At 30.8% G+C, this 57,671-nt stretch carries 56 protein-coding genes (2 of these 56 cut by a window edge); 8 read left to right on the top strand and 48 right to left on the bottom strand.

Features of this window, described 5'->3' with window-relative positions:
• From B8978_RS11790 to B8978_RS11745, 10 genes are all read right to left on the bottom strand, one after another.
• Positions 1 to 116, bottom strand: the 5' portion of a protein-coding gene (locus B8978_RS11790) for a PadR family transcriptional regulator (protein WP_084116230.1). Its footprint begins 208 nt before the window's first position; 116 of the gene's 324 nt are visible here — the first part of the coding sequence; its start codon is at positions 114 to 116; the stop codon falls past the left edge of the window.
• Between the two features lie 344 nt (positions 117 to 460).
• Positions 461 to 1,663: an NAD-dependent dihydropyrimidine dehydrogenase subunit PreA gene (preA, locus tag B8978_RS11785; RefSeq protein WP_084116229.1), complete on the bottom strand. Its 1,203-nt coding sequence runs from the start codon at positions 1,661 to 1,663 to the stop codon at positions 461 to 463.
• 52 nt (positions 1,664 to 1,715) lie between these two features.
• Positions 1,716 to 2,015 (bottom strand): hypothetical protein, encoded by a 300-nt coding sequence (locus B8978_RS11780; protein ID WP_084116228.1) that lies wholly within the window; start codon positions 2,013 to 2,015, stop codon positions 1,716 to 1,718.
• Between the two features lie 594 nt (positions 2,016 to 2,609).
• Positions 2,610 to 3,977: a dihydropyrimidinase gene (hydA, locus tag B8978_RS11775; protein ID WP_084116227.1), complete on the bottom strand. Its 1,368-nt coding sequence runs from the start codon at positions 3,975 to 3,977 to the stop codon at positions 2,610 to 2,612.
• A gap of 26 nt (positions 3,978 to 4,003) precedes the next feature.
• Complete coding sequence (locus B8978_RS11770) at positions 4,004 to 5,476, bottom strand: NCS1 family nucleobase:cation symporter-1 (RefSeq protein WP_084116226.1); 1,473 nt, start codon at positions 5,474 to 5,476, stop codon at positions 4,004 to 4,006.
• 69 nt (positions 5,477 to 5,545) lie between these two features.
• Positions 5,546 to 6,772 (bottom strand): Zn-dependent hydrolase, encoded by a 1,227-nt coding sequence (locus B8978_RS11765; RefSeq protein WP_084116225.1) that lies wholly within the window; start codon positions 6,770 to 6,772, stop codon positions 5,546 to 5,548.
• 17 nt (positions 6,773 to 6,789) lie between these two features.
• Positions 6,790 to 8,142, bottom strand: a complete 1,353-nt coding sequence (locus B8978_RS11760) for an aminotransferase class III-fold pyridoxal phosphate-dependent enzyme (protein ID WP_084116224.1) — start codon at positions 8,140 to 8,142, stop codon at positions 6,790 to 6,792.
• 27 nt (positions 8,143 to 8,169) lie between these two features.
• Positions 8,170 to 9,318 carry an iron-containing alcohol dehydrogenase gene (locus B8978_RS11755; protein ID WP_084116223.1) on the bottom strand — a complete coding sequence of 383 codons (1,149 nt, stop codon included), beginning with the start codon at positions 9,316 to 9,318 and terminating at the stop codon, positions 8,170 to 8,172.
• Positions 9,319 to 9,495: 177 nt separating this feature from the next.
• Positions 9,496 to 10,713 carry a PucR family transcriptional regulator gene (locus tag B8978_RS11750; protein WP_242950545.1) on the bottom strand — a complete coding sequence of 406 codons (1,218 nt, stop codon included), beginning with the start codon at positions 10,711 to 10,713 and terminating at the stop codon, positions 9,496 to 9,498.
• Positions 10,714 to 10,980: 267 nt separating this feature from the next.
• On the bottom strand, positions 10,981 to 12,399 hold the full coding sequence (locus B8978_RS11745) for a sensor histidine kinase (RefSeq protein ID WP_084116222.1): 1,419 nt from the start codon (positions 12,397 to 12,399) through the stop codon (positions 10,981 to 10,983).
• Between the two features lie 340 nt (positions 12,400 to 12,739).
• Here B8978_RS11745 and B8978_RS11740 point away from each other — a divergent pair, with 340 nt between their 5' ends.
• Together B8978_RS11740 and B8978_RS11735 are read left to right on the top strand one after the other, a co-directional pair.
• Positions 12,740 to 13,639 (top strand): deoxyribonuclease IV, encoded by a 900-nt coding sequence (locus tag B8978_RS11740; protein ID WP_084116221.1) that lies wholly within the window; start codon positions 12,740 to 12,742, stop codon positions 13,637 to 13,639.
• A 117-nt stretch (positions 13,640 to 13,756) separates the two neighbouring features.
• Positions 13,757 to 14,020 carry a glutaredoxin domain-containing protein gene (locus B8978_RS11735; RefSeq protein WP_084116220.1) on the top strand — a complete coding sequence of 88 codons (264 nt, stop codon included), beginning with the start codon at positions 13,757 to 13,759 and terminating at the stop codon, positions 14,018 to 14,020.
• Between the two features lie 47 nt (positions 14,021 to 14,067).
• On the opposite strand, the gene B8978_RS11730 is transcribed toward B8978_RS11735, so the two are convergent.
• The 9 genes from B8978_RS11730 to B8978_RS11690 form a co-directional block, all read right to left on the bottom strand.
• On the bottom strand, positions 14,068 to 15,603 hold the full coding sequence (locus B8978_RS11730; protein ID WP_084116219.1) for a tetratricopeptide repeat protein: 1,536 nt from the start codon (positions 15,601 to 15,603) through the stop codon (positions 14,068 to 14,070).
• A 30-nt stretch (positions 15,604 to 15,633) separates the two neighbouring features.
• Entirely contained in the window at positions 15,634 to 16,107 is a 474-nt protein-coding gene (locus B8978_RS11725) for a GNAT family N-acetyltransferase (RefSeq protein WP_084116218.1), read from the bottom strand.
• 4 nt (positions 16,108 to 16,111) lie between these two features.
• Positions 16,112 to 16,579, bottom strand: coding sequence for a GNAT family N-acetyltransferase (locus tag B8978_RS11720; RefSeq protein WP_084116217.1), 468 nt, complete (start codon positions 16,577 to 16,579; stop codon positions 16,112 to 16,114).
• Positions 16,580 to 16,596: 17 nt separating this feature from the next.
• Positions 16,597 to 17,109 carry a hypothetical protein gene (locus B8978_RS11715; RefSeq protein ID WP_084116216.1) on the bottom strand — a complete coding sequence of 171 codons (513 nt, stop codon included), beginning with the start codon at positions 17,107 to 17,109 and terminating at the stop codon, positions 16,597 to 16,599.
• Between the two features lie 13 nt (positions 17,110 to 17,122).
• Complete coding sequence (locus B8978_RS11710) at positions 17,123 to 19,561, bottom strand: glutathionylspermidine synthase family protein (protein ID WP_084116215.1); 2,439 nt, start codon at positions 19,559 to 19,561, stop codon at positions 17,123 to 17,125.
• A gap of 15 nt (positions 19,562 to 19,576) precedes the next feature.
• Positions 19,577 to 19,930 carry a hypothetical protein gene (locus B8978_RS11705; protein WP_084116214.1) on the bottom strand — a complete coding sequence of 118 codons (354 nt, stop codon included), beginning with the start codon at positions 19,928 to 19,930 and terminating at the stop codon, positions 19,577 to 19,579.
• 1 nt (position 19,931) lies between these two features.
• Positions 19,932 to 20,567 carry a hypothetical protein gene (locus B8978_RS11700; protein WP_084116213.1) on the bottom strand — a complete coding sequence of 212 codons (636 nt, stop codon included), beginning with the start codon at positions 20,565 to 20,567 and terminating at the stop codon, positions 19,932 to 19,934.
• Positions 20,554 to 20,949 carry a hypothetical protein gene (locus B8978_RS11695; RefSeq protein WP_084116212.1) on the bottom strand — a complete coding sequence of 132 codons (396 nt, stop codon included), beginning with the start codon at positions 20,947 to 20,949 and terminating at the stop codon, positions 20,554 to 20,556. The genes B8978_RS11700 and B8978_RS11695 overlap by 14 nt, the downstream gene beginning before the upstream one ends.
• 274 nt (positions 20,950 to 21,223) lie before the next feature.
• On the bottom strand, positions 21,224 to 21,778 hold the full coding sequence (locus B8978_RS11690) for a rubrerythrin family protein (protein ID WP_084116211.1): 555 nt from the start codon (positions 21,776 to 21,778) through the stop codon (positions 21,224 to 21,226).
• Positions 21,779 to 21,935: 157 nt separating this feature from the next.
• Here B8978_RS11690 and B8978_RS11685 point away from each other — a divergent pair, with 157 nt between their 5' ends.
• Positions 21,936 to 22,346 (top strand): hypothetical protein, encoded by a 411-nt coding sequence (locus tag B8978_RS11685; RefSeq protein WP_176212685.1) that lies wholly within the window; start codon positions 21,936 to 21,938, stop codon positions 22,344 to 22,346.
• 10 nt (positions 22,347 to 22,356) lie between these two features.
• On the opposite strand, the gene B8978_RS11680 is transcribed toward B8978_RS11685, so the two are convergent.
• Positions 22,357 to 22,692 carry a YnfA family protein gene (locus B8978_RS11680; RefSeq protein ID WP_084116210.1) on the bottom strand — a complete coding sequence of 112 codons (336 nt, stop codon included), beginning with the start codon at positions 22,690 to 22,692 and terminating at the stop codon, positions 22,357 to 22,359.
• Positions 22,693 to 22,792: 100 nt separating this feature from the next.
• Positions 22,793 to 23,278, bottom strand: a complete 486-nt coding sequence (msrA, locus tag B8978_RS11675; RefSeq protein WP_084116209.1) for a peptide-methionine (S)-S-oxide reductase MsrA — start codon at positions 23,276 to 23,278, stop codon at positions 22,793 to 22,795.
• A gap of 204 nt (positions 23,279 to 23,482) precedes the next feature.
• On the opposite strand from msrA, the gene B8978_RS11670 reads away from it, so the two are divergent.
• Positions 23,483 to 24,997: a YifB family Mg chelatase-like AAA ATPase gene (locus B8978_RS11670; RefSeq protein ID WP_084116208.1), complete on the top strand. Its 1,515-nt coding sequence runs from the start codon at positions 23,483 to 23,485 to the stop codon at positions 24,995 to 24,997.
• 9 nt (positions 24,998 to 25,006) lie between these two features.
• Here B8978_RS11670 and B8978_RS11665 read toward each other — a convergent pair whose 3' ends face one another.
• The 11 genes from B8978_RS11665 to B8978_RS11615 all read right to left on the bottom strand — a co-directional run bounded on the left by B8978_RS11665 (position 25,007) and on the right by B8978_RS11615 (position 37,104).
• Positions 25,007 to 26,035: an ABC transporter substrate-binding protein gene (locus tag B8978_RS11665; protein WP_084116207.1), complete on the bottom strand. Its 1,029-nt coding sequence runs from the start codon at positions 26,033 to 26,035 to the stop codon at positions 25,007 to 25,009.
• Positions 26,036 to 26,070: 35 nt separating this feature from the next.
• A complete protein-coding gene (locus tag B8978_RS11660; RefSeq protein WP_084116206.1) occupies positions 26,071 to 26,946 on the bottom strand; it encodes an ABC transporter ATP-binding protein in 876 nt (291 codons plus the stop codon).
• An 11-nt stretch (positions 26,947 to 26,957) separates the two neighbouring features.
• On the bottom strand, positions 26,958 to 27,746 hold the full coding sequence (locus B8978_RS11655) for an ABC transporter permease (RefSeq protein ID WP_084116205.1): 789 nt from the start codon (positions 27,744 to 27,746) through the stop codon (positions 26,958 to 26,960).
• Positions 27,747 to 27,762: 16 nt separating this feature from the next.
• On the bottom strand, positions 27,763 to 29,079 hold the full coding sequence (locus B8978_RS11650) for a nitrogenase component 1 (protein WP_084116204.1): 1,317 nt from the start codon (positions 29,077 to 29,079) through the stop codon (positions 27,763 to 27,765).
• A complete protein-coding gene (locus B8978_RS11645; RefSeq protein WP_084116203.1) occupies positions 29,079 to 30,548 on the bottom strand; it encodes a nitrogenase component 1 in 1,470 nt (489 codons plus the stop codon). The genes B8978_RS11650 and B8978_RS11645 overlap by 1 nt, the downstream gene beginning before the upstream one ends.
• A 160-nt stretch (positions 30,549 to 30,708) precedes the next feature.
• Entirely contained in the window at positions 30,709 to 31,773 is a 1,065-nt protein-coding gene (locus B8978_RS11640) for a sulfite exporter TauE/SafE family protein (protein WP_084116202.1), read from the bottom strand.
• A gap of 15 nt (positions 31,774 to 31,788) precedes the next feature.
• On the bottom strand, positions 31,789 to 32,244 hold the full coding sequence (locus tag B8978_RS11635) for a heavy-metal-associated domain-containing protein (RefSeq protein ID WP_084116201.1): 456 nt from the start codon (positions 32,242 to 32,244) through the stop codon (positions 31,789 to 31,791).
• A gap of 334 nt (positions 32,245 to 32,578) precedes the next feature.
• A complete protein-coding gene (gene rsgA, locus B8978_RS11630) occupies positions 32,579 to 33,595 on the bottom strand; it encodes a ribosome small subunit-dependent GTPase A (protein WP_084116200.1) in 1,017 nt (338 codons plus the stop codon).
• Positions 33,596 to 33,954: 359 nt separating this feature from the next.
• Positions 33,955 to 35,325, bottom strand: a complete 1,371-nt coding sequence (locus tag B8978_RS11625) for an acyl-CoA reductase (protein ID WP_084116199.1) — start codon at positions 35,323 to 35,325, stop codon at positions 33,955 to 33,957.
• Entirely contained in the window at positions 35,322 to 36,467 is a 1,146-nt protein-coding gene (locus tag B8978_RS11620) for a LuxE/PaaK family acyltransferase (RefSeq protein ID WP_084116198.1), read from the bottom strand. The genes B8978_RS11625 and B8978_RS11620 overlap by 4 nt, the downstream gene beginning before the upstream one ends.
• A gap of 187 nt (positions 36,468 to 36,654) precedes the next feature.
• On the bottom strand, positions 36,655 to 37,104 hold the full coding sequence (locus tag B8978_RS11615; RefSeq protein ID WP_084116197.1) for a methylglyoxal synthase: 450 nt from the start codon (positions 37,102 to 37,104) through the stop codon (positions 36,655 to 36,657).
• A 172-nt stretch (positions 37,105 to 37,276) separates the two neighbouring features.
• Between B8978_RS11615 and B8978_RS11610 the strand changes: the two genes are divergently transcribed.
• Positions 37,277 to 37,762 (top strand): hypothetical protein, encoded by a 486-nt coding sequence (locus tag B8978_RS11610; RefSeq protein WP_084116196.1) that lies wholly within the window; start codon positions 37,277 to 37,279, stop codon positions 37,760 to 37,762.
• Positions 37,763 to 37,839: 77 nt separating this feature from the next.
• Positions 37,840 to 38,760: a chemotaxis protein gene (locus B8978_RS11605; RefSeq protein WP_084116195.1), complete on the top strand. Its 921-nt coding sequence runs from the start codon at positions 37,840 to 37,842 to the stop codon at positions 38,758 to 38,760.
• An 84-nt stretch (positions 38,761 to 38,844) separates the two neighbouring features.
• Here B8978_RS11605 and B8978_RS11600 read toward each other — a convergent pair whose 3' ends face one another.
• Positions 38,845 to 39,219 (bottom strand): hypothetical protein, encoded by a 375-nt coding sequence (locus B8978_RS11600; RefSeq protein WP_084116194.1) that lies wholly within the window; start codon positions 39,217 to 39,219, stop codon positions 38,845 to 38,847.
• Positions 39,220 to 39,471: 252 nt separating this feature from the next.
• Here B8978_RS11600 and B8978_RS11595 point away from each other — a divergent pair, with 252 nt between their 5' ends.
• Positions 39,472 to 39,780: a 2Fe-2S ferredoxin gene (locus tag B8978_RS11595; RefSeq protein ID WP_084116193.1), complete on the top strand. Its 309-nt coding sequence runs from the start codon at positions 39,472 to 39,474 to the stop codon at positions 39,778 to 39,780.
• 115 nt (positions 39,781 to 39,895) lie between these two features.
• On the opposite strand, the gene B8978_RS11590 is transcribed toward B8978_RS11595, so the two are convergent.
• The 12 genes from B8978_RS11590 to nifH all read right to left on the bottom strand — a co-directional run bounded on the left by B8978_RS11590 (position 39,896) and on the right by nifH (position 52,934).
• Positions 39,896 to 40,510, bottom strand: coding sequence for a Fe-only nitrogenase accessory AnfO family protein (locus B8978_RS11590; protein ID WP_207651885.1), 615 nt, complete (start codon positions 40,508 to 40,510; stop codon positions 39,896 to 39,898).
• 42 nt (positions 40,511 to 40,552) lie between these two features.
• Positions 40,553 to 41,362, bottom strand: a complete 810-nt coding sequence (locus tag B8978_RS11585; RefSeq protein ID WP_084116191.1) for a beta/alpha barrel domain-containing protein — start codon at positions 41,360 to 41,362, stop codon at positions 40,553 to 40,555.
• Entirely contained in the window at positions 41,362 to 42,408 is a 1,047-nt protein-coding gene (locus tag B8978_RS11580; protein ID WP_084116190.1) for a homocitrate synthase/isopropylmalate synthase family protein, read from the bottom strand. The genes B8978_RS11585 and B8978_RS11580 overlap by 1 nt, the downstream gene beginning before the upstream one ends.
• Positions 42,409 to 42,422: 14 nt before the next feature.
• Positions 42,423 to 43,283, bottom strand: a complete 861-nt coding sequence (locus B8978_RS11575; RefSeq protein WP_084116189.1) for an ABC transporter permease — start codon at positions 43,281 to 43,283, stop codon at positions 42,423 to 42,425.
• Positions 43,284 to 43,301: 18 nt separating this feature from the next.
• Positions 43,302 to 44,147 carry a molybdate ABC transporter substrate-binding protein gene (gene modA, locus B8978_RS11570; RefSeq protein ID WP_084116188.1) on the bottom strand — a complete coding sequence of 282 codons (846 nt, stop codon included), beginning with the start codon at positions 44,145 to 44,147 and terminating at the stop codon, positions 43,302 to 43,304.
• Positions 44,131 to 46,824, bottom strand: a complete 2,694-nt coding sequence (nifB, locus tag B8978_RS11565; RefSeq protein WP_139796046.1) for a nitrogenase cofactor biosynthesis protein NifB — start codon at positions 46,822 to 46,824, stop codon at positions 44,131 to 44,133. The genes modA and nifB overlap by 17 nt, the downstream gene beginning before the upstream one ends.
• A gap of 20 nt (positions 46,825 to 46,844) precedes the next feature.
• Complete coding sequence (gene nifE / locus B8978_RS11560) at positions 46,845 to 48,239, bottom strand: nitrogenase iron-molybdenum cofactor biosynthesis protein NifE (protein WP_084116187.1); 1,395 nt, start codon at positions 48,237 to 48,239, stop codon at positions 46,845 to 46,847.
• A gap of 94 nt (positions 48,240 to 48,333) precedes the next feature.
• The gene (gene nifK, locus B8978_RS11555; protein WP_084116186.1) at positions 48,334 to 49,695 is read right to left on the bottom strand and encodes a nitrogenase molybdenum-iron protein subunit beta; all 1,362 of its coding nucleotides are present in this window, start codon (positions 49,693 to 49,695) and stop codon (positions 48,334 to 48,336) included.
• A complete protein-coding gene (gene nifD, locus B8978_RS11550; RefSeq protein WP_139796045.1) occupies positions 49,695 to 51,305 on the bottom strand; it encodes a nitrogenase molybdenum-iron protein alpha chain in 1,611 nt (536 codons plus the stop codon). The genes nifK and nifD overlap by 1 nt, the downstream gene beginning before the upstream one ends.
• Before the next feature lie 26 nt (positions 51,306 to 51,331).
• Positions 51,332 to 51,718 carry a P-II family nitrogen regulator gene (locus B8978_RS11545; RefSeq protein ID WP_084116185.1) on the bottom strand — a complete coding sequence of 129 codons (387 nt, stop codon included), beginning with the start codon at positions 51,716 to 51,718 and terminating at the stop codon, positions 51,332 to 51,334.
• A gap of 16 nt (positions 51,719 to 51,734) precedes the next feature.
• Positions 51,735 to 52,061, bottom strand: coding sequence for a P-II family nitrogen regulator (locus B8978_RS11540; protein WP_084116184.1), 327 nt, complete (start codon positions 52,059 to 52,061; stop codon positions 51,735 to 51,737).
• 51 nt (positions 52,062 to 52,112) lie between these two features.
• Positions 52,113 to 52,934: a nitrogenase iron protein gene (gene nifH / locus B8978_RS11535; protein ID WP_084116183.1), complete on the bottom strand. Its 822-nt coding sequence runs from the start codon at positions 52,932 to 52,934 to the stop codon at positions 52,113 to 52,115.
• 610 nt (positions 52,935 to 53,544) lie between these two features.
• Between nifH and B8978_RS11530 the strand changes: the two genes are divergently transcribed.
• Complete coding sequence (locus tag B8978_RS11530; protein WP_084116182.1) at positions 53,545 to 54,510, top strand: substrate-binding domain-containing protein; 966 nt, start codon at positions 53,545 to 53,547, stop codon at positions 54,508 to 54,510.
• A 50-nt stretch (positions 54,511 to 54,560) separates the two neighbouring features.
• Here B8978_RS11530 and B8978_RS11525 read toward each other — a convergent pair whose 3' ends face one another.
• The 3 genes in view from B8978_RS11525 to B8978_RS11515 are tightly spaced (at most 28 nt apart) and all read right to left on the bottom strand, a layout consistent with a single transcriptional unit that may run on beyond the window.
• Positions 54,561 to 56,858, bottom strand: coding sequence for a glycoside hydrolase family 65 protein (locus tag B8978_RS11525; protein ID WP_084116181.1), 2,298 nt, complete (start codon positions 56,856 to 56,858; stop codon positions 54,561 to 54,563).
• Positions 56,859 to 56,886: 28 nt separating this feature from the next.
• Complete coding sequence (pgmB, locus tag B8978_RS11520; protein ID WP_084116180.1) at positions 56,887 to 57,537, bottom strand: beta-phosphoglucomutase; 651 nt, start codon at positions 57,535 to 57,537, stop codon at positions 56,887 to 56,889.
• Positions 57,534 to 57,671, bottom strand: partial view of a DUF4380 domain-containing protein gene (locus tag B8978_RS11515; RefSeq protein WP_084116179.1) — the 3' end only. 753 nt of this gene lie beyond the right edge of the window; the window shows 138 of its 891 coding nt (coding positions 754-891); the start codon falls outside the window, past its right edge — the gene reads right to left on this strand; the stop codon is at positions 57,534 to 57,536. The genes pgmB and B8978_RS11515 overlap by 4 nt, the downstream gene beginning before the upstream one ends.

Genomic DNA, 57,671 nt, shown 5'->3' with positions numbered 1-57,671 from the left:
GAAATTTCAATGCTTTTTGAAATTTCATTTACTAATTCATATCCATAACAATCTTTTTTATCTAACACAGCTAACACACAAAGCTCAAGAATACCTTTTTTTAATTGTGTATTCATATATAATCATACTCCTCCCAAGTCACAGTTAACTGTTTATCCTATGACTACCATCCTTAACACTCCCATCTTCTTCAAAGTGGGAGATAACGGCTGCTACGTCTCTGGATAACGATTTCTAAGTTTCAGATGGATGACCTATGGCCTAAAAACTCCACCTAAAACTAAGAATTCTGTTTATATTTCCCAATATAAATACTATATCACTTAGTACTATTTATTGCAAGATACTAAATAATATTTATTAGCTTTACTATAAATATTGTAGATAAAAAAAACATCCCCTATAGAATTTTATTCCTAGGTAGATGTTTTTGCTTTGATTTTCATATAGAAAAATCGAATTATTTATATACTTTTTCTCCACTTTCTATTGCACTTACAGGACATACATTGACACATAAATGACAACCCACACATTTTTCTTTTATTATTGAAGGTTCTCTACTCTCGCTGTTCCATTTTATTGCTTGATGTCCCCCATCATAACATGAAATATAACATCTTCCACATCCAACACAAGTTTCTTTAATAAATTTAGGATATACAACATAATCTCTATCTAATTTATCTGCTGTAACTATGTTTTTTAACGCTATTCCAACTAAATCTTCTAGTTTTTCAAAACCTTTATCTTCCATATATAAACTAATACCACTTATCAAATCTTCAATTATTCTATACCCATACTGCATTACTGATGTTGTTATCTGTAGATTTGTAGCTCCTAGACTTAAAAATTCAACTGCATCACTCCAAGTTTCTATTCCTCCCATACCACTTATTGGGACATTCTTCAACTTTTCATTTTGAGCCAAATCATTAATAAACCTTAATGCTATTGGTTTAACAGCTTTACCTGAATACCCTGATACCGCTGATTTTCCATTTATTATTGGAAAGGGAGTAAGTGTATCAAGATCAATCCTTGTTATACTTTTAATTGTATTTATTGCTGCAATACCGTCTGCCCCTCCTTCAATTGATGCCGCTGCTGGTATTACCATGTTTCCAAGATTAGGTGTCATCTTTGATAGTATTGGTAAATGCGTTCCTCTTCTTGTTGCTTCACAATACTTTTTAACTAATTCTGAATTTTGTCCTACATCTGCTCCCATTGCTTCACTAGTCATTTGTGGGCAAGAAAAATTACACTCTATTATATCAACACCAGCTTCTGTTACAAGCTTTGCAAGTTCTGTCCATTCATTTTCATTTTCACCCATTATTGATGCAACTATTATCTTATTTGGATAATCTGCCTTTAATTTTTTTAACCAAACTAAATTTTGTTCTAGCGTATGATCTGAAATTTGTTCCATATTTTTAAAGCCCATAAAGGGCGTATTTTCTTTACTTATCACGTCAAAACGTGGTGAGACTTCATTTGGCACATAAAAACCTATTGTTTTAAAAACAACTCCACCCCAACCCATTTCTAGTGCCTTTGCACACATTTCATAATTACTTCCAACTACAGAAGATGAAAGAAAAAAAGGATTTTCACACTTAATTCCACAAAATTCTATAGACAAATCTTTACTCATTTTACAGCCTCCTTGTATTTCCTACTTTGTTGCAGCTGGGAATATTATGGCTCTAGTAACCATCAGCTAAATTTTCTTGAATCATTCTTATTTTTATTGGTCTGTCAATCTTGCCTCTTGTACACTTTCTTTGGCAATACATTTTATTTTCACATGCTTCTCCGCACTGCCCACTTTTTTCTAAAGCTTTATTTGCTTTTAAAGCAGCTCCTTTATAGTTATCCATCCTTAAAGACATAATTATAGCTGCTGGATTTTTTTTAACTGGACAAGCACTACTACACGGTGGTTCATGACATAATAAACATCTTGCTGCTTCTTCTCTTAGCATAATAGCATTTAATTTCCCCATATTTTCCTCCTACTTGTATAAATTTTATTATTGTGATTTTCTCAATATATAACAGTTAAATTCATAATAGTTAGAAATTGCAAAGTGCAAGTTAAAGATTTTCATCATAGCTAAAGCTAGATAAAAAGATTAAAGAAAGCCTTCGTCTAGATGGAAGGATTGACGAGGCCAAGGCCGTCAAAAGTGAGAGAAGTTACTTTGCATTCGGTAAAAGATGAATTTCATAGTTTAAAGTAATTGGACTTATATATTTTAAACCGTAGGTTTGGGTTTTAGGCGAAGCTTCATGGAAACAGCTATCTACTTAAGTTTTTAGTACTACACAAAGTTTAAACTCGAGGTCCATGACCTTCGGTCAAAAAATGAAGTGCAAAATACTTTAGATTATAACTTATTAATTCAAAGATTTTTCGTAGCATCGCGGAGAAAAATCATCCATAGCTTTTTTCCACGGAAAACCCATCACCTTTGACTAGCAAAGCGCCTGTCAAACCCTTCACCTCGCTTTGGCGACCCTTCACCTTTTCACCGCGAAGCATAGGTGAAAACCATTCGCACGTACTTCTCAATTTCTCACTATTTAGAACAAACTTATTAAACTCTTGCTTTTCTCTTAATAAAATTTCCCCATCCTGGCTTTCCTAAAAATTCTCCATCTTTAAATACCAAATTTCCTCTTGAAAAAGTCATATCAATGTACCCATTAAATTTTGTGCCTTCCCAAATAGTATGGTCTACATCTGAATGCATATTATCTTTTGAAACTGTAAATTCCTTATTAGGGTCATATATTACTATATCTGCATCCGCACCCACTGCTATTGTTCCCTTTTCAGGTGCACATCCATAAATTTTAGCAGGATTTGCTGAACATAGTTCAACTACTTTGTTGAAGGACAATCTTCCCTTATTTGCTTCACTTAACATATATGGATACATATTTTCAATGCCCATACAACCATTAGGTATTTTCGTAAAATCATCTTTTCCCCAATCTTTTTCATAACTTTGGAAAGGACAATGATCTGTAGCAATTGTAGCTATATCACCACTTTTTATTCCCTGCCACAATGCATCTTGACTTTCTTGACCTTTCATTGGAGGTGAACAGACAAAGTTTCTTCCGTCCTCCCTCTTATATACATCACTTGTGAAATGAAGATATTGAGGACAAGTCTCTGCATATATCTCATAACCCTCATCTCTTGCTCTTTTAACTTCTTCCATACCCTGTTTATTTGCAAGATGTACAAGGTATAATGGTGTATTTAAGGATTTTGCCCAATGGATAGCACGAATATCAGCTTCAGCTTCAACAAATTCTGGACGTGAAAGATAGTGATACCATGCTGATGTTTTTCCTTCTTTTAAAAATTGTTCTGTTCTCATATCAATAAGATCTGGGTTCTCAGCATGTACAGCAATAATAGCTCCAACTTCTTTAGCTTTTTCTAATACTTTACACATTACTCCATCGTCTACCATCAAGCCTTCTTTCTTATAAACCATAAATACCTTAAAGCTTGATATTCCAAAATCAACTGCGGCTTTAAACTCATCAAGTACCTCAGGTCTTAAATCAGTTATAGCTACATGAAAGGCATAATCTACACAAGCCTTGGGTGCACAAAGTTTATTTCTTCCTTCAGCCGTTTGTATGATTCCATCACCTTTTTGTTGAAGTGCAAAATCAAAAACAGTTGTAACCCCACCACATGCTGCTGCTCTAGTACCTGCCTCATAACTATCTGCAGATATAGTTCCTCCAAAAGGCATTTGCAAATGTGTATGAACATCCAGTGCGCCAGGAAGCACATATTTACCACTAGCATCGATGACCTCAGCATTATCAGAATTTATGTTAGCTGCTATCATAACAACTTTTCCGCCTTCAATTCCTATATCTCCTTTATAAGTATCAAAAGCAGTTATAATGGTTCCATTTTTAATTACTTTATCCATTATGACTTCACCTCATTTTTATTTTTTTATATTATCTCTTCCTTTGGTTCTTCATTGGTTTTTACTATATTTTTAGTAGGACTTAATACAAAATAAATTATAAAAGCTAATGCAAAACCTACAAACCAAGAATAATCAGATACACCGCTTAAACTAGGAACTATCTTTCCAATAAGTGCGCCAAAAACTCCTATTATTAAGGCAATTATTGCACTTGGATTAAAACCTTTTTTATATGAATATTCTCCAGTAGTACTGTAGAGATCTTTTAAATTTAGATTTGTTTTTCTACAAACCCAGTAGTCACAAATTATTATTGCAGCTATTGGTCCAAGTATTCCTGAATAAGTTCCAAGCCATGTAAAAATATATCCTGATGGATCTGCAAGAAGTCTCCATGGCATTATTAGTATGCCAATTATACCTGTTATAAGTCCTCCTGTTTTAAAGCTTATATGCTTTGGAAAACAATTTGAAAAATCATAAGCTGGTGATACTGTATTCGCAGCTATATTAACTGAAAGTGATGCAATAACTATTCCAAAGAAACCTATAAATAATGCAATTGGATTTGTAAATTTTGAAACAACTTCTACAGGATCCCACATTGCTTTTCCATATACTATAGTACTAGCAGAAGTTATCATTATTCCCATAGCTGAAAATATTGTCATTGTTACTGGCAGTCCTATTGCTTGCCCTTTCATCTGTTGTTTTTGACTTTTAGCGAATCTAGTAAAGTCTGGTATGTTAAGTGATAGCGTTGCCCAGAATCCTATTGTGCCCGTAAGTGATGGTATAAATGCTTTCATAAACTGTCCTGTGCTTGTAAATTTACTTGGAGTACTTAATAATGGTCCAAATCCTTTTGCTGCCACTATCATCCATGCAAGTAATATAAATGCCAAAATCATAACTAATGGTGCAGACCAGTTTTCAAATTTCTTTATTAAATCCATGCCTTTATATATTACGAATATTTCAATTCCCCAAAATATCATAAATGTGATTGCAGCTGAAAGTGATAAACCTGCAATTTGAAAGCTTCCTCCTATATTTTTAAATCCTGGAATCAATGCAGAAACTAAAACATTTAAGGCACTTCCTCCTATATATGTGTTTATTCCAAACCAACCACAGGCAACTATTGCCCTTAGCACTGCTACAATATTAGCTCCTTTAGTTCCAAAAGATGCTCTTGCGAAAACAGGAAATGAAATTCCATATTTTGCTCCTGGATGAGAATTGAGAAGCATTGGTATTAGAACTATAAGATTTCCAAGTGTTATTGTTAGTAGTGCCTGAAGCCAGCTCATGCCAAGTGCTATAAGGCTTCCTGCCATAGTATAAGTAGGAACACAGTGGGCCATTCCAACCCAAAGTGCTGTGTAATTATAAGTATTCCAATTTCTATCCTTTAATTTTATTGGTGCTAAATCTTCATTATATAGGCTACTTGAACTCACGTCTTCTTTTAATTCATACATCTCTTCTTTCATTATAATCACTCCTGATTTTATATTTTTACCACTGTAAATTTTCAAATGATTCACTATAAGTTTCTAAAATTACTTTTTATCTATATCTAAGAGCGTTTGTAGTAGCACGTTAGCTCCTTTTAAGCAGTCATCAAGTTCTGTTTTTTCTATTTCACAATGGCTATTTCCACCAATACTTGGAACAAATATCATAGTTGTAGGTACCATGTCAGCTACAAACTGAGCATCATGTCCAGGACCACTGTACATTCTCATATTAGAATAACCGTAAAGATTTGCATTTTTTTCAACATAATCTACGAATTCATTATTATAGCTAACAGTCTTACGTGACCACAATTCTTTGTAGCTAACCTTACACTTTGCAAGTTCAGAAGGAATTCTTCTAATAACTTCAACAACTTGTTTTACTACTTCTGGATCTTGATGTCTTGCATCCAATGTAAATTTAACATCATCTGGTATTATTGTGTGCACATTTGGCGAACAAACAATTCTACCAGTAGTGTAAACCAGCTTATCATCAAGTTTATCAAGTTCTCTATGAAGATACTGAATAGCCTCAGAAGCTGCTAAAAGAGCATCCCGTCTCATTTTCTGTGGAACAGTTCCGGCATGACCTGCCTGACCTATAAATTGGAATTCATAATTCACCATTCCAACAACGCCTTCTACAACTCCGATATCCATTTTTGCTGCTTCAAGCACTGGCCCTTGCTCAATATGAAGTTCTAAAAAAGCCTTATAATCCTTAGCATTCATTCTGTTTTTTTCATCACCCTTATATCCACTTGCATCCAAGGCATCTTTAAAGGTTATTCCATCTATATCCTTTGACGCTAGCATCTTGGTTTTATCAAATTTACCAGTAATAACACCTGATGACATCATAGCAGGATCAAAGCGCGCCCCTTCTTCATTTGTCCATATCATAACTGTAATAGGATGACGGTGTGGAATCTTTTCTGTAACTATTGTTTCAGCTACCTCCATTGCAGTCAATACACCTAAAATACCATCGTAGTTTCCACCTTGTACTACCGAATCACAATGTGATCCCATTGCAATATGTGGAAGATCTTCCGTTCCTTTAAATGTTGCATACACATTTGCCATATCATCTGTTAAAATTTCTGCACCAACTGTTTTCATTCTCCTGAAAAATTCTGCTCTTGCTTGAAGATCTGCTTCTGATAATGCTAACCTTGTTACTCCACCCTTTCCGGTATCTCCAAATTTACTAAATGTAACAATCTTATCTTCCATTCTTTTTCTGTCACAGCTAATATTCTGCATTTTTACCACATCCTCTTTTATTTTTTTATATATTCATCAACAAAACACATTACCTTATCAAAAATTCCTATTGCTTCTCTAAGCTCTGCTTCTGTAATAGTAAGTGGTGGAGCTATCATTATGTTATTTTCATGGGAATAAGTTGAAAAACCTTTTTCTTTTAGCATTCCAATAATTCTTGGCATGATTTTTTCTGGATCTTTACCATAAGGAACTAGTGCCTCCCTTGTTACTTTATCTTTGACAAGTTCAACTGCTGAAAATAACCCAATATATCTTACATCTCCAACTGATGGATGTTTTTCCTTAATATCTTCTAAAAGTTTACCAAGTATTTTACCAAGGTCTTTGCTATTTTCAACTAGTTTTTCTTCTTCATAAACCTCTAAAGTTGCAATTCCAGCTGCACAGCTAAGAGGATGAGCGTTGTAAGTCAAACCACACATAAGGGTATTATTGTCAAAATATTCTGATATTTTTTTATCTACTAATACACCTCCAAGTGGTACGTATCCACAAGTTATACCTTTAGCAAAGGTTATAAGGTCTGGTTTAACATCCCAATTGTTACAGGCAAACCACTCACCAGTTCTTCCAAAGCCTGTCATTACCTCATCACATACCATCAGTATTCCAAACTCATCACATATTTCTCTTATGCCTTTAAGATATCCCTTTGGAGGTATTATTACTCCATTACTTCCTGTTACAGTTTCTAAAAATATTGCTGCAACACTTTCTTCTCCTTCATATATTATCTGCTCTCTTAATTTATCTACATAATATTTTGATGCGGCTTCTTCACTTTTAAACTCAATACCGGCTCTATAAATATAAGGATCAAAGAATTTTACAAATCCCGGTATTCCAGGCTCACAAGTATATCTCCTGGGTTCACCTGTTAAATTTGCAGCCCCATAACTAGCACCGTGGTATGAACGATATCTAGAAAATATTTTATTTCTTCCTGTAAACATTTTAGCTATTTTAATTGCATTTTCATTTGAGTCTGCTCCTCCAAGTGTAAAGAAAACTTTTCCCATATTATCTGGAGCCTTTTCTATTACTTTTTGTGCCAATATAGATCTTACATCTACAGCATATGCTGGTCCCATAAATGGCATTTTATCTGCTTGATCTTTAATAGCTCCAATTATTTTTTTGTTTCCATGCCCTACATTTAAATTTACAAGCTGAGAAGACATATCAAAATATCTTTTACCCTCACTGTCCCAAAAATAAATTCCTTCTGCTTTTTCTATTACCTGAGGATTTAAACTTCCTTGAGCACTCCAAGAATGAAGATTATATTTCTTATCAAAATTCTTTATTTCTTCTGCTGTTACGTTATTACACTCTAAAACTGACATTATTTTTTCCTCCCCTAATCCCTAAAATTAATATATTTTTTCGTAAATATTTATTATTTCTTGTAAACTTGGTTTTCTAGGATTAAATAGTACACTGCCGCTTACAATAGCATCTTCAGCTAACTCTTTAATACTTTCCTTCAAAACCCCAACTTCTCTTAAGGATTTTGGAAGCCCTGTCTCTAAAAATAAATTTTTTATAGCTTCTATGGCTAAGTAACTGCCATCATTTGTTGATAAACCCTCTACATTTTCTCCCATAGCTACTGCAACCTTAACTAATTTTTCCTTACATGCAGGCCTGTTAAATTCCATTACCATTGGAAGAAGTAATGCATTTGCAAGGCCATGTTCCACATCAAAGTAGGCACCCAGTGGCCTTGCCATAGCATGTACTAATGCTACCGAAGCATTGCTAAATGCAAAACCAGCGTACATTTGTCCTATGAGCATATTTTCTCTTGCCTTAATATTTTCACCATCTAACACAGCTTTGGGTAAATTTTCACTTATAAGTTCTATAGCTTTAATGGCATATATTTCTGTCATAGGTTGACTAACCTTAGAAATATATGCTTCTATTGCATGCGTGAGTGCATCCATTCCTGTTGCTGCTGTTACATGTTTTGGCATCATAACTGTGAGACAAGGATCTAAAATTGCAACTTTAGGAATTATAGCTTCTCCTCCAATTAACATTTTTATCTTTCTATCCGTATCAGTTATTACTGTGAATTTGCTAATTTCACTGCCAGTTCCAGCAGTTGTGGGTATTGCAATTATAGGAAGTCCTAATTTATCAAGCGGATTTTTTTCATAATCTGTAATGTCTCCTGAATTTGTACACATAGCACTAATTCCTTTAGCTGCATCCAGTGCACTTCCTCCGCCTAAAGCTACGATTGTATCTATACCTTCTGCTTTGGCTTTTTCTGCTCCTATCCTTACAGTCTTTACACTTGGATCTGATTCAACTTCATCAAAAATTAAAACCTCTAGCTTATTCTCTTTAAGACTTTCAACAACTTTTTGTAGTGCTCCAGTTCTTTTAGAAGAATTCCTTCCTGTAACTATCATAATTTTTTTCCCATAACCTACAGCTTCTTTTCCAACTGAAATTATAGAACCTACTCCATAAATTATTTTCACAGGACTTTGAAAAATAGAATAACTCATCTTTTCACCTCTACAATAAATATTTATCAATATTTAAAGATAAAATTATTAAATCATCAAATTTGATAGGATTATAATATCATATTGTTAATTTAAATCCTATGTCCATGCTAAACAAATATTTTGAACTTTTTTTGTGCACTATTCATGAATTTTTAAATTCCAGTCATTTTTTAATCAATCCAAATCAAGAAAACGCCCTATTTTAAGACATAACATTATATTAAACATAGTTTTATCATCTTTAAGATCGCATTCAAGTATTTCTTCTATTTTATTTATTCTATATTTCATAGTATTTCTATGGATAAAAAGTTTCTCAGCAGCATTACCTATATTCCTGTTTTCATCAATATATATTTGAAGAGAATTCAACATATCCTTTGAATCACTTTTTTCATAGCTGTTTAATTTTCCTAAAATTTCATTATATAAATTTATCATTGGTTCTTGATTTTCCATACTAAGAAACAATTTATAAATCCCAAGTTTTTTACAATTACCTATGCTATTTTTTCCTTTTAATTTTCTAATTATTTCTATTGAATTCTTAGCTTCCATTACAGCCCATTTAAATTCACTTAAGCCGTTTGCCTTTTCGCCTATGCCAATACTTACAGTTAGACATTTAAAGTTTTTTGTCATTTCGCTATTAATAGAGCTTGCTATTTTGTCTAAAAAATCTATACGTTTTAAATTTTTATCCGCAGAAATCATAAAATAAAAGGACTCTCCTTGGATCATGTACATATACTTTTTGTTGTACTCTTTTATAACACCATCAATTATTTGCATTATATTTTCTTTGATTTCTAGTATTTTTTCTTCCTTATCTATATTGTTCTTTTTAAGATAAATGCTGAAATCATCAATGTTTACCATCAATGCATAATAACTCTTTTTTAGGTTATAACCATAATTTACCGCTCTATTTATGATTTCATCGGTTATAACTACTTTGCCAAATATAAGCTCATTCATAAAACTGTTTATAGATTCTTCTTGAATTTTACTGGCAAAAATTTCTCTGCATATTATATGGGTTATTTCTATAAGTTTTACTGCAAATGGCAATTCAAATATTGGAAAGTTTAGATTGTCTGCAAGCTCAATGACTTCCTTAGGTGTTTTTTTAATATATGGTCCTACGTTTATAACAAGTCCAGAAAGCTTTTTTTTATCCACATCCTTAACAAGCTTTAAAAGGGCCTCCTTGTTATCTTGTATTGTTACACCTGTAATAAAAAGAAGTTCTCCACCCTCTACCCATTCAACTACTTCTGGCAATTCAATTACATGAACCCAAGTTATTATTCTATTTACTCCTCCGCCTCCGGCCACTAGCTTCATCTTTTCCATACCTGGCATTAATAACATGTCCTTACAAGTGAACAATTTTTTTCATCTCCCTTATTAAAAAGTTTATATTTTGTATAATAATAAATTTTATTTTTTAATTTTGCTAATCATTTTGATAAATTAGAAATAATATTATCTATTTATTATCAAAAAGTCAATACTTTTATAGATATATAATTGTTTTTGCAATGTTTTATATAACCTGTATAGTATATTCATACAAATTTTACTTAAATTTCAGCAACGTAAAAAACTATGATAGTTGTGCTATTTCTACCATAGTTTTTAACCGCCAATATATATTCATACATATATATCAGAAAATTCAATTTTAATCTTCTCCACATTATCGTTTAAGCTTTCACTATTATTTACAAAACCTACACTCTCATTAATTTTTACAGGCAATTTTATAATAAATTCACTTCCAATTCCCAATTCACTTTTTACTTCAATTTTACCATCTTGCATTTCAACTAGCGATTTTACAAGACATAATCCTATTCCACTACCCTCTGCATCTCTTGTCAATGAATTATCTACCTGAACGAAATTATCAAATATATTTTCTAACATATCTTTAGGTATTCCACAACCTGTATCCTTTACAGAAATAAATATATGGTCTCCTTCATCATGTATATTTACATATATACTCCCACCATATTTTGTAAATTTTATAGCGTTTGACAGCAAATTTAGCAAAATCCTTTCTAACTTCTCTGAGTCACAAGAAATTACCTTCTCCTCCACATCTGTATCAAAAGTAAGTTCCAAATTCTTTAAATTTGCAAATTCTACTACAGATAAACTTATATCTTCAATCACTTTAACAACATCTTCATTTTTAAATTTCATGGTATAAAAACCAAGTTCTATCTTATTCATGTCAATTATGTTATTTGTTATTCTAATTAATCTATAACAGTTTTGTTTCATTATGTTAGAATATTTAAGAAATGTATCATTTGTAGGAGGACATTTATTTTTGTCATAGATATTTTCCAAAAGTTGTACAGAACTGAATATAATATTCAGTGGTGTTTTTAATTCATGTGATACCGTTGCAAATAGTTGAGTTTTTAATTTATTGCATTCTTCTGCTTGTCTTAACAATATATTGTTTCGCAATATTTCAAACTCCAATTTTTCAGATGTACCTTTCAATTTCAATTGTTCATAACCGAATTTTGAAAGTTCATTTGCAATTATAAATAGTGCTTCTGCAGCAGCTTCAATGTTTTTTCTAGTTGTGACCTTTACTTTTTTCACTGATTTAAGAATCTGTTCTTCGTTAGCACCAATTCTTCTTGCAATGTCCCTAAATTTAGTCTCATCTAGGCTTGAATCTAAAATTTGTCCTCCAAGTATAGTTCCTATTTGTTTGCCACATACCATAATGGGCATTGCAAAATCTACTAACCCTGCATGACATTCGTGAATATATGGTTTTCCTGATTTAGCTGCTATTTCCCCAGCAACACGGTGAGATTTTGCACATTCATGATCCCCAACATAGGTGGAATGTATAAAATTAATGCAATATTCAGTATAGGCACTGGGTCTAGTTACTGGATTCCCTTTTCTATCTACTGTAACACTTGCTATGTCCATACTTTTAGCGAAATTATCCTGAAATTTTTGAAGCAAATCTATATCCATGAGATCACATAGTTCTAATGAATCTATATCTATGTTTTTATCAGTGCTCATTTCACCCATCACAACTCCCCCAAAGTTTTTTTAACTCTCTAAATATAATTTTTTAATAGCTTTAATGTTATTAGACTTTATTTTCTATATTTACTTTTATAATCCTTATATTTACTCATATTGTTATTTTAAAACATTTTTTCCCACTTGTAACTATTTATTTAAAACTTAATTAAGAAATTCAAACAATATTCTACATAAAGCATATTTAAAAAATAAATAGTTTGTATTTTATTTAATATTCATAAGTGTTACAATTATATAACAAATTAATTTAGGCGCATTCAAAAAAATAACTAGTTCTCATACCAGTATATTTTTTGAATGTGCCTTGTAGAGGTGATAACTAATGTTAAAAATAGGTTCACATGTTTCGATGAGTGGAAAAAATATGCTTTTAGGCTCTGTAATAGAAGCCATTTCTTATGGTTCAAATACATTTATGGTATACACAGGAGCACCTCAAAACACTTCTAGAAAGCCAATTGATCAGCTTAGAATTAATGAGGCAATAGAAAAAATGAACAGTAGTGGAATTGATGAAATTGTAGTGCATGCTCCTTATATAATAAATATAGGCAATAGTATAAAGCCAGAGACCTTTGAACTTGGAGTTAATTTCTTAAGAGAAGAAATTAACAGAACTACTGCTTTAAAAAAGGCGAAAAACCTTGTTTTACATCCTGGTGCCCATGTTGGTGCAGGAGAAGATATTGGAATAAAAAAAATTATAGAAGGCCTTAATGAAGTATTAACCAAAGATCAAACTGTAAATGTTGCTCTTGAAACTATGGCTGGTAAAGGTTCTGAATGTGGAAAAACCTTTGATGAACTTGCCCGTATTATAGATGGAGTAAAATACAATGATAAACTTACAATTTGTCTTGATACATGTCATATAAATGATGCCGGTTATGATGTTGTAAATAATTTTGATGGAATTTTAAATGAATTTGATAACATAATTGGACTAGATAGATTAAAGGTAATTCATTTGAACGATAGTAAAAACCCTATGGGAAGTAGAAAAGATAGACATGAGATGATAGGTTTTGGACATATAGGTTTTGATGCCTTATGTTATGTTGCAAACCATGAACTTCTAAAAAATGTTCCAAAAATTTTAGAAACACCATATCTTTCTAATGACCTAGGAGATAAAAAACCTCCATATAAATTTGAAATTTCAATGCTTAAAGCTAAAACCTTCAATGAAAATATAAAAAATGATATTTTTTCTGAAATTTAGACAGCATTTATACTTTTTATTTAGTTACCCCTTGAAAAATTACAGATTTCGTTTTATTATTAAATTGTAATAATTGTTTTGTAATAGTTATTATAATTTATATAGGTGGTGATTAACATGAAACCTGTAACTATGTTTGTAACTAGTTGGTGTCCGTACTGTAAACAAGCGCTTTCTTTTATGGATACCTTAAAGAGTGAAAATCCTAAATATCAGGATATTGATATTAAAATAATTGATGAAGAACTTGAGCCTGAGATTTCAAAGAAATATGATTATTACTATGTTCCTACATATTATGTTGATAACGTAAAATTACATGAAGGTGTTCCTTCAAAGGATATAGTAACTGCAGTATTTGAAAAAGCTCTTGAAAATTAATTATACAAACATTAAAAGCGAATTCCTAAAAATCCGCTTTTAATGTTTTATATACATTCATTAATAATTTTTTCATATTCCTTAAAGCTGCGTATTATGTCTAACATATTGTCTTCTTTTCCAACATCCTTGAATTTTTTATCAAGCTCCACTGCTTTCTTAAACATGTCTAATGCACCATCAATAACATTAAATTCACAAAAAATTCTACACTTACTATAATATGCATCTGCAAAATTCTCATCTAATTTTATTGTCTTGTCAAAACATTCAATGGCATCATGAAATTTGTTTTGAAAACATAAAGCATAACCTTTAGAATTGTAATACCACGCTATATTTCTTGATTTTTTTATGATTGAATTAAGAAATTCTATTTCTTCCTCATATTTATGTTGTGCATGCAAACTTTCGGATAAATAATAGTACGCATCTTGTGACTGTTTAATGTTAATATATTTTTTAAAAGCAACTTCAGCTTCATAGTAATTGTGCAAATAATAATTGCTTATTCCCTTTCCAAACCATCCATAAGGATAAGTTGTTGGCGCTATTCCAATTACCTTGTCATAAATCTCTAATGCTTCTTCATTTTTATTAAGTCCAAACAATGCATTTCCTTTATTCGTTAAGATATAGTAATCATTATTATCCTTTTCAATTCCTATATTGCTAAACTTTAATGCATTTTCATAATCTCTAAGCTCATTGTATGCCCAGCTTATGTTGTTTATAGTACTAACAGATACCCTTTCTCCTTCTCTTTCATAAACTTTCAATAAAAAATCTACTGCTTTTTTAGCCTTGCCTTCATTTATAAAGTCACTAGAAATTTTATATGTTATATTGTCTTTTTTATTTCTTATTTCTTGATTTTCAGGATTAATGTGAAGAGCTTTTTCATAACAATTTGAGGTCTCAATTAACTTGTTCATTTTTATAAATATATTACCTAAATGTATATAACACAAATCCAATTCCACTTTGTTATTATCAATAATATTTAAGAGGGTTTGCTCTGCTTTTTCATATTTTTTTAAATTTTCGTATATTAAAACTTCCAATATAACTTTGTATTTAATTTTTTTATATTTATGGTTTCTATATAAATCATGATATTTAAATGTTTTTAAAGCTTCTAGCTTTTTGTTTATTTTTAAAATTTTTTCGTTGTCAGATTTTTTAAAAACAATGTTATTAGAATTTAAATCAATATATATACCTGCTATATAATTTTTCATAATGAGCTGCTGCAAATCTAAGGCCACAAAGTTTGTTGGCTTTTTTACAATTTTAGCTATATCTTCAATACTGGTTTTGCCAGCATCTGAAATTAGTCCATTATAGATATGAAGCCTGTTCATTTTTTTATTTTTACTTCTCCCTTTTATAAACATAAAAATACCTATAAGAGTTAAAATTAAGCAAGTTATGCTAGTAGAAATTCTACTACCATCTGAGTCTTTTGAAAAAAATATATAAATGGTCATAATTAAAAAAAAGCATGCAATAATTATTCCTACTAAAGTTAATATTCTTCCAATAAATTTATTCAATATAACTTTTAATTTAAATACTTCCACGTACACATTCCCTCTTTCATAAGCATATAATTATCCTAATTCTTTTATATACCACGCATCACACCCAAAATGTTCTGTTTCAATAATAGGTTTATCTAGTTTTATGAATCCATGCTTTTTATAAAACTTATTAGCAGCTTCCATGGAGTTTAAGGTTTCAAGGTAACATCTTGAAAAATTCTTTTCAGCAAATTTAAGCGCAATATCTACTAGTTTTCCTGCAATGCCAGTTCCACGTGCTTCCTTTACTAAATACATCTTTTGAAGCTCGCATACACCTTCAATTCCTACCACTTCACCTATGCCACATCCACCTAAAATTTTTCCATTGTGTTCAACTATAAAATATTCTCTATTTTGATTTTTATAAAACTCAGATAACTTTGAAAGATAAGGATCAGCCCAAGCGAATCCATCTCTATTAGCACCAAATTCTATAAGACATTCCCTTATTATTTCCTCTATCCTTTTGTTATCATTTTTATCAATTTCTCTTATGTTCATAAAATCACCTTTCTAATGGTCTCTTAAGTATTGTAACACTTGGATAAAACCCATATCTTTCATAAAATCCAAAAACCTTCTCATTTCCGGCTGATACCCCTATTATCTTTGATGAGACTTTACTTTCATCCATCCATTTTAATGAACTAGTTATAAGTTTGTCCCCTATTCTAAAGCTTCTAAATTTAGGTTCAACATATATAGATTCTATTTCTCCCACATTTTCATCATTAATAGAACTTATACAATATCCCACAACTTCATTTAAAATCTTTGCCATATATATCTTTAATTTTCCATTAGCACTCTTTTTTATTAATCCCTTTTTTCTATCTTCAAATGTAAATTTTGAATATTTTTCTTTAAAGTGCTTGGAATTGTTTTTGTGATGTTCATTTAATTTTTCCCATAATAATCCTACTTCATGTAATAATTCAACATCCCCTTGTATATACTCTATATCCATATTCATGAAAAAACATCTCCTTATTAATCATCACTGTCATCCTCATCTGTACTTAACGTGCCACAATCTTTAATCTTGCTACTGCTATCTACATATAATACATAATAAAAATGTGTCTTTATATCTGAACCTTTTTTATAAGTTCTCTTGTAAGCTTCAACTTTACCGTTTAGAGCACCAACATCTTTGTGCACAATTTTGAAAAACTTTTTAGTAACATCTACAGTATCTGAAATTTTTCCATTTTGCCGTGCTTCAAACCTAGCATGTACTATTCCGTTAAGAGTTCCAGTACCAACATAATAGCTATCCTCTGGCACTAAATCATAAGTCCCAATAAGTTGCTGATTAGTTTCCGTGTATCCGTCTAAAGCCTCAAGATGAGTAGGATTCATAATAATCAAAGCCACAATTACCACAATACCTATAGCAATAGCAATTATAATATTCATTTTAGTATTTTTACCCACTGTACTATCTGTAATTTTATTTTGGGATTTATATTTTGTATACTTATTGTATTTTTTATTACTCAAAATTTTAATCACCTCATTCAATAAAAGTTGGCGCATACATACACGTGTTTCCTGTAACAAGTTTACCTAGCCTTGTATATATACCTGCAAACTCTTTTCCTGTTATATATGTACCAATTATAGGATAAACAGAGTCGCGTTTCTTTCCCATATTACTATACACATTCTGTTCTAAATTTAAAATCTCTACTCTCTCTTGAAATATATAATTTTCTTCTGGCAATTCTTTAAGCTCACAAGCAAATTTAACACCTATGCCTTCTCGTGAGAGTACTGGTTTTATAATGTAATCAAATGTATTAAGTTCACCTACTTCAACACTTGTTCTTGGTATATATTTTAATATAGCTTTCTTTTCTTCTTCATCATACAGTCCTTGCTTTAAAAATTCATACATAACTGCAAAAAATGCTTTTGATTGCGAAACAATTGTATGCACTGGATTAATAGATAGTGTATTTTTCAATGCATCCATTAAATGTCCAATATTTTCTTTTTTAAAGAAATCCAATGGATAATATCTGTACACGGCATCTAATTCTTTGCCAAATAAACTTAGTTTTCCATTCTCCGAAACCTTACAATCATAAATGCTACCTATCACAAACTCATAAGGCAAATCCTTAACAATCTTATATATGGCATTTGCTGTGTACCAATCCTCATAATATGTACTGGACAATATGCCTATGATTTTTATAATATGAATAGCCTTATAGTCCTCAACAATCTTTTTAAATTGCCTTATTATTTTTTCCTTTAAATCTTCATTGCTGCTTTCCTTGCTTATATTTAACTCTTCTATTATTATTTTGTCTAAAAACATACTTTCTACAAGCCCTGCCGGGGTCTCTGAATTTATTTCAAGAAGCTTTAAGTTTCCAGCGAAATCTATAGCCCAATCCATTCTAGCTAAAAATACAAATTCATTAGTAAATCTATCTTTAGCAATTCCCTTTAATTCTCTTATTCCTAATATATCTGCAAAATATTCTATGTTATCTAGAACTATGTTTTGAGTCTTATCCAGTATCTGTGACAACTTTTCCGTAGCGTATACAAGTTCTTCATACTTTTGTCTTCTAAGTTCTACATAATCTAAACTTATATATTCATTATTCATAGCATATCTTCCTGTAAAATCAGCTTCAAACATTGCTCTTTCAGTTACCTTGTTCCAAAGATTCTTTCTATTTTTAACATCAATTGCCTTAATTTGAATCACATCACTTTTTACTCCAATTGGAGTTATAAAAGTATTCTCATCTTCAGTTAAGTATCCATCACTCCATCTAATTGCTGCTCCACTAAATTTACCTTCAATTAAAAAACAACCAATATTAGCAAATGCTTTTACTGGAAATAAAAAATTGCCATCTGGACTATAAAAGGTATCACTATTCCTTATTTCACAAAAGTCTTGAATAATAAACGGCTTGTTACAATTTTTAACATATTCATAAACTTCAATCCATTCATCCTGTGAATACATATTTCCTATGAATACATCTACACTGTATCTTCCGTATACAGGCTTTATAACAATTTCATCCTTATGTCTAAGGATATACTCTTTGTAAAGCTTGTCAAAACTTTTTGTATATGGGAGTGTTTTTAAAATTGTGTTAATTTCTTCTTTTGATAATCTAGAATCTTTGTTCTCTACTAACTTCCACAGATATGTATAGAGATTCTTACACTGTCCAATTATTACTCTTGGATCATTGATGATATCTACCCTACCCATGTCAAATGCGTGAAGTATTTTATTAAAATCATTTATTTCACAGCTATATTCTGTAGGAAATAATCTAAGAATTACATCTATTTTCTTTTTAAAGGCTATTACCTCATCATCTTCAACACATAAATTTTTAGGTCCAACTCTAATAAATTTAACATTGTCAAGTTCTAATTCACTTTTAAGTAAAAAGGTTAATAATTCTTCTTCATAATGGCATGGATCAGCAAGAAGAGCAACTCTATACATTTCCTTTTTAGGTTGTCTTTCAATAGCACATTTTAAAGCCTGTTTCAAATAGTCTCTAAACTCAGCATTTATATTATTGTAGACCTTCATATCACCTGTAATAAGTATTTCTCTTTCTGCACAAGGCTTGTCATAATTAAATTCGCTATAGAATATACCACCGTCTTTTTTAAGAAAGCCATCATATCTTACCCAAAAAACTTTCTGAAAAGGCCTTTTTAAGTTAAGAATCTGTTCCTTGTATTTAAAATCTGGTATGTATTCTATAAAATCCGAAAATGTACTGTTTATATTATTTATAATCCTCAATACTAGCCCATTTAAAACTATTGAAGTATCTACAAATTGCCTGTACTCTTCATTTGTAATATAAAAAGGATTTTTTGAATAAATATTATCTTTTCTTTTAGAATGAAGCATGAAATATTGAAATAAAAATTTATCAGATAATTTATCATACATAATATAAACCTCTCACTAACTTGAAAATCCAGAAGCATGAACTCCTGAGTAATCTCCACTACTTGAAGAGGTCCAAGTTTTCCAACCACCACCCGTCCAACCTGTTCCTGAACTTTTGTTTACTACTGCTTGCTGATTAAACATATTATTAGTTGTAGCATTAGTAAAAATAAATGGTGATAAACTCCCTCCGCCATAAATTACAGTGCTATTTTGGTCTTGATTGTTTTTCATTTCATCTTCATCTACTACTGAATATGGATTCTTTGCCTCACACCCTGAAAGCAAAATTGGATTTACCATAGCTACTGATACTGCTAAAGCCAGGGCTATAGCCTTTGTCTTACTGTTTTTTTCTTTATCGCTCATGCTATACATCTCCTAAATCAATAGTGTTTACAATAATGCTATTTTTCTTTAAATACTCCAAATAGCAATTTATATCTTCCTTAATCTTACCTGAATATAAAAAATTGAGCCTGTCCTTTTTCAATGCTATAAGCATCGCTACCTCCGGGAGTTCCTCTTCAGTTATTTCGTATTGATTATTAAATATCATTGGATTCTCCAAATTCAGTCCACTAATATATCTGTTTTTATCCAATATAAAAGCATGTGTTATTGGTTCAACTGTCTTTAGTTTCTCTGAATAATCTATAAGCTTTTCTATAAGTTCTTTATCTCCAACAATTCCGTATGGATGAAATAAAAAATTATAGGACAGTATAGGACAAACATTATACTGATTGTTTAATAACACTGCCATATCCATACCTATCTCCGTGCTGGTATCTACAATTATTATAGTATGCTCATCTATTATGCTATTCTCTAGTTTTTTCTTAACATTGTTTGGTACATTACATTCATAATCAAGTTTAAGCTCAAATTCATCCATATACTTTGCGCTTACAAATGGTGATGACTTAAAAAGATAGTCAAATATTCCTGTATTTGCAGTCCACCTTTTATAAACCAAATACCAATCTACTTCACTTAATTTCATAATGAGTTCCACCCTCATGAACGAATGCAACTATAGGGAAAGTAGATATTATATGAATTAATCCTTGTTCCCCTGTTACTATTATATTATTTTCATTGATGGCCTGTACCTTTCCATTAAACTCTATCTCAGGCTTTGAATGATCGTATGCCTTAGCGGAATAGTATACATATACAGGTTTTAATTCATAAGAAGTTTCTATATAGTTTCCATCGTAAACTATAGCTACAATATTATACATAGGTATTATTTGTTCATAACCATCACTATCTCTAATAATTAAATTATGTCCTGTTGTCTTTATTATTTCCCCTCTAAGCGTTATGTCTGGATCTGCATTATTATAACTTTTAATAGAATAATAAAAATATATATTACACATAAAATCTCCCCTTAATTTTATTTCATCCATACAATTCATATCTAAGTATAAGCGTCACTTTATTTGTAGATTATACCATAATTTATATTATCTATCTATATTATAATTAAAGATGTGTTTATGCATTAACTTAATATATTAATAATATATTAACTAAGTGCAAAAGTTTTTTATAACATATCGAAAAAAATCACCATTAAACTTTTCACGGCGAAGCATTGATAAAACTCTTCACCGATGCTTCGCCGTGTCTTAATGTTATACACAAATACTATTAAAAGTTTCTAAACATTTCTTTTTTAGCACCACATACCGGACATTGTTGTACCTTATCACCAATTTCTGTATACCCACATACAGGGCATACATATATTTTATCACTACCGATATCTGCTCCTGATTTTGCCTTTTCCTGTGCATTTTTAAATAATTCTGCATGTATTTTTTCTGCCTCCAGAGCATAGTGGAAGGATCTTTCTGCTCCTTTTTCCACTTGAAATTTAGCGGTTTCTAGATATACTGGATACATCTGTTTTACTTCATGTAGTTCTCCATCAATTGCACCTTGAAGATTTTGAACTATGTCTGTATTTCCAAATACCGCTCCAGCTACTACTGAATTATCACCTATTCCATCCTTAAGCACATTAAAATGGTTTCTTGCATGAACCCACTCTGCATTTGCAACAGCATTAAAAAGTCTCCCTATGTTGGGAAATCCATTTTTATTAGCCTCCTCCCCCCAAATTAAATATCTCATATGTGCCATGCTCTCTCCACCGTAAGCAGAACGTAAAAAATCTGCTGTCATTGCATTATTTACTGCCATTATAAACACATCCTATCGTAATCTATTTTTCTACTATATTGTTTTACAAATCATATAAAATATTCTTTAATTATAAAATGTTTTAAAGGAAATGCTTGTTTTTTGTAGAATACATATGCTAAGTTTATATATAAAAGCAACGAAAGGTGTGATATTTATGAATTTAAAACACTTAATTAGTCCTTTAGGAATGTTAACTGGTATCTTTTTTGGCATTGCAATATTAAATTTTTTCGTAAAGTATGTGAATAAAACTTTTATTAATAAATTAAAGTCCGATAAAAATAATTTTAAAAATATTTACAGAAAGTTTATGAGACTTATTGTAAAATATCATAAGATACTTGGAACTCTAGCTTTAATATTTTTAGTTCTTCATTTTTACGTTTCTTATTCTTCAGGGAGACTTAAATCAACAGGAATACTAGCTGGAATCATAATGCTAGTTGTCGTTCTCCTAGGTTTTTATGGTTTTTATATAAATAAAAATATGCGAGGTGCTTGGCTTAAAGTTCATAGGGTTCTTGCTTTTGTACTACTAGCTGCTGTAGCTCTTCATGTATTATAATGATTTAAAATTAATTTCTTGGGAAATACATTATAATTAGAACTCCAATTAGTGCAATGCCTCCGCCAATCAAATCAAATTTATCTGGCATAACCTTATCAACCTTCCAGCCCCACAAAATTGATAAAACTATAAATATTCCACCATAGGCGGCATATACTTTCCCAAAATTATTATTGGGTGGTTGTAAGGTTGGTATCACTCCATAAACAATTAAACATGCTGCTCCAAATACTCCAAAGATTATGCTTTTTCCTTCTCTAAGCCAAAGCCATACAAGGTACCCTCCTCCAATTTCAAATACTCCAGCTAAAACAAAATAAAAAATAGAGCTTATAATTTCCAAAATGATTTCATCTCCTGTAATCTTTGTTAATGATAATTGAACAAAACACTTAAGTAAGTGCATAAATGCTAACCTAAGTGTTTTTAATATACATAACATTTTATTTTTTTAACAATTCCCTTGGTATATGGCAATACCCATTAGGATTCTTATCTAAATATTTTTGGTGATATTGCTCAGCATCATAGAAGTTTTTAAGTGGCAATATTTCTGTTACAATAGGAGCCTCATATTTTTTCTGCTCAGCTGCTTTTGATGCTTCTATTGTTTGTAAATCTTCTTTATCCAAATAATATATTCCTGTACGATATTGAGTCCCAATATCATGTCCTTGTCTATCCTTTATGGTTGGATCTACAACCTTCCAGTATGCATCTATTAGCTTTTCTAACTTTACTAAATTTTCATTATATTCTATATAACACGCTTCTGCAAAACCTGTTCCATTGTTACAAACCTCTTCATAAGTAGGATTTTCTGTGTAACCATTTGCATACCCTACCTTTGTATTTATTACTCCATCAATAGTATTAAAATATGCTTCTACGCCCCAAAAGCATCCTCCTGCAAATATTATTTTCTTCATCCTGTATACCCTCCTTCTATTTGTAAACTTATTATATCCCAATCAATTCATATTTTCTAGCCCTAGTCCGATTTCATAAACATATTCAAATGTGTATGTTCATCTTTTAACACAAGTGTTCTAAGATTTACATCTAAAATACTTTGTTTTATGTTTAACTCTTATTTTATTGTCAATAATCACCAATAAAGAGGTGTATTATAAATGACAATTCAAATAAATGCAGCAAGTTTTACAGGCATAAGTGGTTATCCTATTAATGTAGAAGTTGATATCTCAGCTGGACTTCCTGCTTTTAATATAGTTGGCTTAGCTGATACTTCTGTTAAAGAATCTAAAGAAAGAGTCCGTTCAGCCATAATAAACTCAGGTTATACTTTTCCAATAAAAAGAATAACTGTTAATTTAGCTCCTGCTGATTTAAAAAAAGAAGGGTCTTTATTTGATTTACCAATAGCAATTGGAATTTTATCTGCTACAAATCAAATATGTTCAGATTTCATAGATGAATATATAATAGTAGGTGAATTATCTTTAAGTGGAAATCTCAAAAGAATTAAGGGTGCCCTTCCCATAACAACCTATGGTGTTAAAAATAATCTATCGAAAATAATTGTTCCTACAGACAACGCACTTGAATGTTCAATTGTAAAAAACTCTAAAATTTTTGGATTTGACAATTTATCACAGGTTATTGATTATTTTGAATATAGAGATTCTTTGCCTTTTAAATATAGCCAAAATTTTGAAAATGAATCTATTGATTTAGATTTTGATGATATTGTAGGCCAAGAATCTTCAAAAAGAGCCATAGAGGTCTCTGCATCTGGTGGGCACAATATAGTCTTATATGGAGCACCCGGTTCAGGCAAAACTATGCTTGCCAAAAGAATACCTACAATTCTGCCTCCCCTAAATTATGAAGAAGCTCTTGAAGTTACTGAAATATACAGCGTATCTGGAAATGTTCAAAATCAAAATTTAATATTTAAACGCCCCTTTAGAAATCCACACCATACAAGCTCAAAAATAGCTTTAGTTGGTGGTGGAAGTAACCTTATACCAGGCGAAATTTCTCTTGCACATAATGGTATACTTTTTTTAGATGAATTACTTGAATTCAAAAAGGATGTTCTTGAAGTTTTGAGACAGCCCTTAGAAGATAGAGTTATAAAATTTTCTAAATCTACTGGAAATGTAATTTATCCTGCTAATTTTATGTTTGTATCTGCATTAAATCCATGCCCCTGTGGAAATTATGGTTCTAATAAGGAATGTACTTGTACTGAATATCAAAGGAAAAGGTACATTTCTAAGCTTTCTGGTGCTCTACTTGATCGAATAGATATATTCTCTCCTGTTAAATCACTTAATTATGACGAGATAGAAAAAAGCAGAAAAACAGACAGCTCAAAAGAAATAAGAAAAAGAGTTACTCTAGCAAGGCAAATTCAAAAAGACAGATTTAGTCATGAAAATATACATTACAATTCAGAAATGCAAAAAAAACATATAGATAAATATTGTAAATTAAGCACTGACACCTCTAATATATTAAAAACACTATTTAAAAATTTTGAAGTAAGTACACGAGCTTACACTAGAATTTTAAAGGTTGCTAGAACCATAGCTGATATGAATGAAAGAAAAGACATAGCTCCAATAGATTTAATTGAAGCTATTCAGTATAGAAAATTTATCGATGGAAAAATTGTTTAATTTAAATACTTACTGAGCAGTATGATAAGGATTATTGGCATTAGTGTATATATCTGTTGCTTTAACTTGATCCTTCTTTAGGCTTCCGTCATCTACCATCATATTTATCCAAGTTTGAATGTATGCTTTCTGAATATAGTTAGTTTCATCATACCAGAATATACTCATGTTTTCTGGTTTCATTTTAAGCCTTTTAGCCTCTATTGCTATAGCTTGCTGTTGATGAGTATTTATCCAATGATGTGCCTTTACAATTGCTTTTGTAAACCCTTTTACAACTTCTGGATGTGCTTTTATAAATTTATCACTAAATCCACGAATTGAAGAGCCACCAGCCGGTCCCTTTACTACATCATAACTAGTAAACAAATCTTTTGTTCCACAATCATTTTTTGCTTTTTTTCCATATGGAGGATGTAAACATCCTATATCAACTGCTCCTTGTTTTATTGCTTGTTCTTGCTGTTCATCTGGCATAATTACAAAGTTTATTTTATCCTTTGAAATTTTATTTTGTTTAGCCCATTCTAACGCTATTATATCGGGACAAGAATCTGTGCTTGATACTGCCCATTTAATTTTTCTAGTGGCAGCAACCTTTTTAAAATCCTCTACAGTTGATACTGGACCTCCATCCTTTACAATATACTCCATATGAACGAATTTTTGATTATCTACCATTCCTGGAGCAACTATATGTATTTTAGCTCCAGCAAGTATTGCTCTTACAACTGTACTTGGATGATTTGTAAATACATCATTATTACCAGTTAATACTGACTGAACCTCACTAGTATCCGCATTAAGTAGTCCTGTATATTTTAATTGTATTCCTTCCTCCTTAAAATAACCTAGTTCATCAGCAATATCAAATTCATTAAACCCTGTCTGTGTAGGCATTCTTACCACAAACAATTTTTTCCCATCCGAAGTCTTTACATAATTATCTGATTTGGATGAGCATCCTATAAAACTTAAAGAGATCATTATTGCTATTCCTATTGGAAGAATTTTTTTCATAACTTTCAATTTTATCATCTGAAGCACTCCTATTATTTATATTTAATAATTTTCTAAACTATTTCAGCTATTTTTTCAAATTTTGTTATATTTTGTTTTTCATTGCATTGTAATAGTTCCCATATATTATGCCTTATATTGCTAAATTCTGGTGATGATCTAAGATCCCCATTATCTCTTGGCCTAGGCAAATTAACATCAATTATTTCTTTAATTGTTCCGGGATTTTTTGACATTACAGCTACTCTATCAGATAAAAATACCGCCTCTTCAATACTATGTGTTACAAAAATTATCGTCTTATTTGTTTTTTCCCATATTCTAAGTAACTCTACATGCAGTGATTCTCTAGTTTGCTCATCAACTGCTGCAAATGGTTCATCCATAAGAAGCACTTCTGGATCATAGGCTAGTGCCCTAGCAATTGCTATTCTTTGCTTCATTCCGCCTGATAATTCATGTGGATATCTATTTTCAAAACCTTCTAACCCAACCAAATCTATAAATTTTTTACTTATTTCTTTTCTTTCCTTTTTATTTACACCTTTTATTTCCAAACCAAATTCAACGTTTTTTTGAATTGTACGCCAAGGGAAAAGTGCATATCCTTGCATAACAATACCTCTATCAAGGGCTGGTCCATTTATTTCTTTATTGTCAATTATAACTTTTCCTGAACTTTTATTTATTAAGCCTGCAATTACATCTAGAAATGTAGATTTTCCGCATCCACTTGGACCAACAATTGATATAAATTCACCATTTTTTACATTAAGATTTAAATCTTTTAGAACTATTAAATCATTTCTCTTTTTACTTTCTTCATTCTTGATTTTATATATAAGGCTAACATTTTCCGCTTTTATTCTGTACTCAGAATTATTTTCCTCACCTTTAAAATTTATTTTTTTTCTTTTATTTAAAACCATAATATTCACTCCTATTCATTAATTATAGATGTGTCATCATTCCACTTCATAATTTTTTTACCAAGTAATACAAGCAAATAGTTTACAACAAGACCTAAAATGGCTATGCTAAGAATAGCAGCATACATATTAGGTACTTCAATTTTTACCTGTGATTCATAAATTAAAAACCCAAGTCCAGAATTTGATCCAATCATTTCAGCTGCAATTAAAATTAAAATTGCTGAAGTCGCACTTAGACGAATACCTGTAAATATAGAAGGAAAAGCTCCTGGTAAAATCACTTTTATAAATAGAGTAAGGGGTGATGCTCCCATAGACCTAGCTGATTTTATTAAAAGTGGATCTACCGTTTTAACTCCTGAAATGGTATTTAACAATATTGGCCATTGAACCCCCCAAAATATAATAGCTACTTTAGAAACCTCTCCTATACCAAAAATAAGAATAAACACTGGAAGTAAGGCAAGTGCAGATGTTTGTCTAAAAGTTTGAAGAAGTGGATCTAAAAATTTTTCAATTCTGTCGAACCATCCAATTAAAAGCCCTAATGGCACTGCTATTATAAGCGCAAGTCCAAATCCGATTATTGCTCTCTGTAAGCTTATTAGAACATCCTTAAACATTTCTCCACTTATTATTAATTGGAAAAATGCTAAAATAACTTTAGAAAATGGTGGAACAAAGATAGGATCTGCTAATCCAACTCTAGGTGCTACCTCCCATATCAGTAAGAATATAAAAACAGCTAGCAAACTGTATAATTTTTTACCCAATTTTTTAATTAAATTTGCAACCATAATATCACCTCATTAATTATTGAAAATCATCAAGAACTGCTGAATATATATCTTCTGTTAACCTAAGTCCCCCTTCATAACCAACATAAGTTCTACTAAGCACCATTCTGTCGCTGATTGGTGTTGATATTGAAACTCTATAGGCATCTATTTCTTTTGAAATAACCCTATCCCAAGCACTACCAAGAATTAATGGTTTGCTTCTAAACTTTTTTTCTCTCAAATATTTTATTGGAACCCCACTGTCAATTGTAAATTCAACTTCCGCTTTAATTCCATTAACATATTTCTTGAATTCATCTTCTATAGCTTTCATGTACTTCTTTGGCGTATTATCTGTAACAAATTGTTTTTCAGGCAAAAGTCCTAAATCATTAACCAAAAACCTGGAAATTCCAAGACTATAGAAACCATCTGCTATGGTAACAAAGTGCTTTGGCAATATTCTTGTTTCTAATAAAATATCCGCTGCCCTCTCAATGTAGTAATAATATCTGTCTTCTTGCCTCTTTATTTCACTTTCAACTATTTTTTTATCAATTCCAATAAAATTAGCAACAGTTCTTAAAAACTTAGCTGTTTCCGTTGGACCAATAGGAAGTATAGGGTAATGCAAATATGGAGTACCGAATTTTTTTTCAAGGTGTTTTACATTATTAAGACCTACCCAAGGAGAAATAAGTAAATTATATTGGGCTTTAGGCACCTTCTTTAAGGATTTTATTCCATTTCCTGGTCCAAAAATTATATTCACTTTAACTCCTAAAGCTGATAGAAGCTTTCTTAATTCTTCAAAATTACCAGTCCAAAAGGTATCCTGATAAGGTACTGTTGCCCAAACATTTACGAGTCCTGCTTCTTTTTCATCAGTTTCTTCTAAATATTGATCAATTATTGAATCAATTATTAACTCATGCCCAAAGAAATTATTTCCTTTGAAACCTCCTGTTTCTGCATAAACAATTGGTTTGCCTTCATCCTTAAATTTAGTTACGACTTCAGCAATATTGTCACCAACAATATCTGAAGTGCACCCTGTTAATGCTACAAACAAATCAGCATCCATAACACGAAAAGAATTTGATACAATTTGCTTAAATTTTTCTATACCTCCAAATACAACTTCCTTTTCAGAAACTGAAGTACATGGAATAGAGTGACCACCAATATACCCTGTTCCTTGGCACCCATTATGAACTCCTAAGGTAGCCCAAAGTTTAGCTGCACACCCAGGTCCTGAATGTATTATTGGAACTGCTCTTTCAATGGCAAGTACTGATTCAAATCCGCCAAGCGCACAAACATGTCTTGGTTCTTGAACTACCTCACTCATTATCCCACCTCATTTTCTAGGAATTTAAATGCATCTTGTTCAAACCACCACTTGGAATATGGAAGTTTTATTCTGCTTGATAAATTTTGTGCAAGACTATTGTTTGCTAAAGTATCAATAAGTCTATATCCAAAATCTATAATTCCTCTATATCCAAATGCACTATATTCATCTGCTAGCATTATTGAAGGAATACCCATTTTTGTAGGCCATACTGTAGTTCCGGGATGCCTTGCTACATATAAATCAGGTTTTAATTTATTTAAAAGATTTAATATTTCAAAATTTTGTTGATCACAAACACTTATAGGAGTTTCTTCCTCTATGGTTGATAATGCTACAGTTGACTCAGGAATGTTTCCATGATCATAGTGTTGATCAAAATGCCACGATATTCCCCAAATAACTTCTACTCCTAGTTCTTTCAAAACTCTTATATAGTTATGTGCAAAACTTGGTCCCATACCTATAACTGCCTTTTTTCCTTTAAGTTTGTTCCTTATTTCTTCAAGTTCAGGAGCAATACGTAATTTCTCATTCTTTATATAATCTTCAACTTCTTTTTCTTTATTTGTTATTTTTGCTAAAGCTCTAAGCCAGCTATCCATTCCCGCTATTCCATGAGGTTGTATTGATTTTACATATGGCACCCCAAATTTTTGTTCAAGTCCATTACCTAAATAACTTCCTAAAGTTCCACATATGCTTATGGTCGCAGCTGATTCTGACATTCTAGATATTTCATCTATAGTACTATATCTAAGTCCAAACTGAGGTACTAAACCGATGTTAGATAAAATTTCTATTATATAATCCCTTGCACTTCCATTAAAATTTATCATGTTAACTATGTTAGATCTTTTTTGTTTAGGTGGTTTTATTATACGAGTTAATACTGCGTGAAATGCTGAATCAAAACCAGAAGCCCATATTTTAGATCTAAAGCCTTCACAAAATACTGGTACAACTGGTATTTTAATTTCCTTTTCTATCTCATCAGCTATACTCTTAACATCATCTCCTATAATTGCTGATGCACAAGAGGTAGTTATGAATATTGCTTTTGGATTAAATCTTTTATAAGCTTCCCAAATTCCTTCTTTAAGCTTATCAATGCCCCCAAATACCGTTGTATTTTCAGTCATATTTGTGTTTATAATCTTAACATTTGAGTGTTCCAAGTTTCTTATATTCTGACCCCATTTTAGAGTTGTATTTTCACCTATCACATCTGCCGAACATCCAATGGCACCGTGATTTACAATAGCTGCATCAATTATCCCTGAAAGATATCCTTGTGCACATCCCGAACTACAATTGCTTGCCTGACTAAAACATCTTTCTTTGTTTTTTAGGCACCCACAACTCGTTTGCCTCACTAAATCTTTTATTGTTCCTGTGTATCCAGTAATAGAACCTAGTCTGTTTTCTCTTGTTTCAGCTTCAATCCTTTTAATGTTAATAGACATACTTTACTATACCTCCAATCTTATATATAAAAATAAGGCTTTGTATAAATGTAAGTTTATACAAAGCCTCTGGTTTTCCAGTGAGCATTATTCCAAGTATTTATATATGTTTGCTACAATATTATCATCATTTTGAATATATGTCAATATTATGATAATACTAATTTGTGTTTCTTTTCAAATTTTCTAGCTCTTTAATATCATTTACAACAGTTATTTTGCTCTTTATCATCCCCATATAACAAGTAAACATATACTCTCCAGTTTCTTTAGGTGTAAATTTCATAATATTATGTCCTACTAAAAATTTCTTTTTCACACCAAATTTTGTGACTTGTATTTCATTGTTGCATTCATTTAAATCTTCCTTTGAAACAACCATATCCCATTTAACAGGTATGTTTTTAACCACAACAATTGGTGGAAAAGCATCTGGTTTTAACTTTGTTTCTACTTCTTGTTTGTCACTTCTGACTACTGCAAAAACTGTGTCCTCATTCATAACAACCTTATTTGAGCTAAAATCTATTCCTTCTATTGTTATCCCCCTTGAAATCATTACCACCCCAAGCACTAATATAATCATTGCACTAAATTTTAAAGTTATTTTTGAAAATTTTTTTATAAAAATTGTGTGTGCCCCTGCTACTGTTCCTAATATAATAAGCAATGGAACTGTACCAATTGAAAAGATAAATGCACCAATCGCTCCATAAATAAAACTTTTTGTACTTAATGCGTACAATTGTATCATCTGCAAAGGCCCACAAGGCATTAGTCCTGATAATAGCCCTATAACTATCGGACTGTAACTATTCCCATTAAAAATTTTTTTAGCTACAACTGAAGGAATTGTGAAATTTAACCTTCTTAGAAAAGAAAATATGCCTAATAAATTAATTGACATAATAATCATAAATATACCTGCTACAACTGGCACAATACCTTTAAGTACACCATTAAAGCTAATTATCTGTCCTAATCCACCAACAATTCCACCAATTGTTGTATATGATATAATTCTACCCAAATTATAAAGAATTGCTGAAAGACTAAACCTCTTGTCCTCACTTTTAATGCTTTGTGAAATGACTATCCCACCACACATACAAGCACAATGAACTGAAGTAAGTACTCCAAAAACAAATAGCAGCCCAGCACTTGGATTTTTACCTAATTCAGGTAAATATTTAAGCAAAACTAAATTTTTTAATCCATCATACATAAAATTTATCCACCTTTATGATATGCCTAAAACCTTATATCCTGTGTCCTTACCTTGAGCATTTTTCTCAATACTATTTTTTATAGTAACGTCATCTACATTCTTCGTAACGTTAATTACAGCAATTCCAATATCAACTTTTACAATTTTTACTCCATCAATTTTACCTAATGATGCTTTTACTCTTTTTATACATTGTGCACATTTCATTCCATTAATTTTAATAGTTTTGGTTGTTCCTGTTGTTTCAAGTGCAGTGTTTTCCATTGAATCCTGTTTGTTACCTCCATCAGTACAATTTGTCATATTGCAATCAGCTTCATTACATTTTGATGATTTAGAAGTATTTTTTGCAGAAATATTCTTTTTATTATTAGATGCGGCGTTTTTTGAACTATCACATCCAATCCCTATAAGAAGCATACAGGCTAAAATTAAAATAATGGCAATTGTTTTTCTCTTAATCTTCATTTTCGTTCCCCCTAATTCTTAATAAAGTGAAACTTGCACTCAGATGGGGTTTTGGTTTTGACACCATCTGAGTGTTAGTTGAACTAAAGTCCAGCGCGTAGCATCCGTTAACTCAATGCTTGATAAGTTGGAGTCTTACGGATGGTAGCGAATAGATAAAACAAGCTGGAGACTAAATACTTTTAAGTACTTAGTCTCCAGCCTTCTGGTCAACCACAATATTTAAACTTTACATATTATTCATATATGATTAATATATTTTATATTAACATCCCTTTCCATCTTTGTCAATTTAAATTTTACCAATTTAACAATACACATGAAAAATAATTATTTATTTGTTTCTTCTTTTTCTATTTATTTGTTTTTGTTTATTTTCAATATATATATTTTCTCTAAGCAATTTTCTGTAGCTTTCAAAACGCTTTTCATCTAAAATTCCAGATTCTAAAGCTGCCTTAACGTTGCATCCTGGCTCATTTTCATGTTTGCAATCTCTAAATTTACACTGAGTTGAAAGTTCTTCTATATCATTAAATACATCTGAAAAGCTCTCTTTAGTATCCCACAAGCCAAGTTCCCTTGTTCCTGGAGTGTCAATTATTATGCCACCTGATGGTAATAAAAAGAGTTGTCTTTTGGTAGTTGTATGTTTTCCCTTTGAATCTTCTTCCCTTATCTCACTTGTTTCCATAAGGTTTTTCCCTGCCAATTTGTTTAACAAAGTTGATTTTCCAACTCCAGATGATCCTACTACTGCTGCGGTTAAACCTGATTGTAATAAATTTAAAAGATCATTTATTCCTTCACCATTTAATGAACTAATTGCGTAGACTTCAACACCAAAAGCTATATCTCTCACCTCTTGAATTTTTTCTTCAACATTCTCACACAAATCTGCCTTGCTCAAAATAATAACAGGAATGCCCCCACTATTTAAAGCTATAGTAAGGTACCTTTCAATTCTTCTAAGATTAAAATTAAAGTTTAACGACGTTACTATAAAGACATAATTAAAGTTAGAAGCTATAACTTGTGCTTCTGTAACAGCTCCAGCTGTTTTTCTAAAAAAACAGCTGCTCCTTTTTAATACCTCATGAATAGTTCCGCTTTTCTCCTCTTCTCTTATATCTACGGCTACCCAATCTCCAACCGCTGGAAATTCATCTTTTCCAACAGTTTCATATTGAAATTTTCCAGAAACCTTGCCTTCTATTTCTCCTATTTCTGTATATACCTTATAAATATTTTTGTTTTCTACAAAAACTCTTCCTGGATTCATTCCAAGTTCATAATATTTTTTAAAAGCTTGCTCTAATTTTTCATTCCATCCATATTTACTTAATTTCATTAATTTTACCTCTTTCTTTTTTAGTTTACCCCTTAAAAAGTGCAAAAAAATACCACGGGAAATAACCTTCCCGTGGTATTTTGAACATAAAAAAAACGCGATAACCATACCGCGTAACCGTTCAAACAATATTATAAACAGGCTTAAGGGGTTAATTCGAAATTCAAGTCAATAAGCACCCAATTTAATTACATTTTTGCTTATGACTCCATATTAAATTAGTTGTATAAAACCTCTATTAATATTTTCTTCATAATAAACCACTCCTTTACCTAAATTAACTACTTAATTTAATTTATTTTCTTAATTATATCAGAATTATTATTTTTTGTATATATGTTGTTCAATAATTAAACCTTTTATTCATCTGGATTATCTAATTGACTACTAACAACATATGTCATCTCTTGAAGATTGTGAAGACCATCATGTGATGTACCCGGATAATGTGCCGACATGTCCCCAGGTTTTGTTACTATACTCACACCAATTGACGTAATTTCTTCTATAAACTTTTCATCGTCTCCACTGTATCCCATGGTTTGCAAGTACTCCTTTAAGTTTTTTTCTACATACCCTAAAACATCTTCCTTTTTTTCATAAGGAGAAATTAATACAAATCTATTAAAACATCTATCTATATCTTCTTTATCAGGCAAACTTTCCTCTAAAATTACGGTATAGTCTGCATTAAACGACGAAAAAAGAGTTACTTTCTGTCCTTTATTTATTCCATATTTAAGCAAGCAATATTGTCTGTCTTGAATTGTCTTTACAGAACTCCATGCATTAAGATATGCCTTGGGAAATACTTCACTTAAAAAGTTTAGTGAAGTTGCTAACTTTTCTGCAAAATTAACCGTATCTAATTTTTTGTTTATAAATATTATTCTAGGAGATAAGCAAGCTTTTTGCTCCCACAAGACTACATCTCTAGCTACATTTTTTGTCACTTCATTCATATCATCTACTTTGTCTATAACTTCAAAGCTTATTTTTGCACCATGCATTATTAAATGTGTTCCATATTTTGCGCACAACTCTGCCATAATTTTACCTGAATATTCTCCACCCCAATGTACTGTGCAATCACTTTCTTTTACTACAGTCTCATATATATTTTCATTACTGCTATCAAAATATACTATAGAAAGTCTATCCTTTATACTTTCATCGATTTCACATAAACTTTTATAAAACATATAAGCAAAATACGGCTCGTCTTTAGAAACTTTTACTAAATTACAATTTTTTGATAATAAGCCCATAGATATACTCATAGGTATAACCACAAAAGCATTTCCAGACACATTATGAAATAAAAGCCCTCTTGGTTGTCTATGAACCTTTCCATAACTTGTCCTAACCCATTCGTCCATTATTTTACAATCGCCAATTTCTTCTGAAATGTTTTTTTCAATATTTTCCCTAAGTAACATCCTCATAGTTCCTTCTAATTCATACGCTACAAGTTCATAACTTTGATTTGTAATCTTTGAAAGCATTTCAATATGTTTGGTTGAATATTCTTTATTCAGCCACAGCTTAGCACACTTATCTAAAATATCTATAGTCTTTTCAATAGGTATATCATGAGCCTTTTTTTTATTTTCCTTAAGTTCTTTAATTTTATATTTTATATCCTCTTCATTTGAAATCAAAATTTCATGTTTATAATCTTCTACTTCTTTTTCTACTAATATATTCTTCTCCATATAATCAACACTCATACATTTTCGACCTCCTTTATATTAAGTGTAGCACCACAACCTTTAGCCTCTGATCCCTTCACTCTGCCGATTATCCTTATTGTCATTCCATTAAAGCCGCATTCAGGACATCTGTCTTCAGAAACAATTTCACCTATATCATCAACCATTATAGATGCTCCTGCAAAAGAAGAAGTTCCATATGCATTAAGCATTTGAATTAATCCTCTTTGACCTTCTTTATGAACTGGTTTTAATGTCTTTATGTCTCTTAGAATAACTCTACCCCAACTTGGTATATGGAAAAGATAGCTTTTATATTTTTTAGAATAGTGACCGGTTATAGGAAAAGTATTTTCTGTAAATGAATACGTATCAATAAAGTTTTCTTCAGGTACACCAAGGAAAGTAGAAACTTCTTCTACAAATTTTGATCTTTCGATTTTAATACCTAAATTTACACTTCCTTTTTTACCATCCCAACCTCCGCCACCAGTGTGAATTGTGCATCTGTCACCTAGTTGAAACGGTTTCATTTTATCTTTTAAATTTTCTACTGCATTATAAAGTAACAAAGTTGAACCTCTTAAGGATATATGTTGATTTTTTTTGTCGTGTTCCTTTAGAAATTCTAAAAAATCCTCCATATCAATTGAAAATTCACCTTTATATGGATGTAATAAGAAATTAGTATTTTCACTAAACGAGAATGTATCAAGAATGTTTCCTATATATGATTCGGTAGGCTTGTCTAATATTTGAATGCTTTTGTGTTTTCTCATAACTTCTGGTTCCGGATAAAAAACACAATTATATTGACTTGTTGAGTCTAAGGTTTGTCCTTCACGTTCAACAAACTTTTTTATTTGCAAAAGATCTTGCTTGCTTCTTCCAACAATACTTGGATCACCACTAGTACTACTAGATACCGTCCATTTATCCAAATTTTTGGGTTCTGTTCTAAGTAGTTTTGTGTACATGTTGGCAGATTTCTTAAAGAGAGTTGTTGTAATAAATGGTACTTTCTCCATATCATCTTCCACTTTTAATTCTTTATTCGGATCATAATTTTGGCTGCTACATAATAATTTATAAGCATCACAATCATTATATTGACTAATTATATTAGCCTTAAAGTCTTGAAAAAAATCACAATTTTCCATATTAACCCTCCTATTTCTTTATAGGATTATCATAATTCTAATATGAAAAATTGTAAATTTCTGTTTATGACCGTATTCTGCCTTCTTACTCCAAAAATGACTTATATTGTATTGTTATATCCATATCTTTTTCATTTGTTATTATTTTCGTTACATTTAGTTACATTATTGGTTACACTTTTGTCTATTAAAAATTTTCTTTTCTAATCTTATTATAATAATCGATTTCATGTGTTTCATATTCTTCATCTATAAGCTGTGATTTCATTAGAAAATCAGCAGTAGATGTGCTCATTGCTACAGGAATATCATATAAAACTGAAATTCTAAGAAGCGCCTTAACATCTGGATCATGTGGCTGTGAAGTTAGTGGATCCCAGAAGAAAACCATAAAATCAACTTCACCATTTACAATGGATGCACCTATTTGCTCGTCTCCGCCCATAGGTCCGCTTTTAAATTCTTTTATAGGCAAACCTGTATTTTTTGCTATAAGTTTTGCAGTAGTACCTGTACCACAAAGAAAATGTTTTCCCAAAGCCTCTTTATTTTTTATTGCCCATTCAATTATAGCCTGCTTCCTATTGTCATGTGCAATAAGAGCTATTTTTTTTTGCTTTCCAATTGTATAACTCATAATTATCCCCCTTAAATTTTTAAATGAAATCTCCATTATCATTATATCATAAATGCTATTTATCCTTAAAATTATACAATTTTCTAATAATTCCTTTAAATCTAATTAAGCAAATTGCGCTAAATGGTATAATATACTATAATGGAACTAATTAATATGGAGGTGTTTTCAATTGTCCTTTACAAAATCAGGTACTCCCTTCGAAAAAAAACATGGTAGAATCATTTATTTTACTTTCTTCTTTGGAATATTAAGTTTTGTGCCATTTTTCATTATGGGATTACGCGTTAAAAAAAGAGAATGGTTTTTATTTGGTTTCGTTTATCTATTAATTTATCCATGTTCATATTTATCTTCATTCTCAAATAAATTTATTTCAAATATTGGTACTTTGTTACTTCTTATTCTTTGGATAGCCTCAATTATTCATGCATTTTCAATAAAAAAGGAATACCTTCTAAGATACGAAGTAATTCTTGATGAAACAAATAAATTTGATGCTAAAAGAAAATCTCAATATAAAGATGAATATGATAAAAAACTTGAAATTGATAATATTAAAGAAAATATAAAAAATAAATCTTATAATGATTTAGGAACTGATGGTGGATCATCTGCTTTTCGTTCATCAAGCTTTAAATCCAAGAAAAATCAATAAAAACCGTATATAAAGTTTAGTGCATTTATATACGAAACACATATTATGTAGATTAATAATAAAAAGGCGGGGATATTATGAGTAATGACATATTACTAGAATCGGGTACCGGTGAACTTGAAATAATAGAATTTGTAATAGGTGACAAACATTATGCTATAAATGTAATAAAAGTAAAGGAAATATTAGATGTACAATCTAGTACAGTAACAAAACTACCAGAAAGTCACCCATCTATTGCCGGTCTTATACTATCAAGAAATGCTATATTAACTCTAGTTGATTTAAAATATGTACTTGATAAACAAAGTAAGACTGATACCTTGTCTAAAGTTATAGTTTGTGAATTTAATAAAATCAAAGTGGCATTTAGTATTGATGATATTGTTGGCGTTCATCGTATAAAATGGAATGAAATTTTAAAGCCTGATGATATTTCTGTAAATTCACTAGTAGTTGGTAATATTATAATGGACGAAAAAATTATACTTATGCTTGATTTTGAAAAAATAGTAACAGATATAAATCCAAGTACTGGCATCAACACAGATAGAATAGTTAACGTAGATTATAAGGATAGAGGCAATATAAAAATTTTCTTAGCTGATGATTCTCCATTAATAAGAAGACTGCTTTCTGATACGCTTACAAAAGCTGGATTTACAAGCCTAAAGTTTTTTGACGATGGAAAACAAGCTTTAGATTGTTTGAATAAAATAGCTGAAAATAAAAAAGATAGATTTATAGAAGATGTACAAGTCCTTATTACGGATATTGAAATGCCTCAAATGGATGGTCTTACTTTAACTAGAACTATAAAGGAAAATCCTATTTTAAGCAAACTTCCTGTTATTATTTTCTCTTCACTTATTACTGATAATTTAAGACATAAAGGAGACTCTGTTGGTGCTAATGCACAACTTAGTAAACCTGAGGTTGAACAACTAGTTGACATGATTGATAAGTTTATTGATGAGTCAGTTATTGTTCCTCAGTAAAATGTAAGGCATATTTTAAAAAAATAACTCAAGATTTTAAGTAACTTAGTGTTTTTAAAATCTTGAGTTTATATTTATGTTTAATCAAGTTCTTCCCTTGAATTTTTTATTGCAATTTTTACAGGTTATCGTTATCTTTCCCTTTTTTCTAGGTACTCTAAGCTTTTGTGAACATTCTGGGCATTTAAAAACCTTGTATTGTCTATATTCATTAAACTTATATTTTATTCTATAAAATTTTTGTCTTATTATTTCAAATACATGATCAAAAGCCTGTAATTCCTGATATCTTTTATATTTATTTTTAGAGATTGCTCTCCAAGCCGCATAAATTATTAAAACTATTCCAGGAAATAAAGTTATTCTACTTATCAAAAACACTACTCCAATTGCTAAAAGGTATTTAGATAATCTATCTATACCATATGAATCTTTAAAAATTTTATTATACTTATTCAAGTTTATCCCTCCTCGTAAAGCATTCTATAATATGACATTATCACATTACAGTTTAATTACAAGAGAATAATTTGTAAACTTTATAAATATTAATATGTAATATATTAAATACCTATAAAATCCCATTGAGCGTTAATAGGAAAATGATAATAAATAACGTTTTTTAATATCAAAATATTAATAATACTATTGAAATAATTATAATTTAATGGTAAAGTTGACTTATATTTATGAATTATGGAGGTTGATTTGATGATTAATCCTAAGTATCATCTTTTTATTTGTACAAGTTGTAGAATTAACGGAAAGCAACAAGGTTTTTGTTATTCGAAAGGTTCTGTAGATATTGTTAGTTCAGTAATGCAAGAAATTGAAGAACGTGACCTATCTGGAGAAGTTATGGTTAATAATACTGGATGTTTTGGAATTTGTAATAAAGGACCAATAATGGTTGTTTATCCAGAAGGAGTCTGGTATGGAAATTTGACTGCTGATGATGTAGAAGAAATTTTTGATAAGCATATTGAAGGCGGAGAAGTTGTTACAAGATTGCAAATCTAAATATGACTATACAAAGATTGTTCGAGGTAATCTTGAAAAATTAACAGATATTATCTACTTTTAACTTCAATTTCACCTCTGACAATCCTGTATTTATAAGTCCATATGTGAAATATTATTTGCAAGTACATGTTTTAGGACTAATTATAACTTTGTAATTATTTGTATCGTTTTTTGTTACTTTTTGATTCATATTAAGTGAGTCTAATTTTTCTTCGAACCAAGGTGGTATATGTGAGCATATAACTTGAAGCTCGTAAAATTTTTTATTTTGAAGAAAAGGTAGCAATGCTTGTTTTGAGGTAACTTCATTGTTATTTTTTTGTAGTTCATTCAAATCTAAAATATAGCACCCTTCTTTATTCATAGGTATCGGTTCTATTGAATTTAAAGATTCCTTATTTACATTTAATTCATCCACAATCTCATCTAGTATTTCAGAAGGAAAACCATCGGCTTCTGCAACTGTAAACTCAGAATTTCTAAGAATTGTATAAGGTAAACCTGAAATGTTTTTAAATACTATAATTTTACAATCCCCTAAATTTTTTATAAGACTATTAGTATTCCTACGCAAATCACTTTGAGTTCTTTTCTTATCCACGTTAAAAGAAATTTCCTTTTCAATTTTCCATGATTTATTCACATTTGAAAATACTTTTATTTTACCTTTTTCATAAATAGATTCCGTTTCATCATTTTCATTTAAATAAATAGCTATCTCAGTCAATTTAATAATCATCCTCCCAGAAAACATATTTTATATGACAAACTAATTACTATATTTAGGAGAAATAATGTTTTTTATCTTTTTCTCCATACTCTCTAAAAACTGTAATCTTTCATTAGATACACATTCATTAATCGTTCCATTATATGATTTGATAAAATTAATGAAATTACAATTCCCCGCTCTTTCTCCAATACCAGTTATTGTACAATTAACAAATTCGGCTCCAGCGTTTACAGCTCCAATTGAACTGGCTATAGCCATTCCAAAATCATTATGTGTATGAACTTCTATTTCTAATGGTACATTTTCTTTAATGGTTTTTATTCTTTCATACATAATTCTTGGGTACATAATACCAACTGTATCTGCATATCTAATTCTATTAACATTAGCTTCATATATAATCTTAGAGAGTTTAATTAAAAAATTTATATCAGCTCTTGAAGCATCTTCAAGTCCAACAGTTACTTCGTAACCTTTTTCTTTGGCAAAATAAATGCTTTTTTTTATACTTTCAATTACCCATTTCCGATCCTTTGCTAGTTTAGATTTTATTTGAAGGTCAGATGACGGAACGGATATGTGTATAATATCAACATTACAATCCATAGAGTTCTTTATATCCTCTATACTTGTTCTATTCCAAGAAGATATTTTGCTATTTAATCCAAGCTCCATCATTTTTTCTATGCTTTTCTTTTCATCTCCTTGCATTGCTGCAATGCCAGCCTCTATTTGATATATTCCCATGGAATCTATAATCTTAGCTATTTCTAGTTTTTCCTTTACACCAAATGCAACTCCTGCTTTTTGTTCTCCATCTCTCATAGTTGTATCTACTATTTTCATTAAATACCACCACTTTTCTTTAATAGATGATTGCACATAACAATTAGCTCTTCATCATAAATATTTCTCCTAAGCTCTATGCTTTTATCTCTTATTTCATCCAATAAGGTATTTATATTTATATTATTAGATTTTACATGAAGTTCATTTAACCTTACCATAACTGCTTTTTTACCAGAATGTTTACCAATATACATTTTTCTATTAGTGCCAATTTCAATAGGATTATAGGGTTCATAATTTGTTGGATTTTTTTCTATTCCATCAACATGTATTCCCGATTCATATTTAAATATATCCTCACCAAGTATTGCTTTCATTGAGTATATTTTTTCTTTTGTTATTGCTTTATAGCACTTTTTAAGATCATCTATAGACGTTGTATTTCCAATTACAGTAGCATTTTTTATGACCTTTAGCCCTAAAATTATTTCTTCTAGAGGCGCAAAACTATCCCCTTTTCCATTTATTGTTGCTGTTATAGATTCTACTCCATCAATACATGCTTCAATGGCTATGGCTGTTCCCATACTATAAATATCAGACGGACAAAAATCTACATCTACAAAAAATCTACATTTAATATCTTTTATTAGCTCACTCCATCCATCAAAATTACAATTTTTAATATCTTTAATTCTTAAAATTTTTATATTAAACCTATTAAATATCGTCTTATTTTCATCCAAAAACAATTCATCTAAATCATCTATGCTAATCTCTAAAATTATTTTTCTTCCTAATAATTTTTCAGAAAACTCATTTACCAAACTATAATCAAATACCACATATTTAAATTCATATTTATATAAAAATTTTAAATCTGACTGATTTTCAACCCTATAAATATATTGGCTACTATTTTGGATTTCAACTAAGCTTAAAAGTGTCTTTTGATCAATTTCGATAAAATCAACACCTATTTTCTTTAATAGTTTTATAAATTTTAAAACTTCATAACCATCTATATTTTTTATTTTTTTTATTATTTCAGGCAAAGTTCTATCTATAATAATTTTTTTACTTTTGTCAAGAATTACAGACATATATATCCCTCCAACTAATTTTCTTTTTGAGTAAACCTAACTAGTATAAGCATTACAAAGGATAATACATATAGAACTGTTGCAAATGCTGTGGCCGTTTGTACATCTGTCTGCATATAAGTATATATTTGTAGTGGTATTGTACTTGTTTTGTGCAATATATTGCCTGCAAACATAAGTGTTGCACCAAATTCGCCCATGGACCTTATCCATGCAAGTATTAATCCTGAAATTATAGATTTTTTTAACATTGGTATTACAATCCTAAATATAGTTTCCACTTTTCCAGCACCCATAACGTATGTTGCTTCGAATATTTCGTCTGGAATACCTCTTACCGCATCTCTTAGAACCCTTACATAAAAGGCTGAAGACACAAAGAACTGTGCAATTACTACCGCAACTGGTGTGAAAATTATATTTATTCCGTGAGCTACTAAAAATCTTCCTACAACACCATTACTTCCAAAGGTTAACAAAAGTGCTATTCCAGCAACTGCTGGTGGTAATACTACTGGCATTTCCACAATTATATCTAATAATTTTGAAATAAATTTATTGGTCATGCCATTTATGAAAAAAGCTGTTGGCGTACCTAATATGAATGTAAAAAGCAGTGCAATTAGTGAAGTATTTATACTTAAAAAAACTGTGCTTATATTGTCACTATTCTTAAAAGCCTCTATTAAGTGTTGTAATCCTGAAAATTTTATCATTGATAATATTGGAAATATTAATATTACGAGATAAATAACCATTATTCCAAATAAACCAGGAGCTAGCATCTTTTCCATAAGGAAAGATGTATTAATTGACAGTTTTCTAGGTACATCTACCTTTATAGTTTCAACTGATTCTACATCTTTCTTTATCATTAGACACCCTCCAAAATTTTATTTTACTATAAATCCATACTTTTTAAGTATATCTTTCCCTTTACCCGTTGTAATATAATCTATAAATTCCTGTGCTGCATTTTTATTACTTGAGCTATTGATTACTGCAACTGGATATTCAATTTTAAGCTTAGAAAATTCTGAATCCTTTACCACCTGTAATTTATCCTTATTGCTCTTAACTACATCTGTTTTGTAAACTACACCAGCATCTGCTTCTCCAAGTGTGACTTTACTCACAATGTCCTTAACATTAAGTTCATTGCTCTTTATGTTTTTTAATATCTTATTATACGTATCCTGATCTATAGTATTATCTTTAAGTGCAGCATCCAATGCTTTGTAAAAATAAGAGCCACAAGGAACAGACTTGTCTCCAACTACAAGTTTTACACCATCTTTTGCTAAATCTTTAAGCGAAGTTATCGAAATACTGCTACCTTTATATTTTGCTATAATCAGCTGATTATTTGCAAATATCTTACTTTTATCAACTTTTCCATCAGTCTTTATTTTATCCATATTTTTGGTGTCAGCTGATGCAAATACATCTGCATTAGCACCTTGATCAATTGCAGTTACTAATTGTTGACTTCCAGCAAAATTGTAAGAAACCTCTATATTTTTATCTTTTTTTAAATCTTTAGCTATTTCATTATAACTTTCAGTAAGGCTTGCAGCTGCAAATACAGTTATTTTTTTAGGCGCCTCTTTTTTATTGGATTGTACTGCACTAGTTTTACTCGTAGTACTTCCGCATCCACCCAAAACCATAATAAAAGATACAATTATTCCAATTATAAATACCAGCTTGAAAAATTTTTTATTATGCTTTCTTCTCATCTGCTTTTACCTCCATACCTTCCTCTAATTTATTTACAGCTAGTTTAATACCTTCATTTATTGGTTCATACATTTGAAAAATTTCAATTCCTTTTCTAGATAGCTTTTCTCTGGGTTCCATCCCCGCCCTAAGCGCTAATACAGCATTACAATCTTTTACAGTCCTAATTATTTTAGATATCTTATCTTCATGGTCATCATCGCAATCTTCAGTACCTGTGCAATATTGATCCACATCTCTTTTTTCAATAAATCTTATAGTTCCAGAATCATACGAATAAATTTGAAATTCTTTAGCATGTCCAAAATGCTGATCTATATTGATACCGGACTTAGAGGCAATTGCAAATTTATATTTCTTTTTATCTATAACTTGTGTCTCTTCTTTTTCTGAGACACCACTACATCCTTTGCTACAAGAAAAATTTCTAAAATCTATAGACTTATCTTGAGCGAGGGTGCCTATTGCATCTGCTCTACATTGTTTACAATGATACATTTGTTTAAGATCAATTTCACATTTTTTTCTCATATCATTAAGTTCAATATTACTTGTAAGAGGCATATTTCCAAAAGCACTTCCTGCTACAGGAATAAGCTGCATAATGTTCGTCATGTATGCTCCACATTCTTTTGCTTTTTTTACAACTTCAGGTATGTGCTCATCATTTACTCCTTTAATCATAACTATATTAACTTTGCATACAATTCCTTTAGAACATAAATACTTAAGTCCTGCGAATTGATTTCTAATAAGTATTTCAGCAGCCTCTTCTCCAGTGTACTTTTCACCTAAATAGTTTACTTCTTTATACACTTTTGCTCCTACTTTTTTATCCACAGCGTTGATGGTAACTGTAATATGTGTAACACCTAAAGCTATTAAATCATTAGCGTAAAATGGTAACATGAGACCATTGGTTGATAAACAAAAAGTAATTGTAGGATCTTCTTCTTTTATAAGTTCAATAGATTTTTTAGTGTTCTCAAAATTCGCAAGTGCATCTCCTGGTCCTGCTATACCTAGGACAGTAAGATTTCCTATTTTGCTTCTAACTAACTTAAACTTTTCTAAAGCCTCTTCTGGAGATAGTACTTCACTTGTAACTCCCGGTCTACTTTCATTCATGCAATCATATTTTCTGTTACAATAATTACAGCTTATATTACATTTAGGTGCTACTGGTATATGCATCCTTGCAAACTGATGTGCATTATCACCATAACATGGATGTGTACACGTCCTTTCAGCAATAGGTATTTCACTTTTTAATTCTTTAATCATTTTATCTTCCGCCTCCTTTAAAGGTGTATAATAATTATCATATGAATACTCTCTGAAATTTTTTTCTGTGTTCTCTAGAATTACATTAGAAATCTCATCTATTAGAAATGCTGCACCATTGTATCCAGTAATGATCTTTCTTTGAGCCCCAACTCTGTCATGTATAGGGAATCCAACTCTAACAATCTTCAAATTAAGTCTTGAGGCCATTCTTCTTCCATCACCATTACCAATCATTACATTTATATTCATTTGTTTTGTCTTCTCTTCAATGGTTTCAAAATCGCTGTCGTTAAGAATAATGGTTTCTTCTTTTTGATTTTTCAACTCATTTTCTATTTGTTCCTTTATAAACTTATTATTTGAGCCCGTTGCAACAATCTTTACTAACACTCCGTTTTCTACACATATCCTAATAAGTGATAATATTAGTTCTGGTTCCCCATAAATTACCCCTCTAGCCTCTCCAGCATATTTATGGTTGTCAATCATAGCATCTAGTAATCTTCCTCTTTCAAACTTAAGCTTTTTAGGAATGGGTTTACCTGTTATTTCCGATATTAACTTAACAAATTTATCAGTATTCCTTATTCCTATTGGAATACCAGACTTATATAATGGAACACCAAAGTTGTTTTTCAAATAGATTCCAGGAGAATTTTCTTCTAAAATGGTTTCCCCCATTTCAATAGTTGCTAGAGCTCCTGACATTTTCTTTATATCTTCTATTTTTGTACCACCCTCTGGTAATCTCTTGTATTCTGCGTCATGAGGTGAGTCTAATGTATTAGATACATCTGGTAGTATTGTATACTCTGCTTCAAAACACTCAAGTATACGCTTAATATTTCTGACATCACCAGGATTTAGATTTGCACATATAATGTTTATTTTATTATTTTTTATACTGTTCTCAGCTGTTTGTTCAACTATGTTCCTAAGTGCAACATAAAAGCCTTCTGCTTGAGTTCCACCATAACCTGGTGTCTGTGCTGTTATTATTTTAATGTTTTTATAAATATCATTTTCCTCTTCTTCATCTGAAAATTCTTCAATTATTCTTTTTATATCTTCTCCTATAGTTTCTGCAAGACAAGTTGTCATAACACCAATGGACTTTGGATCATACATTTTCACCATGTTCCTTATTCCTGTTTTTAAATTGTCTGAGCCCCCATAAACTGCTCCATTTTCAGTTAATGATGAAGATGCAATATCTATTGGTTCATTATAATGGGTTGCCATATGTCTTCTAATATAAGTACTGCAACCTTGCGAACCATGTAAAATTACCATATTCCCTTCTATTCCCTTAAATGCCATGACACCGCCCATAGGCATACACATTTTACAAGGATTTACATTTAAATTTACAGAATTTCTACCTTTCAAAACAAAGTCACCTCCTTATTTTATACATAGTTCCATACGGGACTATTTACAGTTAAATCTATCTCTTTTGCAAAATTTACAGCCCCAACAAATCCACTTAAAGCATGTTTTCTTTCATGATTATGGTCACAAAAAGCAATTCCTAGCTTATAAGCCAGTGGTCTCTCTTTAACTCCACCAACCAATATATCTGCACCTTGTTCTAGTATGAACTTTTCAAGTTCATATGGGTTTGCATCATCTAGTATTACTGTTCCTTCAGATGTTATGCTTCTTATTACTTCATAATCCTCTGCCTTTCCAGTTTGAGTTCCAACCATAACTGTATCCATTCCTAGGTCTCTAAATTGTTTAATTAAAGATATTGCTTTAAATCCTCCGCCAACAAAAATTGCTGCTCTTTTACCAGCAAGCCTCCCCCTGTAATATTCAATGTCCTTTTCAATGTTCTTCTCTTCATCTTCAATTAGCTGCTCAGCTCTTTTTAAAGTTTTTTCATCGCCCATTATATCTGCAATTTTTAAAATAGAACTTTTTGTATCAGCTAGACCTATAAAACTTATATTAATATATGGTATATCATAAAGTTCCTCCATTCTCCCTGCTAAATAATGCATGGACCCTGCACATTGCACAATATTTAATTTTGCTTTTTGTGCCTGTATTATTTCATCATACTTTCCATCACCAGTAAATGTTGCTAATACATCGATGCCTATTTTTTTTAAATACCCTTTAGCAATCCAAATCTCCCCTGATAAATTAAAATCCCCCAAAAAGTTAATAGCATTTATCTTTTCTTCATTTTTGTTATCCCCCATAAGGTTTATAAGTGCATTACATGCCGCTCTATAACCAGTGGATTTATTACCTGCAAAACCTGGAGACTTTACTGGTATAACTCTTATGGAATGTTTTTTTTCTGCTGCTTTACAAATTGCATCTGTGTCATCTCCGATAACTCCAACTATACAAGTAGAATAAACAAATATTACTTTAGGATGATGTTCTTCTACAATTTCATCTATTGCTGCTGAAAGTTTTTTTTCTCCTCCAAAAATTACATCAGTTTCTCTTAGATCTGTAGAATAGCTATTTCTATAAGCTTCAGATCCACTACTAAGACTTCCTCTTATATCCCATGTATAACTTGCACAACCAATTGGTCCATGAACCAAATGATATGCATCAGTTATGGGATTTAAAACAACTCTTGCTCCACAATAAACACATGCTCTTTGACTTACTGCTCCTGCTACACTATTTGTTTCACAGCTCATTAATCCCTGTTTGTTTTTTGAGTTATAACAGACTGATTTCTCCCTTTGAGTTATAATTTTTAAATTTTTTCCTCTCTCTTGCCTATCATCCTCTTGATTTGTTACATTACTATAATCATGCATTTTACTCTCCATAACTTCACCTCCAATAAAGTAAAGTAAATTAGCTATATTAAAGTTTGGATTCAAGAAAATTTATCTTGAATCCAAATCACCTTATAAATTTCAGTTATCTTACTACTTCAAAATCTTCTTCTAAACATTCTCTTTCTATTTTATCAAGCATAACATTACTCATTGATTCCACAAGTTTTATTGCACCACTGTATCCAACCATAGGTGTATATTGATGTCCATACCTATCCATTATAGGAAAACCAAATCTTATAAATGGAATATCTTCTTCCCTAGCAATAAATTTTCCATATGTGTTAGACATAAGCAAATCTACACCTTCATTTTTTATCCATTGATGTACCTCAAAGAAATCACCTTCAGCTTTAACAGTACCTTCTACTCCTGCTTCTGCCATCATAGCTTTAATTTCTTTTTGAAATATAGGTCCTGGTGTACCTGTTATCACATATTTAGGTATCATGCCTAATGCTATTACAAACTGAGAAAGTGCAATAACTAAATCTGGATCTCCAACTATTGCTACTTTTTTACCATGAAAATATTGGTAACTATCTAGCATTAAATCAACTAACTGACCTCTTTCTATTTCTAGTTCTTCAGGAATTTCTTTTCCTGTTTCTTTTGCTAAAAACATAAGAAGGTCATCCATAGCATCTATTCCAATTGGAGTATGAAGTGTTTTAAATGGTACTTTACACCTCTTCTCTAAAGTAACTGCTCCAAGTTCAGAAGCATAGTTTCCAAAAGCTACAGTCATTTCTGAATTTCCTGCATCTTGTATATCAGAAATGGTTGCTCCACCTTTAGGGTACATTTCAAATTTTCCTGTATTAGGCGCATCTAAAACTCCGCTAGTATCTGGAAACATATTATATGGTATATCCATTAATTTAAATATTCTTTTCATTTCTTTCATATCTGCTGGACTAACAAAACCTGGTATTACATTGAATTTTCCATTTTTCTCTCCAGTATTTTTTGAGAGATACTCAACCATTCCTTTTACCATATTGGAAAAGCCAGTAATATGTGATCCAACGTAACTTGGTGTGTTTGCATGAATAACCATTTTACCTTCTGGTATTTCCATATCTCTTATATAAGTAGGTAAATCGTCTCCTATAGTTTCAGAAAGGCAGGTTGTATGAATAGCTATTATATCTGGATTGTACAATGCAAATATATTTTTGACAGCGGTCTTTACATTTGCTCCTCCACCAAATACACTAGCACCTTCAGTAAATGAGCTTGTAGATGCCATTGCTGGTTCCTTAAAATGTCTTGAAAGTACTGTCCTATGATACGAACAGCAACCTTGTGATCCATGACTATGAGGAAGACAATTATGGATTCCTAGTGCAGCATACATTGCTCCTACTGGTTGACATGTTTTGGCTGGGTTTATTCTTAATCTTTTTCTTTCTTTAATTTCCTTTGGTGTTGCATCTAGCATTACTCTTCACCTCCAACAACTTTACCTTCTAATAACGCTTCTTTCTTCCAAGGTGGTATTACATAACCCCAAGCTGGAGTGTGAACTCCTGCGGCAAGTTCTCTTGCAAATATAAGTGCACCCCTAAAACCCGCATATGGACCTGTATAATCGTATGAATGAAGTTGTCTTGACAAAACTCCCATTTTTTGAATTATATATTTTTCTTTTATACCAGTTAAGAACATGTCAGGATTTAATGTTTTCAATATTACATCCATTTCATGATGATTCATATCATCGATCATCAATGTATTATCATCCATATCCTTGACCATACCACCATAGTAACCTATTGGTACTCCTTCTTTTTTAAGTTGTTCAACTTTCTCCTTTGGTATTACTACACGATATTTTTCTTCATCTGGTTTAACTGTTATTTCAGGAATATTTTTACTATCCGCATCAATTTTAATTGTTGGTCTAACTTCGTCTCCCTCATAATCATCTCTATGAGCAAATTCAAAACCTGCAACAATAGTATTTACACCAAGGCTAGAAAGTAAATTTTGATAAGTGTGAGATCTTGAACCACCAACATATAGGCAAGCGGTTCTTCCATCAAGTTTGTCCTTATAATATTCCATTTCTCCCTCGATTTCAGCAAGTTCCTCTGCTATAACAGCTTCTGTTTTTTTAGTAAGTTCAGGATCATCGAAAAATTTAGCCATATCTCTTAATGTTTCTATTGTTCCATCCACACCGATAAAATTACATTTAATCCATGGCATTCCATACTTAGTTTCCATCATTTCTGCAATATAGTTAATTGATCTATGACATTGAACTAAATTTAAATCTGCTGTATGAGCATTTTGAACTTTTTCATAACTTGCATCACCAGTAAGAGTAGCTACAACATTATAACCAATTTTACTTAGTACTCTTTCCATTTCCCAAGCATCTCCACCAATATTGTATTCGCCTAAAATGTTTATAGAATAATTCTTGTGTTCATGATTTCCTTTTCCTATAATTTCACTCATAACAGTATTATTTGCTATATGGTGTCCAGCAGATTGTGTTACCCCTTTATATCCTTCACAGCTGAAAGCAAGAACATCTATTCCATAAAGCTTCTTAGATTCTTGAGCAACCGCCATTATATCATCACCTATAAGTCCAACTGGACATGTTGCATAAATACCTATAGCTTTTGGATGAAAAATTTCAACAGCTTCCTTTATTGCTTGTTTTAATTTAGGTACACCACCAAAAACTATGTCGCTTTCTGCAATGTCTGTGCAGAATACATATTCATTGAAGTTTTGACCACCTTCTTCTGGTTTGGATTTGAATCTTCTTCCACCCCAAGTATAAAAAGCACATCCAATAGGACCATGTGTTATATGAACCATATCTTTTATAGGTCCCATAACAACCCCTTTGCAACCAGCATAACAACAGCCTCTAGCTGTGATTACTCCTGGTACTGTTCTTACATTAGCTTGAATAACTGGTTGGGGTTCTTCCTTAGTCTTAATAACAATGTGACTTTTTCTAGTTTTAAAAGCTTTAGCTGGATATTTTTCAAGCGCTATATCAACAACTTTATTCATATCTTCTATCATATTATTAAGTTCACCTCTCTTAATTTTTATAATGCCTCTGCATCCACTTCTCCAGTTCTAACCCTTACCACATCCGTTACAGGAGATATAAATATTTTTCCGTCTCCTGGATTTGAAGTTCTATTAACATCAATTATTAAATCAACAACTTCCTGTACATCCTCATCATTAACTAACATGGTTATCATTCTCTTTGAAATAAGTCTATGCACTTCTGAAATCTCTTCTAACTCATTTTTATTTTCTATAACTTTATTTGAAACAGCATCATCATCAATCATAGTGTAATTAACCTTCTTTTTTCCTCTTCCAACTACTTTTCTACAAGTAAATGATGGAAAACTACTCTTAAGAAGGGCTTCTTTTGTCTTACCAATCATATTCATTCTGATTATAGCGGTAATTTCTTTCATTTTGACCCCTCCTAAGCTAAAGCACTTTTGAATTAGAGCTAATAGTATATGCTTCTTCAACAGGTGTTACGAATATCTTTCCATCTCCAAAAGCACCTTTCTCACCTGTTTTAGCATTTCTCATTATTAATTTAATTACATCATCTTTATCATCATCATTTACAACTAACATAAGCATTTCTTTAGGAATTTCATCATAATGTACATTTCCTACTTTGACGCCTCTTTGTTTACCTCTACCAACTACATCATATTTTGTTACCGCTGGAAAACCTGCATCGCATAATTCAGAAAGAACTATTCCTGTTTTTTCTGGTCTTATAATTGCCTTTATCATTAACATAAAATTTGCCCCCCAAAAATAATTTTATATTTTATAATGATTTTTTGTCTATTAAAGATCTATAAGACCAAATTCCATTAATATCTCTTCAAGTCTTTCTTGAGTCATTGGTTTTGGAATTACAAACATCTTATTATCATCAATTTTTTGTGCTAATGTTCTATATTCATCAGCTTGTTCTGCCTTTGGATCAAAATCTATAACAGTCTTTTTATTTATTTCTGCTTTTGTTACCATTGGACTTCTTGGTACAAAATGAATAAGTTGACTTCCTAACTCTTTAGCAAAAGCATCTAATAATTCATATTCATTACCAACTTTTCTACTATTACAGATTATTCCACCTAATCTAACTCCACCACTATTTGCAAATTTTAAAATACCTTTTGCAATGTTGTTAGCGGCATATAAAGCCATCATTTCTCCACTTGCAACTATATATATTTCCTGTGCCTTACCTTCACGTATTGGCATAGCAAAACCACCACATACAACGTCTCCAAGTACATCATAAAATACATAATCTAAATCATCTTCATAAGCGCCAAGTTGTTCAAGCATATTGATTGAAGTTATTATACCTCTACCTGCACATCCAACTCCTGGTTCTGGTCCGCCAGATTCAACACAGTTTATGTTACCATAACCTCTTTTCATTATTGCATTAATATCAATGTCGTCTCCTTCTTCTCTTAAGGTATCAAGTACTGACTTTTGAGCTAAACCTCCAAGTAATAATCTTGTAGAATCTGCTTTTGGATCGCAGCCTACTACCATTATTTTTTTTCCCATTTCAGCAAGACCTGCTGTAAGATTCTGAGTTGTTGTGGATTTTCCAATTCCACCCTTTCCATAAATAGCTACTTGTCTCATTTCCTATTCCTCCCTTAAAATAAAAAAATGTTATAACAATTCCTTGCTAGGTTTGTTATTATCAAAATATATCATAAACCCTTTAATAAATCAATCATTAAATTATTAATTTATCAATATAATTATAATTTTATTGACTAAATGTCAATTAAATTATAATTATATATCAATTTGATAATGAAAATGCGCTTTCATTATCAAACCATTTTATGCAATTGACTTACGTTTTATTATGTTATATAATGTTTGCATAATTTATTTTTATATTGTTTTATTATGTTATATATCTTATTGTATTTGTATATACTGTTTTTAACATTTTGATTGCTTTATATATAATTTTGTAAAGATTTATAATTTTAAAATTTTTTTTGCTATTTTGCAAATTTTGCATTAAATAGATATTTAGTTTCAATAATATTTTCTATAGAGGGATGTTTAACATAAATTGCTAAACATCCCTCTCTCCCTTTTGTTTCCAAATTTAGCTTCTAATAATTTATAAGTTGTTTTTTTTATTAATATATATTAATATTGTATTATATATATTAATATATCAATAAACTCTCAAATAATTTTATATTTTAATAATTTAAGAAGGTGGATTTTTATGTTGGAAGATAAAGCTTTGACACCTCAAGAGGTTGCTGAAATATTAAGCATAACCAAAAATACAGTTTATGAATTAATAAAAAGAGGGGAACTTAACGGATATAAGGTTGGGAAAAAAATTAGAATTGATGTAAAAGATGTTGAAGAATATAAAAATAGATCAAAAAACTCACATCAGAATTTCACAAAAAATTCTGATGATAACAATATATCCTATACCAGTCCTTCCGACATATATTATGAAAACATGATTCCAAACAATGGATTTGTAATCTGTGGTCAGGATATACTTCTAGATATATTATCCAGATACTTAGAATATCACCCTGATGGAGTAAGAACTTACCGATCATATGTTGGTAGTTATAATGGTTTACTTGCACTTTATTTTGGAAAAATTCAAGTAGCCACTACTCATCTTTGGGACGGTGATACTGGTGAATACAATATACCTTATGTAAGAAGAATGCTCCCCGGAGTTCCATGTATAATAATTCATCTTGCTTGCCGGATGCAAGGTTTCTATGTTCAAAAAGGAAATCCAAAAAACATTAAAACTTGGGAAGATTTAAAACGTCCAGACGTGAAGCTTGTTAACAGAGAAAAGGGATGCGGAACAAGAATTCTTTTAGATGAACATCTACGTCTTCTAAACATTAGTGGGAATGATATAGATGGTTACGATAGAGAATGTCTATCTCATCTTACAGTTGCTAGTATAGTTGCCCGAAATGGTGCCGACGTTGCAATTGGAAATGAAAAAAACGGCCTTCAAGTTAAAGATATTGATTTTATTCCACTTCAAAAAGAACGTTATGAGTTAGTTATAAAAAAAGAAGACTTAGCTAAACCACCTTTTCAAGCTATTATAGAAATAATACGTTCAGAATCTTTCAAAACAGAATTAAGTGGAATTGGCGGATATGACTTAACTGAGATTGGAAATATAATTGCAGAATTATAAAAGAGTTTAACAAAGTATTAATTAATGTTAAACTCTTTGTCCTAATCTTATTAAATCTCTATAGCCTTTTTCCCTAAAATAGTATATAAATTATCTTTAACTACTACTTGTATTTCTTTATCGCTATCATTACTAATTTTAACATGATTTTTTTCTACCCTTATCTTAAGCAAAAAACCTCTATACATAATATTAAAAGAAAAAGTCTCCCATTTTTCAGGTATAGAAGGATTCAATGTCAATACATCATTTTTTACTTTTAAGCCTCCGAACCCCTCAACAATTGACATCCACGTTCCCGCCATACTAGTTATGTGACAACCATCTTCTGTATCATCATTATAATTATCTATGTCTAGTCTTGATGTTTGAAGATACATTTCATAAGCTTTATAATTCATGCCTAATCTTGATGCTAAAATCGAATGTATACATGGTGATAAAGATGATTCATGAACAGTTCTTGGCTCATAAAATTCATAATTTCTTCTTATTGTATTGTCATCATATAAATGTCCAAGAAAATATAATCCTTGAAGAACATCTGCTTGTTTTATAAAACATGATCTTAAAATTCTATCCCAAGACCAATGTTTACCTAGTGGAAGATTTTCTTTAGGTAAATCCTTTACCAATATTTGCTCCTTATCCATGTATCCATCCTGCTGCAAAAATATATTGAATTTTTCATCCATGGGGTAATACATATTTTTTATAATGTCTTTCCACTTATTGACTTCACATTCTTTTAGTTTAAGCTTCTTAATACAATCATTATATTTTTGTGGCGCTTCATCTTTTAATTTTAATAAAACTTCTAATGTATATTCCATAGTCCATGCTGCTATTCTATTAGTATACCAATTATTGTTTACATTGTTTTCATACTCATTTGGTCCAGTTACTCCTAGAATTACATATTTACCTTTTGCATCTGAATAATTTACTCTTTCTTCCCAAAATCTTGATATCTCAACTAATACATCTAAACCATATTCAGTCAAATAATCTTTATCTCCAGTATAATTTACATAATTGTATATAGCATATGCTATTGCTCCATTTCGATGTATTTCTTCAAAGGTAATCTCCCATTCATTATGACATTCTTCACCGTTCATAGTTACCATTGGATATAATGCACCTTTTTTATAGCCTAATTTTTTTGCATTCTCTTTAGCTTTTTCAAGTTGCTTATACCTGTATATTAAAAGGTTTTTAGAAATTTTTTGATTTGCAGTAGATAGATAAAATGGAATGCAATACGCCTCAGTATCCCAATATGTGCTTCCACCGTATTTTTCTCCAGTAAAACCTTTAGGTCCAATATTAAGTCTATCATCTTCACCTGTGTAGGTCTGATTTAATTGAAAAATATTAAACCTAATTGCTTGCTGCGCAGCTAGATCTCCAGTAATAATTATGTCACTTTCTTTCCATTTTTTATCCCATGCTTTTGCATGTTCTTCTAATAACTTATAAAAACCCTTATCGTAAGCTCTGTTTAGTATATTCTTTGTTACAGACTGTATATCATCTATATTAACATCTCTAGAAGTAACATTTGCCACATATTTAAAAATTGTTACTTTTTCATTTTTATTTAAATTTAACCTTATTGTATTACCAATAAACTTTTCTTTTTCGTTTACCTGTGCATTAAATTTAACCTTTGTGTCATCCTTAAAAATATCATATTTCATCCCTGAGCAAAGATAAAAATTAGATTTTTTTGTTTTCATAGTTAGATATGAATTTTTATCTTCAGATAACTTTGATATTTCATCCCAAAACTTCTCATCATAATTGGAATCTTCATTTTTAATATCACCATCTAAATATGGTGATATAGTTATATCTCCATTAAAATTTAAATTTGTTATAGAATACTCTATAGCCCCAATTTCTTTGTCTACTATACTTAAAAATCTTTTTGCCTCAATTTTTATTTCATTTCCATCCTTAAGCCTAGCAATAAAAGTTCTGTATAAAAACCCTTCTTTCATGTTAAGTATTCTACTGAACTCACTTACATCACATTTTGATATATCAAGTTTTTCATCTCCAATATATATGTCAATTCCAATCCAATTTGTAGAATTTAAAACTTTTGCAAAGTATTCTGGATATCCATTTTTCCACCATCCGACTCTTGTTTTGTCGGGATAATAAATACCTGCCATATATGTTCCTTGAAGAGAGCTTCCTGAGTAACCTTCTTCAAAATTTGCTCTCTGTCCCATATATCCATTTCCTAAACTAAAAATACTTTCTGATACCTTATTATTCTCATCTTTAAAGTCATTTTCTATAATATTCCATTGGTCTAAACCTAAATATCTCTTCACTATAAGCCCTCCATTCTAAATTAAAAATTTATAACAAATTAAATCTTTCAAGCTTCATTTCTTCTAATGAATTTATAACGAAATTTGCTTCACTTAAAATTTTGCTATTTCCAATGCCAATAGAATACATTCCTGCATTTATAGCAGCTTCAATTCCTACCTTAGCATCTTCAAAGACAACACAATTTTTAGGGTTCACATTTAATCCCTTGGCTCCTAATAAAAACACTTCAGGATTAGGTTTTGCATGTGTCACTTTATTTCCATCAATTATTACATCAAAATAGTCATTTAAACTAAGTTTATCTAATATTGTAGATGCATTTTTACTTACTGATCCTAACGCCGTTTTAATTCCTTTCTCTCTTACTATTTTTAAAAATTCTTCAGCTCCAGGCAAAATTTCATTGCTTTTCATGTTTGATATATATTCAAAATAATAACTATTTTTCTTTTCTGCCAGCCTGGATTTTTCTTCGCTGCTCACCTTAACCTCCCCAAGTTTCAAAAGTATGTCCAAAGATTCCATTCTACTTACACCTTTAAGTCTTTCATTTTGTTCTTCAGTAAATTGGAATCCCAATTCCTCAGCAAGTTTCCTCCACGCCAAATAATGATATTTAGCTGTGTCCACAATTACTCCATCCAAATCAAATATACATGCTTCTATTTTACTCATATCGATTCAAGCCTCCAAACTAACTCTAAACTTTTACTTTCCCCTGGTTTCATCCTGCTCTCTCCTCCAAGTACCTCTATCTCAGAATAATTTAGTTCATCATCCACAAATATCTCCACATTACTTCCATGTGG

It is taken from the genome of Clostridium acidisoli DSM 12555, assembly GCF_900176305.1.
GTDB lineage: Bacteria > Bacillota > Clostridia > Clostridiales > Clostridiaceae > Clostridium_I > Clostridium_I acidisoli.
This window is presented reverse-complemented; position numbering and strand designations above follow the sequence as displayed.

What these genes read in the sequence shown, in the direction of transcription:
- B8978_RS11625 (WP_084116199.1), bottom strand. Translation starts at nt 35,325, where the DNA reads ATGAGTGTTGATTATATGGAGAAGAATATATTAGTAGAAAAAGAAGTA.
- B8978_RS11545 (WP_084116185.1), bottom strand. Translation starts at nt 51,718, where the DNA reads ATGAAAGAAATTACCGCTATAATCAGAATGAATATGATTGGTAAGACA.
- B8978_RS11670 (WP_084116208.1), top strand. Translation starts at nt 23,483, where the DNA reads ATGACAATTCAAATAAATGCAGCAAGTTTTACAGGCATAAGTGGTTAT.
- nifE (WP_084116187.1), bottom strand. Translation starts at nt 48,239, where the DNA reads ATGGAGAGTAAAATGCATGATTATAGTAATGTAACAAATCAAGAGGAT.
- B8978_RS11740 (WP_084116221.1), top strand. Translation starts at nt 12,740, where the DNA reads ATGTTAAAAATAGGTTCACATGTTTCGATGAGTGGAAAAAATATGCTT.
- nifH (WP_084116183.1), bottom strand. Translation starts at nt 52,934, where the DNA reads ATGAGACAAGTAGCTATTTATGGAAAGGGTGGAATTGGAAAATCCACA.
- B8978_RS11585 (WP_084116191.1), bottom strand. Translation starts at nt 41,362, where the DNA reads ATGAAAATAGTAGATACAACTATGAGAGATGGAGAACAAAAAGCAGGA.
- B8978_RS11615 (WP_084116197.1), bottom strand. Translation starts at nt 37,104, where the DNA reads ATGAGTTATACAATTGGAAAGCAAAAAAAAATAGCTCTTATTGCACAT.
- B8978_RS11695 (WP_084116212.1), bottom strand. Translation starts at nt 20,949, where the DNA reads ATGTGTAATATATATTTTTATTATTCTATTAAAAGTTATAATAATGCA.
- B8978_RS11705 (WP_084116214.1), bottom strand. Translation starts at nt 19,930, where the DNA reads ATGAGCGATAAAGAAAAAAACAGTAAGACAAAGGCTATAGCCCTGGCT.
- B8978_RS11665 (WP_084116207.1), bottom strand. Translation starts at nt 26,035, where the DNA reads ATGATAAAATTGAAAGTTATGAAAAAAATTCTTCCAATAGGAATAGCA.
- B8978_RS11595 (WP_084116193.1), top strand. Translation starts at nt 39,472, where the DNA reads ATGATTAATCCTAAGTATCATCTTTTTATTTGTACAAGTTGTAGAATT.
- B8978_RS11755 (WP_084116223.1), bottom strand. Translation starts at nt 9,318, where the DNA reads ATGAGTTATTCTATTTTTCAAAGTCCTGTGAAAATAATTTATGGAGTA.
- B8978_RS11575 (WP_084116189.1), bottom strand. Translation starts at nt 43,283, where the DNA reads ATGATAAAGAAAGATGTAGAATCAGTTGAAACTATAAAGGTAGATGTA.
- B8978_RS11530 (WP_084116182.1), top strand. Translation starts at nt 53,545, where the DNA reads ATGTTGGAAGATAAAGCTTTGACACCTCAAGAGGTTGCTGAAATATTA.
- B8978_RS11655 (WP_084116205.1), bottom strand. Translation starts at nt 27,746, where the DNA reads ATGGTTGCAAATTTAATTAAAAAATTGGGTAAAAAATTATACAGTTTG.
- msrA (WP_084116209.1), bottom strand. Translation starts at nt 23,278, where the DNA reads ATGAAGAAAATAATATTTGCAGGAGGATGCTTTTGGGGCGTAGAAGCA.
- B8978_RS11605 (WP_084116195.1), top strand. Translation starts at nt 37,840, where the DNA reads ATGAGTAATGACATATTACTAGAATCGGGTACCGGTGAACTTGAAATA.
- B8978_RS11760 (WP_084116224.1), bottom strand. Translation starts at nt 8,142, where the DNA reads ATGTCAGTTTTAGAGTGTAATAACGTAACAGCAGAAGAAATAAAGAAT.
- B8978_RS11700 (WP_084116213.1), bottom strand. Translation starts at nt 20,567, where the DNA reads ATGAAATTAAGTGAAGTAGATTGGTATTTGGTTTATAAAAGGTGGACT.
- nifK (WP_084116186.1), bottom strand. Translation starts at nt 49,695, where the DNA reads ATGCTAGATGCAACACCAAAGGAAATTAAAGAAAGAAAAAGATTAAGA.
- B8978_RS11765 (WP_084116225.1), bottom strand. Translation starts at nt 6,772, where the DNA reads ATGCAGAATATTAGCTGTGACAGAAAAAGAATGGAAGATAAGATTGTT.
- hydA (WP_084116227.1), bottom strand. Translation starts at nt 3,977, where the DNA reads ATGGATAAAGTAATTAAAAATGGAACCATTATAACTGCTTTTGATACT.
- B8978_RS11685 (WP_176212685.1), top strand. Translation starts at nt 21,936, where the DNA reads ATGAATTTAAAACACTTAATTAGTCCTTTAGGAATGTTAACTGGTATC.
- B8978_RS11635 (WP_084116201.1), bottom strand. Translation starts at nt 32,244, where the DNA reads ATGAAGATTAAGAGAAAAACAATTGCCATTATTTTAATTTTAGCCTGT.
- rsgA (WP_084116200.1), bottom strand. Translation starts at nt 33,595, where the DNA reads ATGAAATTAAGTAAATATGGATGGAATGAAAAATTAGAGCAAGCTTTT.
- preA (WP_084116229.1), bottom strand. Translation starts at nt 1,663, where the DNA reads ATGAGTAAAGATTTGTCTATAGAATTTTGTGGAATTAAGTGTGAAAAT.
- B8978_RS11780 (WP_084116228.1), bottom strand. Translation starts at nt 2,015, where the DNA reads ATGGGGAAATTAAATGCTATTATGCTAAGAGAAGAAGCAGCAAGATGT.
- B8978_RS11735 (WP_084116220.1), top strand. Translation starts at nt 13,757, where the DNA reads ATGAAACCTGTAACTATGTTTGTAACTAGTTGGTGTCCGTACTGTAAA.
- B8978_RS11725 (WP_084116218.1), bottom strand. Translation starts at nt 16,107, where the DNA reads ATGAACATAAGAGAAATTGATAAAAATGATAACAAAAGGATAGAGGAA.
- B8978_RS11710 (WP_084116215.1), bottom strand. Translation starts at nt 19,561, where the DNA reads ATGTATGATAAATTATCTGATAAATTTTTATTTCAATATTTCATGCTT.
- pgmB (WP_084116180.1), bottom strand. Translation starts at nt 57,537, where the DNA reads ATGAGTAAAATAGAAGCATGTATATTTGATTTGGATGGAGTAATTGTG.
- modA (WP_084116188.1), bottom strand. Translation starts at nt 44,147, where the DNA reads ATGAGAAGAAAGCATAATAAAAAATTTTTCAAGCTGGTATTTATAATT.
- B8978_RS11770 (WP_084116226.1), bottom strand. Translation starts at nt 5,476, where the DNA reads ATGAAAGAAGAGATGTATGAATTAAAAGAAGACGTGAGTTCAAGTAGC.
- B8978_RS11580 (WP_084116190.1), bottom strand. Translation starts at nt 42,408, where the DNA reads ATGTCTGTAATTCTTGACAAAAGTAAAAAAATTATTATAGATAGAACT.
- B8978_RS11645 (WP_084116203.1), bottom strand. Translation starts at nt 30,548, where the DNA reads ATGTCTATTAACATTAAAAGGATTGAAGCTGAAACAAGAGAAAACAGA.
- B8978_RS11720 (WP_084116217.1), bottom strand. Translation starts at nt 16,579, where the DNA reads ATGAATATGGATATAGAGTATATACAAGGGGATGTTGAATTATTACAT.
- B8978_RS11620 (WP_084116198.1), bottom strand. Translation starts at nt 36,467, where the DNA reads ATGGAAAATTGTGATTTTTTTCAAGACTTTAAGGCTAATATAATTAGT.
- B8978_RS11650 (WP_084116204.1), bottom strand. Translation starts at nt 29,079, where the DNA reads ATGAGTGAGGTAGTTCAAGAACCAAGACATGTTTGTGCGCTTGGCGGA.
- nifD (WP_139796045.1), bottom strand. Translation starts at nt 51,305, where the DNA reads ATGATAGAAGATATGAATAAAGTTGTTGATATAGCGCTTGAAAAATAT.
- B8978_RS11690 (WP_084116211.1), bottom strand. Translation starts at nt 21,778, where the DNA reads ATGGCAGTAAATAATGCAATGACAGCAGATTTTTTACGTTCTGCTTAC.
- B8978_RS11640 (WP_084116202.1), bottom strand. Translation starts at nt 31,773, where the DNA reads ATGTATGATGGATTAAAAAATTTAGTTTTGCTTAAATATTTACCTGAA.
- B8978_RS11660 (WP_084116206.1), bottom strand. Translation starts at nt 26,946, where the DNA reads ATGGTTTTAAATAAAAGAAAAAAAATAAATTTTAAAGGTGAGGAAAAT.
- B8978_RS11745 (WP_084116222.1), bottom strand. Translation starts at nt 12,399, where the DNA reads ATGGGTGAAATGAGCACTGATAAAAACATAGATATAGATTCATTAGAA.
- B8978_RS11540 (WP_084116184.1), bottom strand. Translation starts at nt 52,061, where the DNA reads ATGTTAATGATAAAGGCAATTATAAGACCAGAAAAAACAGGAATAGTT.